General features: G+C 61.7%; 43 protein-coding genes, 3 tRNA genes and 1 pseudogene (1 of these 47 running past the window's edge). 13 read left to right on the top strand and 34 right to left on the bottom strand.

The window, feature by feature from the left end:
* The 13 genes from thrS to ACO59D_RS00175 form a co-directional block, all read right to left on the bottom strand.
* Positions 1-1,370, bottom strand: partial view of a threonine--tRNA ligase gene (gene thrS / locus ACO59D_RS00235; protein ID WP_485125277.1) — the 5' portion only. Its footprint begins 397 nt before the window's first position; only the first 1,370 of its 1,767 coding nucleotides appear in the window; its start codon is at positions 1,368-1,370; the stop codon falls past the left edge of the window.
* 1,032 nt (positions 1,371-2,402) lie between these two features.
* Positions 2,403-2,834 carry a zinc ribbon domain-containing protein gene (locus tag ACO59D_RS00230; RefSeq protein ID WP_130812239.1) on the bottom strand — a complete coding sequence of 144 codons (432 nt, stop codon included), beginning with the start codon at positions 2,832-2,834 and terminating at the stop codon, positions 2,403-2,405.
* A 224-nt stretch (positions 2,835-3,058) separates the two neighbouring features.
* Positions 3,059-4,051, bottom strand: a complete 993-nt coding sequence (locus ACO59D_RS00225) for a 3-hydroxyacyl-CoA dehydrogenase (RefSeq protein WP_485125276.1) — start codon at positions 4,049-4,051, stop codon at positions 3,059-3,061.
* 122 nt (positions 4,052-4,173) lie between these two features.
* Positions 4,174-5,601 (bottom strand): bifunctional folylpolyglutamate synthase/dihydrofolate synthase, encoded by a 1,428-nt coding sequence (locus ACO59D_RS00220; protein ID WP_485125275.1) that lies wholly within the window; start codon positions 5,599-5,601, stop codon positions 4,174-4,176.
* 60 nt (positions 5,602-5,661) lie between these two features.
* Complete coding sequence (locus ACO59D_RS00215) at positions 5,662-6,063, bottom strand: formate/nitrite transporter family protein (protein WP_485125274.1); 402 nt, start codon at positions 6,061-6,063, stop codon at positions 5,662-5,664.
* A 138-nt stretch (positions 6,064-6,201) separates the two neighbouring features.
* Positions 6,202-6,846, bottom strand: a complete 645-nt coding sequence (gene folE / locus ACO59D_RS00210; RefSeq protein ID WP_485125273.1) for a GTP cyclohydrolase I FolE — start codon at positions 6,844-6,846, stop codon at positions 6,202-6,204.
* On the bottom strand, positions 6,846-7,691 hold the full coding sequence (locus ACO59D_RS00205; RefSeq protein WP_485125388.1) for a bifunctional 5,10-methylenetetrahydrofolate dehydrogenase/5,10-methenyltetrahydrofolate cyclohydrolase: 846 nt from the start codon (positions 7,689-7,691) through the stop codon (positions 6,846-6,848). The genes folE and ACO59D_RS00205 overlap by 1 nt, the downstream gene beginning before the upstream one ends.
* The gene (locus tag ACO59D_RS00200; RefSeq protein WP_207302707.1) at positions 7,691-8,335 is read right to left on the bottom strand and encodes a cyclodeaminase/cyclohydrolase family protein; all 645 of its coding nucleotides are present in this window, start codon (positions 8,333-8,335) and stop codon (positions 7,691-7,693) included. Before ACO59D_RS00200 ends, ACO59D_RS00205 begins: the two co-directional genes overlap by 1 nt.
* A gap of 220 nt (positions 8,336-8,555) precedes the next feature.
* Positions 8,556-10,223 (bottom strand): formate--tetrahydrofolate ligase, encoded by a 1,668-nt coding sequence (locus ACO59D_RS00195; protein ID WP_485125272.1) that lies wholly within the window; start codon positions 10,221-10,223, stop codon positions 8,556-8,558.
* A gap of 741 nt (positions 10,224-10,964) precedes the next feature.
* The gene (locus ACO59D_RS00190) at positions 10,965-11,789 is read right to left on the bottom strand and encodes an SDR family NAD(P)-dependent oxidoreductase (protein WP_485125271.1); all 825 of its coding nucleotides are present in this window, start codon (positions 11,787-11,789) and stop codon (positions 10,965-10,967) included.
* Between the two features lie 12 nt (positions 11,790-11,801).
* Positions 11,802-12,791 carry an aminomethyl transferase family protein gene (locus tag ACO59D_RS00185; RefSeq protein ID WP_485125270.1) on the bottom strand — a complete coding sequence of 330 codons (990 nt, stop codon included), beginning with the start codon at positions 12,789-12,791 and terminating at the stop codon, positions 11,802-11,804.
* Between the two features lie 13 nt (positions 12,792-12,804).
* Complete coding sequence (locus ACO59D_RS00180; protein ID WP_485125269.1) at positions 12,805-13,755, bottom strand: hypothetical protein; 951 nt, start codon at positions 13,753-13,755, stop codon at positions 12,805-12,807.
* A 15-nt stretch (positions 13,756-13,770) separates the two neighbouring features.
* Positions 13,771-14,037 (bottom strand): hypothetical protein, encoded by a 267-nt coding sequence (locus tag ACO59D_RS00175; protein ID WP_485125268.1) that lies wholly within the window; start codon positions 14,035-14,037, stop codon positions 13,771-13,773.
* Between the two features lie 286 nt (positions 14,038-14,323).
* Between ACO59D_RS00175 and ACO59D_RS00170 the strand changes: the two genes are divergently transcribed.
* Positions 14,324-15,940 carry a PucR family transcriptional regulator gene (locus ACO59D_RS00170; RefSeq protein WP_485125267.1) on the top strand — a complete coding sequence of 539 codons (1,617 nt, stop codon included), beginning with the start codon at positions 14,324-14,326 and terminating at the stop codon, positions 15,938-15,940.
* A gap of 66 nt (positions 15,941-16,006) precedes the next feature.
* On the opposite strand, the gene ACO59D_RS00165 is transcribed toward ACO59D_RS00170, so the two are convergent.
* Positions 16,007-16,222, bottom strand: coding sequence for a hypothetical protein (locus tag ACO59D_RS00165; RefSeq protein WP_130812249.1), 216 nt, complete (start codon positions 16,220-16,222; stop codon positions 16,007-16,009).
* Positions 16,223-16,619: 397 nt separating this feature from the next.
* Positions 16,620-17,314, bottom strand: a pseudogene (locus ACO59D_RS00160) (transposase).
* A 138-nt stretch (positions 17,315-17,452) separates the two neighbouring features.
* On the opposite strand from ACO59D_RS00160, the gene ACO59D_RS00155 reads away from it, so the two are divergent.
* A complete protein-coding gene (locus tag ACO59D_RS00155) occupies positions 17,453-17,692 on the top strand; it encodes a hypothetical protein (protein WP_485125266.1) in 240 nt (79 codons plus the stop codon).
* A 21-nt stretch (positions 17,693-17,713) separates the two neighbouring features.
* On the opposite strand, the gene ACO59D_RS00150 is transcribed toward ACO59D_RS00155, so the two are convergent.
* From ACO59D_RS00150 to ACO59D_RS00140, 3 genes are all read right to left on the bottom strand, one after another.
* Positions 17,714-18,406, bottom strand: a complete 693-nt coding sequence (locus ACO59D_RS00150) for a metallophosphoesterase (protein ID WP_485125265.1) — start codon at positions 18,404-18,406, stop codon at positions 17,714-17,716.
* A 1,933-nt stretch (positions 18,407-20,339) separates the two neighbouring features.
* Positions 20,340-21,902: a B12-binding domain-containing radical SAM protein gene (locus ACO59D_RS00145; protein WP_485125264.1), complete on the bottom strand. Its 1,563-nt coding sequence runs from the start codon at positions 21,900-21,902 to the stop codon at positions 20,340-20,342.
* A 177-nt stretch (positions 21,903-22,079) separates the two neighbouring features.
* Entirely contained in the window at positions 22,080-23,105 is a 1,026-nt protein-coding gene (locus ACO59D_RS00140; protein WP_485125263.1) for a LacI family DNA-binding transcriptional regulator, read from the bottom strand.
* Positions 23,106-23,230: 125 nt separating this feature from the next.
* Here ACO59D_RS00140 and ACO59D_RS00135 point away from each other — a divergent pair, with 125 nt between their 5' ends.
* The 3 genes from ACO59D_RS00135 (at position 23,231) to ACO59D_RS00125 (ending at position 27,283) form a co-directional block, all read left to right on the top strand.
* Positions 23,231-24,361 (top strand): aldose epimerase family protein, encoded by a 1,131-nt coding sequence (locus tag ACO59D_RS00135; RefSeq protein WP_485125262.1) that lies wholly within the window; start codon positions 23,231-23,233, stop codon positions 24,359-24,361.
* 88 nt (positions 24,362-24,449) lie between these two features.
* Entirely contained in the window at positions 24,450-25,664 is a 1,215-nt protein-coding gene (locus ACO59D_RS00130; RefSeq protein WP_485125261.1) for a galactokinase, read from the top strand.
* A gap of 71 nt (positions 25,665-25,735) precedes the next feature.
* Entirely contained in the window at positions 25,736-27,283 is a 1,548-nt protein-coding gene (locus ACO59D_RS00125) for a UDP-glucose--hexose-1-phosphate uridylyltransferase (protein WP_485125387.1), read from the top strand.
* 356 nt (positions 27,284-27,639) lie between these two features.
* Here the strand turns inward: ACO59D_RS00125 and ACO59D_RS00120 are convergent, their stop codons facing one another.
* From ACO59D_RS00120 to ACO59D_RS00100, 5 genes are all read right to left on the bottom strand, one after another.
* The gene (locus tag ACO59D_RS00120; RefSeq protein WP_485125260.1) at positions 27,640-29,295 is read right to left on the bottom strand and encodes a galactose/methyl galactoside ABC transporter permease MglC; all 1,656 of its coding nucleotides are present in this window, start codon (positions 29,293-29,295) and stop codon (positions 27,640-27,642) included.
* 14 nt (positions 29,296-29,309) lie between these two features.
* Positions 29,310-30,818 carry a sugar ABC transporter ATP-binding protein gene (locus ACO59D_RS00115; protein ID WP_130812258.1) on the bottom strand — a complete coding sequence of 503 codons (1,509 nt, stop codon included), beginning with the start codon at positions 30,816-30,818 and terminating at the stop codon, positions 29,310-29,312.
* Positions 30,819-30,909: 91 nt separating this feature from the next.
* Positions 30,910-32,205 carry a substrate-binding domain-containing protein gene (locus ACO59D_RS00110; RefSeq protein WP_485125259.1) on the bottom strand — a complete coding sequence of 432 codons (1,296 nt, stop codon included), beginning with the start codon at positions 32,203-32,205 and terminating at the stop codon, positions 30,910-30,912.
* A 450-nt stretch (positions 32,206-32,655) separates the two neighbouring features.
* On the bottom strand, positions 32,656-32,925 hold the full coding sequence (locus ACO59D_RS00105) for a DUF2087 domain-containing protein (protein WP_485125258.1): 270 nt from the start codon (positions 32,923-32,925) through the stop codon (positions 32,656-32,658).
* Between the two features lie 207 nt (positions 32,926-33,132).
* Positions 33,133-35,820, bottom strand: a complete 2,688-nt coding sequence (locus ACO59D_RS00100) for a valine--tRNA ligase (RefSeq protein WP_485125257.1) — start codon at positions 35,818-35,820, stop codon at positions 33,133-33,135.
* A 153-nt stretch (positions 35,821-35,973) separates the two neighbouring features.
* Here ACO59D_RS00100 and ACO59D_RS00095 point away from each other — a divergent pair, with 153 nt between their 5' ends.
* From ACO59D_RS00095 to ACO59D_RS00085, 3 genes are all read left to right on the top strand, one after another.
* The gene (locus tag ACO59D_RS00095; RefSeq protein ID WP_485125256.1) at positions 35,974-36,741 is read left to right on the top strand and encodes a tRNA threonylcarbamoyladenosine dehydratase; all 768 of its coding nucleotides are present in this window, start codon (positions 35,974-35,976) and stop codon (positions 36,739-36,741) included.
* Positions 36,738-37,499, top strand: coding sequence for a TatD family hydrolase (locus tag ACO59D_RS00090; protein ID WP_485125255.1), 762 nt, complete (start codon positions 36,738-36,740; stop codon positions 37,497-37,499). Before ACO59D_RS00095 ends, ACO59D_RS00090 begins: the two co-directional genes overlap by 4 nt.
* A gap of 100 nt (positions 37,500-37,599) precedes the next feature.
* Positions 37,600-38,724: a glycosyltransferase family 8 protein gene (locus tag ACO59D_RS00085; RefSeq protein WP_485125254.1), complete on the top strand. Its 1,125-nt coding sequence runs from the start codon at positions 37,600-37,602 to the stop codon at positions 38,722-38,724.
* Between the two features lie 527 nt (positions 38,725-39,251).
* Here ACO59D_RS00085 and clpX read toward each other — a convergent pair.
* The 7 genes from clpX to gdhA all read right to left on the bottom strand — a co-directional run bounded on the left by clpX (position 39,252) and on the right by gdhA (position 49,355).
* Positions 39,252-40,577 carry an ATP-dependent Clp protease ATP-binding subunit ClpX gene (gene clpX / locus ACO59D_RS00080; protein WP_485125253.1) on the bottom strand — a complete coding sequence of 442 codons (1,326 nt, stop codon included), beginning with the start codon at positions 40,575-40,577 and terminating at the stop codon, positions 39,252-39,254.
* Between the two features lie 3 nt (positions 40,578-40,580).
* A complete protein-coding gene (locus ACO59D_RS00075; RefSeq protein ID WP_130812264.1) occupies positions 40,581-41,201 on the bottom strand; it encodes an ATP-dependent Clp protease proteolytic subunit in 621 nt (206 codons plus the stop codon).
* A 113-nt stretch (positions 41,202-41,314) separates the two neighbouring features.
* Positions 41,315-42,664, bottom strand: a complete 1,350-nt coding sequence (tig, locus tag ACO59D_RS00070; RefSeq protein WP_485125252.1) for a trigger factor — start codon at positions 42,662-42,664, stop codon at positions 41,315-41,317.
* 67 nt (positions 42,665-42,731) lie between these two features.
* A tRNA-Leu gene (locus tag ACO59D_RS00065) sits at positions 42,732-42,818 on the bottom strand.
* A gap of 283 nt (positions 42,819-43,101) precedes the next feature.
* Positions 43,102-46,311 (bottom strand): carbamoyl-phosphate synthase large subunit, encoded by a 3,210-nt coding sequence (carB, locus tag ACO59D_RS00060; RefSeq protein WP_485125251.1) that lies wholly within the window; start codon positions 46,309-46,311, stop codon positions 43,102-43,104.
* The gene (carA, locus tag ACO59D_RS00055; RefSeq protein ID WP_485125250.1) at positions 46,312-47,565 is read right to left on the bottom strand and encodes a glutamine-hydrolyzing carbamoyl-phosphate synthase small subunit; all 1,254 of its coding nucleotides are present in this window, start codon (positions 47,563-47,565) and stop codon (positions 46,312-46,314) included.
* Positions 47,566-48,023: 458 nt separating this feature from the next.
* Entirely contained in the window at positions 48,024-49,355 is a 1,332-nt protein-coding gene (gdhA, locus tag ACO59D_RS00050; RefSeq protein WP_485125249.1) for an NADP-specific glutamate dehydrogenase, read from the bottom strand.
* A gap of 233 nt (positions 49,356-49,588) precedes the next feature.
* Here gdhA and ACO59D_RS00045 point away from each other — a divergent pair.
* Positions 49,589-49,665 (top strand) — tRNA-Pro (locus ACO59D_RS00045).
* Positions 49,666-49,752: 87 nt separating this feature from the next.
* On the opposite strand, the gene hcp is transcribed toward ACO59D_RS00045, so the two are convergent.
* Entirely contained in the window at positions 49,753-51,345 is a 1,593-nt protein-coding gene (hcp, locus tag ACO59D_RS00040; protein WP_485125248.1) for a hydroxylamine reductase, read from the bottom strand.
* A gap of 103 nt (positions 51,346-51,448) precedes the next feature.
* On the opposite strand from hcp, the gene ACO59D_RS00035 reads away from it, so the two are divergent.
* Positions 51,449-52,129 carry a Crp/Fnr family transcriptional regulator gene (locus tag ACO59D_RS00035; protein WP_485125247.1) on the top strand — a complete coding sequence of 227 codons (681 nt, stop codon included), beginning with the start codon at positions 51,449-51,451 and terminating at the stop codon, positions 52,127-52,129.
* A gap of 25 nt (positions 52,130-52,154) precedes the next feature.
* Here ACO59D_RS00035 and ACO59D_RS00030 read toward each other — a convergent pair whose 3' ends face one another.
* Positions 52,155-52,751 (bottom strand): uracil-DNA glycosylase family protein, encoded by a 597-nt coding sequence (locus tag ACO59D_RS00030; protein WP_485125246.1) that lies wholly within the window; start codon positions 52,749-52,751, stop codon positions 52,155-52,157.
* 179 nt (positions 52,752-52,930) lie between these two features.
* On the opposite strand from ACO59D_RS00030, the gene ACO59D_RS00025 reads away from it, so the two are divergent.
* Positions 52,931-53,006 (top strand) — tRNA-Gly (locus ACO59D_RS00025).
* Positions 53,007-53,188: 182 nt separating this feature from the next.
* Positions 53,189-54,118 carry a diacylglycerol/lipid kinase family protein gene (locus ACO59D_RS00020; RefSeq protein ID WP_485125245.1) on the top strand — a complete coding sequence of 310 codons (930 nt, stop codon included), beginning with the start codon at positions 53,189-53,191 and terminating at the stop codon, positions 54,116-54,118.
* A gap of 108 nt (positions 54,119-54,226) precedes the next feature.
* Here the strand turns inward: ACO59D_RS00020 and ptsP are convergent, their stop codons facing one another.
* Positions 54,227-55,930, bottom strand: coding sequence for a phosphoenolpyruvate--protein phosphotransferase (ptsP, locus tag ACO59D_RS00015; protein WP_485125244.1), 1,704 nt, complete (start codon positions 55,928-55,930; stop codon positions 54,227-54,229).
* A gap of 92 nt (positions 55,931-56,022) precedes the next feature.
* The gene (locus ACO59D_RS00010; RefSeq protein WP_485125243.1) at positions 56,023-57,060 is read right to left on the bottom strand and encodes a 1-phosphofructokinase family hexose kinase; all 1,038 of its coding nucleotides are present in this window, start codon (positions 57,058-57,060) and stop codon (positions 56,023-56,025) included.
* Positions 57,061-57,390: 330 nt separating this feature from the next.
* Between ACO59D_RS00010 and ACO59D_RS00005 the strand changes: the two genes are divergently transcribed.
* Entirely contained in the window at positions 57,391-57,624 is a 234-nt protein-coding gene (locus ACO59D_RS00005) for a helix-turn-helix domain-containing protein (protein ID WP_485125242.1), read from the top strand.
* Positions 57,625-57,671: the final 47 nt, after the last annotated feature.

Below are 57,671 nucleotides of genomic sequence, written 5' to 3'. Positions count from 1 at the left end.
TGCTTCTTGGAGCTATCCTTGTCCGTGTACTCGAGTTGGAAGTTGTGCGGGAGCTGGAAGTCGAGCTGTATGGTGCCGCACTGCCACTCGCGGCCCAGGCAGTCCTGCAGGTGGAAGTCAATCTTGGGTCCGTAGAAGGCACCGTCACCGGGGTTGAGCTTGTAGTCGACATGCATGGACTCGAGGGCGTCCTTCAGGCCCTGCTCGGCATGCGCCCAGTCCTCATCGGAGCCCATGGAATTCTCGGGGCGCGTAGAGAGCTCGACGCGATACGGGAAGCCAAACTGCGCATAGTAGGCCGTAATGAGATGTGCGACGTCCATGACCTGCTCGGTAATCTGGTCTGGACGGATAAAGAGGTGCGCGTCATCCTGCTGGAATTCGCGCACACGGAACAGGCCGTGGAGTGCGCCCCTGAGTTCGTGACGGTGGTCGATGCCGGCCTCGGCGAGCTTGAGCGGCAAATCACGGTAGCTACGCGGCTTGCTCTTGTAGATGAGGCAGGCACCTGGGCAGTTCATGGGCTTGATCGCGTAGTCCTCATCGTCGATCTTGGTGGTGTACATGTTCTCTTTGTAGTGGTCCCAGTGGCCCGAGGTCTCCCACAGGCTACGCGACAGGATGATGGGCGTCTGGACCTGGTCGTAGCCATACCTGTCCTGCATCTCCTGCCAGTACTGCATGAGGGAATTGCGTATGCGCATGCCGTTGGGTAGCCAGAACGGGAAGCCGGGCCCGGCCTCGTTCATCATGAAGATCTCCATCTCCTGGCCGATCTTCCTGTGGTCGCGCTTCTCTGCTTCCTCGCGCAGGTGCTCCCATGCGGCAAGCTCATCCTTGCTGCGGAAGGCGACGCCGTTGATGCGGGTGAGCATCTTGTTGTCCTTGTCGCCCTTCCAATACGCACCGGAAACGCCCGTGAGTTTGAAGGCCTTGAGCGCCTTGGTGTAGAGGAGGTGAGGGCCCACACACATGTCGACGTACTCACCCTGCTTGTAGAACGTGATGTGGGCGTCCTCGGGGAGGTCGTCGATGTGCTCGACCTTGTACTTCTCGCCGCGGTCCTTCATATGCGTGATGGCTTCGGCGCGGGGAAGCTCGTAGGTCTCAAACTTGAGGTTCTCCTTGCAGATTCTTGCCATCTCGGCTTCGATCTTGGGGAAGTCCTCCTCCGAGATCTTGGTGCCCTTGGGAAGGTCGATGTCGTAGTAGAAGCCGTTCTCGGTGGCGGGGCCAAAGGCAAAGTCGGCCTTGGGGTACAGGCGCTTGATAGCCTGGGCCATGACGTGCGCCGCGGAGTGGCGAACGACGTGCAGCTCCTGGTCCTCGGGACACTCGCCCACGTGACCATCGTTGTAGAGAACCTTCATGAGAAACCTCTTTCTTGGGGTAGCTCCCCTAACTTTTACTGCAGGGTGACATTGCTGGCCGCATCCGGCGACCGGCACATAACGGCGACTGTCACGTGGCGCATGGCCAGACGAGGGACAGCCGCCTAGATAGTCATCGCCGCAGTCGTGGTGCGCGTGACGAGAGACGCGTGGATACCAGCTGCGTCCTGGGCCAAACGGAACATGTGCACGTCGCTCGTGTGGCGCATACCCTGATAACTCCCCCGCGCATTCTTTGACACTCCTGCGAGCTCATGCGACACTGCGTCTCCGTAGACGCGTTTGGTCACCTGCGCTGCCTGCCGTTGGATAAGCACTGACACTTTACACCAGAGATGATGGCTTGTCGCAGGGAAGACAAACTCACACGGGAGTCGCGCGAAGCGTGTGGGCGGGACCCTTGCGAGCCTGAGCCCCAAGAGGACCGTTGCCACACCTTTCCAGGCTGGCATATGTTGCCGCTCAGTGGGTGACCGTAAGATTGCCATCACCCGTAAAAACGTGCCGTTTGGTGCTTCGACAAGATGGCCGGCTTCGTCGAGTGTGACCGGACAAGGGATGCCTTGCACAAAACACCTCTAACGCTGGAGTATTTGGTCGCCGTTGCACAAAAACGTCCTATCGCGGGGCACTTCGGTGCTCGATTATCAAAGACGCAACTTCTTAATCCATAGTCTCGCATATTTATTATACAATATGCAACTAAATGGAACATTGATTCAATATTTGATGTCAAGTCCTCAAAGAACCCCGCGATAGCTCGTTTTTATGCAGCGGAATTCCAATTTCCCACCGATAGAGCGTTTTTGTGCACACTCAGGCCGCCATGCAACGGAGGGTGGACGTACCAATGATGCTGGGAAGACGGCTTTGGACATTTTTGCCGATTTCGACACTGCTGTGTATCCGAAATCGTCTCGTTAGCCATAGCAGCATAAGAAGGGGTCCCGCAGAAAGCGGAACCCCCAAGAAGCAAAGCTGGAAAGTTCAGCAAATCTTCTGTTCGCGCAGCTACTGGATGCGTGTACGGCAGTACGGACACACCTTCCAGTCAGCGTTGAGTGGACGATGACAGGTGGGGCACACATTCCTCACCTGGGTGTTGCAAATGGGGCACACCACAAAATCGCGGTCAATGGGGGCACCACACTTGGGGCAGATGCCGTAGTGCGAGAGCTGGTGCTCGCGTAGCGCAATGTCAAGATCTTGCTCCTCACGATCAATGAGGTAGGAGCTGGGCCGCAGGATAACGTACGCAAGAAGGCCCGCTATAGGAATGACCGAGATGATTGCCCACATCCACCAAGGCTCTGCACCACGACGCTGCGCATCGCGAATCACATAGACGATGGAGAGGACATAAAGCATCACGACACACACAACCATGAGGTACAGGACCATCCTGACCTCGGGGGTGAGAATTTGGTCGATAAGGTCTTGCATTCCCTGGACTCCTCTTGTTGACGCATGTGAACGCGACGCTTAACTTCCAGCGGTCGGTAGCGCATGACCGGGCAACGCAATTGATGATTGTATCAGATATGAGCAAGAATGCCCGCAACCTCGCCTGCAAGCATAATGGAGCCACACGCTACGGACGATTCTCCACACAATGCGAACGCGACCTCAACAACACTCCCATAGGTAGCGGCAACATCTGCGCCGACCTACCTGATGATGTCACCGTTCTCATCGTACTTGTAGAAACCCTCACCAGCAGCCATGCCGAGCCTGCCCTCGTCTATGTACTTCTGAAGCACTGCCTTCATGCCTTTGAAGTTGTAGGGCAGCATCATCTTCCTGAGCAGTGGGGTCGCGATGCCAGGCACCTTCTGGTACTGGTCAACGATGTTCATGGCGGTGGTGAGGCCCACGGTGTCGAACACCTGGAACGGACCCTTGGGAGCACCGGTGCCCGAAGTCCAGGCTTTGTCGATGCTCTGAGGGTCGGAGACGCCGTTGGCATAGAGGTCGAGGCCCGAGAGCATCCAGGGTACGAGCTGGGAGTTGAGCAGGTAGCCCGCCTTCTCCTTCTTCACGGGCAGCGGCTCCATGTGGATGCCACGGGCAAAGTCGAGCACTGCCTTAAACGACGCGTCGCTCGTTTCGCTCTGCACCATAACCTCGGTCACGTTGTGCTTCCAAATGGAGTTGGCAAAGTGCAACGCCAGGTAGCGGTCGGGACGTCCGGTGTCCTTGGTGAACTGCGAGGGCAAGAGCGACGAAGAGTTGGTGACAATGATGGTCTTCTCGGGCATGAGAGGGGCGACCTTCTTGAAGAAGTCTGACTTCTGGTCGACCACCTCGGCCATCGACTCGATCACGAGGTCGGCATCGGCCACGGCCTTGGCGAGATCAAGCTCGAGCTTCATCCCATCGTGGGCCTTGCGCACACGAGCGGTGCACTCGTCCGCATCGAACGAGCCGAAGTCGGCGATACCGGGGCACCATGCAGGGTCACTCGCGCTCTTGGCGCCCCTCATGCCCTCAATGGCCTCGAGGTACTGCTGCTCGAACTTGTCGAGCTTGGGCTGGCAGCGGCCGATAGAGCTCTCGGAGCGCAGCCAAATAGTGACGTCGTAGCCCCAATATGCCGCTTGCAGCGCAATCTGCGAGCCCAGCACGCCACCGCCGGCGACCACAATCTTCTTAAAGCCCATGGCATGTCCTTTCATCGGTTTCGTAACGATTCCTATTCGCGATTTTATCGTACTCGGCCTTGGTAACAGCCAACACGTGAAATGCAGGTCCACCACGAGGGGCAGCACGTCCCGCTGACGAGCTAGCCGCGGTTTTGCACGCCGGGGCGAAAGATGCCCGTCACCTCACCAGCCGTGGTGATGGATCCGCAGGCCACGAACGACTCGTTGGCAAGCGCTGCCACTGCCCCAGAAACCGAGTCGAACGCTGCAACGGGCGCGTTGCCTGCGGTCGCAAAGAGCGCACCAAGCTCCTTGGCGGGAAGGGCCCGCGGTGACGAGGTCTGGGCGCACACGACGCGCGGGAACTCCGGGGCAAGCAGGCACACGATGCCCTCGACGTCCTTGTCGGCGAGAACCGCGCAGAGAAGCACGGGCCGATTCGCCACGTTAGGTGCCACCGCGCGCACGGCCGCGAGGAAGGCGGCAACGCCCTGGGGGTTGTGGCAGGCGTCAACAAGCGCCATGGGCTCGGGACGCACCACGTCAAAACGACCTGGAGTGGGGCAGGTAACCACGGAGTCGAAGAGCTTATCGGCGTCAAGCGGACGGCCAAGGTAGTCTTCGGCAAGCTGCACGGCACATGCCACGTTTGCGGCCTGGTAGGAGGGCTTGAGCGCACTCACCTCGGCGTAGGTCGACCGCGTCGTGCGCACGTCGAGCACAAGCGAGCCGCCGATGCGGTTGGGCTGCTCGATCACGCGGTACGTCGCATGCGGGAGCTCTGCGCGCTCGCAAGGGATACCGGGATGCATCTCCCCCACCGCGTCCGAGAGCACCTCGGGCCTCAGGAGCGTGGGCGTGACACCCACGGCACGGCACTGGTCGAGAAGGACATCCTCCACAGTCACAGGCGTTGCCGTCCCCACGCCCAAGACGCAGGTGCGTCCCGGCTTGATGATGGCAGCCTTCTCACCTGCAATCTTCTCGAGGGTGTCTCCCAGGATGCGCATGTGGTCAAGGCCGATGCCCGTCACGGCAACGCTCTTGATGGACTTAACCGCAGACGTGGCATCCCAGCGGCCTCCCATGCCGCATTCGAGCACGGCCACGTCTACGCCCGCCTCTGCAAACACCGCGCACGCGGCAACGGTGAGCAGGTCGAACTCGGTGATGTCGTAGGGCCTCTCGCCCGCATGGGCACGTCGCGCGTTCACACGCTGTCCCGCCACAGAGGCGGCGGCAATGCCACGCGCGAAGGCGTTCTTGGAAACGGGGTGTCCGGCAACCTCCATGCGCTCGGTGTGGCTCACGAGCTCGGGCGAGGTGTAGAGCGCCACGCGCAGCCCCTCGCCAGCGAGAAGCGCGGCAGCATACCGGGCCGTCGAGGTCTTGCCGTTGGTACCTGCAATCTGGACGCTCTCGAAGGCGAGGTCAGGGTCCCCCAACTCGGCAAGCATGTCCTCAACGCCCTCAAGCATGGGGCAGATGCCAAAGCGCAGTGCGGAGTGAAGCGTCCCTAGCGCCTCGTCGTAGGTTGTCTGGGGAACGTCAAACGGAAGATGATACATGGTGTCTCTCGCCCTTCGGCACGGCCTGGCCGCGCGGCCCTACATCAAAACCATCTAAGCTTAGCCATTTGCATGCGCGTCGGCCATGGACGCTCTACCATAGGCAAGCCAGTATCCAAGACCAGCCAAGATGGTGCCCCCAACCAGGTTTCCCAAGGTCACCCACAGCAGGTTGGAACACACGCCAAGAGCGAGAATCCCCGGGACCTCGCCGCCCAGGCCAAGCAGCTGGACGACAAGCCCATACGGGAGAAAGAACATGTTGGCGACGGAGCGCTTGCACCCAGATGCGACAAAGCCCATGACCGGCATCACGCAGGCCAGGAACTTGTCGGCCACAGAGTGCCCCGCAGACGACATCCAAACGGCCAGGCACACCATCACATTGCACATGATGCCGCGGCAGAAGGCCGCCATGGGCGACAGCGATGACTTCGCTAGATGCCTTAGAGACCCCCACATTGACCGTCTTCTTGAGGGTCTGAGCGGGAGACAGGCAATCTAGCTGGTTTGCATCCATGGCACACGACCTCCCAAGGGTCTGGGCTTGCCGGGTCCCAAACAATCAATAGTTGTCACAGCGCACTAGGAGAGCCAGAGCTAGAGCCCGAGCAGCCTCAGTGCCTCGGAGCGCGTCTTGGAATCGCTCTTGAGGCAGCCGCGCACGGCCGAGGTCACGGTCTTCGCACCAGGGGTGCGGATGCCGCGGATGGTCATGCAGGTATGCTCCGCCTCGACCACAACGAGAACGCCGAGGGGGTCAAGCTCGCGCACCATCGCGTCGGCAATCTGACTCGTGAGGCGCTCCTGCAGCTGAAGCCGATGGGCGTATCCCGTAACGCATCGGGCGATCTTCGAGAGCCCCGTGATACGACCGTCCCGCGGGATGTAGCAGACACCCGTCCTGCCCATGAAGGGCAGGATATGATGCTCGCACATGCTGGCAAAGGGGATATCGCGCACAACGACCATCTCCTCGTTGCCAGGTTCGTGGAACTGCTTGCGCAGATAGTGGCCCGGGTCCTTTCGCATGCCACCGAAAATCTCCTCGTAGGCACGCGCAACGCGGTCTGGCGTCCCCACAAGCCCCGGCCTGTCAGGGTCCTCGCCGATGGCGATAAGAAGCTCCCTTACGGCAGCCTCGACGTGCGGCTTGTCGAGCTTCCCATAGGCGAGTTCCGAAGTCCTACCGGGACCCTCGGTCTGCTCGGGAAGGTCGTAGTCCTCGTCCTCGAACGAGACCATCACCTCTCCACCGTCCTCTGCGTCGCCTCGATAACGTGCTTGGCGAGCACCGCCGTGGTAACGGAGCCAACACCACCCGGAACAGGCGTAATGGCTCGCACGATTGGCTCGACGGCATCAAAGTCCACATCGCCCACGAGCTTTTGGGCCTTCTCGTCCCAGTTGATACCAACATCGACCACAACCTGCCGAGAAGAGGCGCAGGCCTCCCCCACCGTGCCAATGTGGCCAGCCGCGGCAACCACGATGTCGGCATCGCGACACGCCGCCGCAAGGTCGCGCGTGCGGGTATGGCACATGGTGACGGTGGCGTTTCTCGCCTGGAGCATCATCGAGACCGGCTTGCCGATAACGAGCGAGCGCCCGACCACGGTGACCTTGGCTCCCTCGAGGGGGACCTGGTAGTAGTCGAGAAGCTCGACCACTGCCTCGGCCGTGCATGGCGGAAAGCCAACGGGCTGACCGGCAAAGACGCCGTAGAGAGACCCCTGCGTGATGCAGTCGACGTCCTTGGCGGGGTCAAGCGCGGTACAGATGGCCGTCTCGTCCAGGGTCTTGGGGAGCGGCCGGAAGAGAAGGCAGCCGTGGATGCCGGGGTCCTCGTTCACCTCGCGAATGACGCCTGCCAGGCTCTCCTGGGTGCAGTCCACGGGCAATGCGAACTTGCGCAGCCCAAGGCCCACCTTCTCCGCGCTCTTTGTGGCACCACGTTCGTACGAGAGGTCGTCCTCGCGCTCCCCCACGCGCACGATGGCAAGCGTGGGGCGCACGCCCTGGGAGACCAGTGTCTCCACCTGGGGCACAAGGCGTTCTGTGAGCGCCTTTGCGACCGGCGCCCCCTTCATTATCTGCTGGGCCAACGGATTCCCCTCTCAACTCGCAAGTAGGCATTGTCGGCCTTCTTGCATCCCTCGTCGAGCATTTCCTGCGTACGAGACAGCAGGCTCTCGGTGTAGTCGCGGTCTGTCATCGACTTGGCGTTGATAAAAATGTTGAGGCTCACCGCCTTGAGCGCTGCCGAGAGAATCGTTGCTCCGGCGCCCGCGTCACTGATCGCGATCTTGGTGCCAATGCGGCTCACCTCATCTACCAGGTCAATGGCTTCGCAGGTCTTCTCCATGATTTTGAGCGGCGGCTCGCATGCCAAACGCAGTGCCGCCTCCATGACCTCGGCCTTGCGTACACGCTCCTCCTCGGTTGCCTTGGGAAGGCCATAGGCACGCGAGAGTGGCTCGAACGCCTTGGCGTCCTCGTCGGCCAGGGCGAGAAGCTCTGCGCGAACGGCCTCGAAGCGCGGAATGAGCTCCTCGATGCGGCCTTGCACGTCTGCGTACTTCCTCTTGCCAAGCGTGAGGCTCGCGACCATCTGCCCAAGCGAGGCACCTACTGCGGCAGCAACTGCCGAGGCACCACCCCCGCCAGGCGCCGGAGCCTTGGAAGAGAGCACATCCGAGAACTCATCAAGCCACATGTGAGCTACAGTATCCATCCACCCTCCAAAAGAAGGAAAAAGGTCCGAATAAGAAAAAGTAGGTTCGCTCCGGGTATCCCCCAGGTGCCGCCGAGAAAATCGCCCGAAGGCGACTGGCAGGATTGCCGGGCTTAGTGAGGGCGCCGGTTAGCTCCCGTGCTTCTCTAAGCGAGACTTCCTGAGCGCAAAGCGCGAAGCAATCTCGCTTAGAGAAGCACGGGAGCCCCCCGGGGAGACTCTAGAACAGCCCGATAATCCTGCCGTCAGGTGTCACATCGATCTTCTCGGCGGCAGGCACCTTGGGGAGTCCGGGCATCGTCATGATGTCGCCCGTGAGCGCTACGATGAAGCCGGCTCCGGCAGAGACCTTGAGGTTGCGCACGGTGATGCGGAAGTTGCGCGGGGCACCGAGCTTGTGCTGGTCGTCGGTGAAGGAGTATTGCGTCTTGGCAACGCAGATGGGAAGCTTGCCAAAGCCCTGCTCTTCAAGCTCCCTAAGCTGCTTGGCAGCCTTGGTGGTGTAGTCGACACCGTCGGCGTGGTAGACCTCGGTGGCGATGGCGTTCATCTTGTTCTCGAGGGAGTCGTCGACGTCGTAGGCAAAGCGAAAGTCGTTGGGCTGGTCGCAGAGACGCAGCACCTCCTCGGCAAGCGCCTCGCCGCCTTCTCCGCCCTTTGCCCAGACCTCGGAGAGTGCAACGTTCACGCCAAGCTCGTGGCACTTGTCTTCGACCACCTTGAGCTCGGCCGCTGTGTCCGTGGGGAACACATTGATGGCAACCACCACGGGCAGGCCCCAGACATCCTTGATGTTGGAGACGTGCTGCAGCAGGTTGGGCATGCCCTTCTCGAGCGCCTCGAGGTTCTTCTGGCCAAGGTCTGCCTTTGCGATGCCGCCGTTGTACTTGAGCGCGCGAACGGTGGCCACGAGCACGACCGCGCTGGGGTGCAGGTTGGCGTAGCGGCACTTGATGTCCAAGAACTTCTCGGCACCAAGGTCTGCACCGAAGCCTGCCTCGGTAACCACATAGTCCGCGAGCTTGAGCGCCGTGGTCGTGGCCTCGACGGAGTTGCAGCCGTGGGCGATGTTGGCGAACGGGCCACCGTGCACGAAGGCGGGGTTGTTCTCGAGCGTCTGGACGAGGTTGGGCTTGATGGCGTCCTTCAGGAGCGCCGTCATGGCACCCTCGGCGTGAATGTCGTGGACCGTCACGGGCTTCCTGTCGTAGGTGTAGGCGATGACCATGCGGCCGAGGCGGGCCTTGAGGTCCATGAGGTCAGTGGCGAGGCAGAAGCAGGCCATGACCTCAGAGGCCACGGTGATGTCGAAGCCGTCCTCGCGCGGCATGCCGTTGGCAATGCCGCCGAGACCATCGACAATGCTCCTGAGTTGGCGGTCGTTCATATCGACGCAACGTTTCCACACGATGCGGCGCGAATCGATGCCCAGGGCGTTTCCCTGCTTGATGTGGTTGTCGAGCATGGCGGCGCAAAGGTTGTTGGCAGCGCCGATGGCATGGAAGTCGCCGGTGAAGTGGAGGTTGATGTCCTCCATGGGGACAACCTGGGCGTAGCCGCCGCCGGCGGCACCGCCCTTCACGCCAAAGACGGGACCGAGCGACGGTTCGCGCAGGCAGAGCATCGTCTTCTTGCCCAGGCGGTTCATGGCATCGGACAGACCGATGGACGTGGTGGTCTTGCCCTCACCGGCAGGCGTGGGGTTGATGGCTGTCACGAGGACGAGCTTGCCCTTAAGCGGCTTGCCCGTCAAGGAGTGGATGTCCACCTTTGCCTTGGTGTAGCCGTAAGGCTCAATCATGTCGCGAGAGAGGTCTGCCTTCTCGGCAACGGCGAAAATGTCCTCCATCTTCGCTTCCTGTGCAATCTCAATGTCTGATTTTGCCATCGCATGCTTCCTTTCGCTTTATGGCGCTGGTCGACGCCAATGGTTACCGAGTCTCACGGGACGAACTGACCGCCCTCCATTGTGTTGCAATGGAGGGGACTTGGGCAGAGAAGTTCGCATCTCCGTCTGACTCTTACAAAAGGCTCCTTGGATCCGTGGGCCTTCACCAAGCTTTGACCGGATGGTATCCGCCTCGCTTTCGCGCCTGGATACCAGACTTTGGGAACCATTCGCCCCGCTTGCCTTACACGTCGATTTACCGACCTCCCAGACGTGGCCACAATGGAAAAACCGCCGCAACCGGCGAGAAGCAATCGGCGAATTGCCCAAGGGAGACACTCCGGAGCACGCATGGGCAGATGCCGGCAGCAGCTTCGGATAAACCCTTCTGCCTTCTGGGAGGATGAGCCAACCATGCGGGATTCGGACGGTTAGGGCTGGTCAAATGACGAGATTCCGCGCATTTCCGCCCCAGCGGGTCTTTCCTGCAAATCCCGGATGGTTAGGCTGCCCTAACCGTTCGAAAATACCTAGACGGCGAAATCCGGCGTCATTGCGGGCGCAAATCCTGGTCGGTTATCCGCCTCCAGCGGTCGCGGCAGTTGCCAAGCCGACACCCGAATGATGCGATCAATCTGTTGGGGATTCCGTCGTCCCAATTATCCGGAAGCCGCCACACGACGCACCTGGTGGGTGCGATGCCATCCGGTAAGCATGCGCACCTGCCTTGTACAGCTCTCTCTAGAAGCTTGTCCAACCGCCGTCGATCGTCATCTGTTCCCCGTTGACGAACTTGTTGTCGTCGTCGATGAGGAACATGATGGCGCGCGCGATGTCCTCGGAATCACCCATCATGCTGTTGCCGTTGGCGTCCAAGCCGAGCGACACGCCGCCACGGACGTTGTAGAGGTCGTTGCCCTCCTCGTCCATCACGTCGCGGTCTGGCCATTTCTCCATCGCGTTTCCGAGAATCCCCGAGATGATCGCACCGGGGTTAACGACGTTCACGCGGAGGTTCCTCCAGTGGTAGGACCAGGCGAGGTTGCGCGCAAGGCCGAGAACCGCGTGCTTGGAGGTCACGTAGGCGGCCCCCGCTGTGGATCCGTAGATCCCGCCGACCGACCCCACGATCACGACGCTGGCGGCGGGCCCCTCGTGGTCAAGCAGGAGCGGCAGCGCGTCTCGCACCGTGTAGAAGCAGTCGTTGCAGTTGACGTCCATCACGTACTGCCAAAGCTCGTCGTCAGTCTTGTGCGCCGGGCACATCAGGTCGAGCACGCCCACCACGTAGAGCAGCGTGTCGAGCGTGCCGTACTTCTCGCGAACCAGGTCGAGTGCGCGCCTGCGGTCCTCGGCGCGCCTCACGTCACCGTAGACCATCTCGAGCGTGCCGGGGTAGCCGCCCATCTCCTCGGCGATCTCGTCCAGAGTGTCGGCCATGTTCTCTCGGTTGTTGTCGAATCCCACGACCTTGGCGCCATCAGCCAGCAGCATTTTGAGCGTGGCTGCGCCCATGTCGGAGGCGCAGCCCATAAGCAGCGTGACCTTGTCCTTCTGAGTAGCCATTTCTCTTCTCCCCTAGCACCACTTGGGTTCGACGATCGTTGCCGGTGAGTCGTTTGGGCCTATGGTCACCTTGGTGCCGATGGGACACTTCTTCGCGTCGACGACGGCAAACCCGACATTCTTGTCGACCGTGTAGCCATAGATCATCTGGCGGCACTTACCCACCGGGATGCCTCGCTTGCGCACTATCTCGTTCTGGGCGATGTCCTCGTAGCTCTCGCGCTCGATTTCAACGCCCATGAAGGCCCAGCGCGGCCCGTCCTTCTCGGCCTGCTCGAGCGCCGCGCGGCCGATGAAGTCACCCTTCTGGTCGAAGTGCACCGACCAGCCTAGGTTTGCCTCGAAGGGTGTGAGGTGGTGGTAGTCCTGCCTAAGGGCCATGCCCTTTTCCATGGGTAGGCTCCGCACGTAGACCTCGAGGGTGTAGACCTCATGGGCGCCGGTCGAGCGTAGGGCATCGGCAATCTTTCCGGAGTCGGCGCGCCTGCAGTAGATCTCGAAGCCGAGCTCTCCCGTGAAGCCGCCGCGGTCCACGCGAACGTCCACGTCCCCCACCCTGGTGTCGACAATCTGGAAGCGCTTGAGACCGTCGACGGGATCGGCCACGAGCTGGTCCATGGCCTCAACGGACCTTGGCCCCTGCACGGAGTACATGTCGATGTCAAGCGTGATGTCCTCGAAGATCACGTCGGCATCCCCCTTGTGCGCGGCAATCCATCTCATCATCTGCGGACCATAGAGCGTGGAGAGCCACCAATGGTCATCGGAGAGGCGCATTGCCATGAGGTCGTCGATGATTCCGCCCGTCTCGTCGAGCATCGTGGTGTACCTCTCGCGGCCAACCTTGCAAGTCGCGACGGTATTGACCAGCAGATGGTCGAGAAGCTCGGTTGCGTCGGCCCCCCTCACGTCGATGGTGTCATGGGTCCATCGATACCAGCCGCAGGCGTTTCTGACTGCCATGGCGTCGGCGCGCGCGACTTCGTCATCCTTGAACAGCATCTCTCGTCACTCCCTATGCCATGTGGTCGTCGGCCTTGCGGCCGACGTTGATGTGCTGGTACTCGTCGTCCTTGCCGTCGAACCAGACGGACCACTCGGGCGAGACGAGCGTCTTGACAGTGTTGTGCCACTGGGCCTCGTATCCCATGGTTATCTCGTCCATCGGCGCCATCGGGAAGCGGCCGTTGAAGTCATCGGTCGAGACCTTGATAGTCACGCCGTCGGAGTCAAATGCCTCCCATTCGAACGGCACGAGCTGGCAGCCCATGATGGCCCCGATGTAGGCGCCCATGACGCGTGGGTCGTTGTCGCCGATGTCGCGCGGGACGTTCAGCCAGGCTCGCAGGCCCTCGCGGGCAAACGGGTCGATGAAGGCGTTCTTGCCGGCAGTCGAGAAGACGACCCTGAAGATGCGCTCGAACTCCTCGTCAGACGTAGCCATGTCGCGGATGGCGATCAGCGGGAAGGAGACCGACCAGACCCAACCCATCTTGGCGACCCAGTTGTACTGCCACTCGAGCGAGTTCTCCTCGCCGAAGGCCTGGGTGTACTGGCCGTTCCTGAGGCCCTGGGCATGCCTGACGCGGCGCTCAGGCGGCGTGTCGTGTACGGGCTGTGTACACTGGTTGCGGTGGTCGAGCCATCCCTGGTGCTCGCCGCCGAACTTGTCCAGGCGCTCGGCGACGACGCGGCAATGGGGGTTGCCGCAGCCGCGGGCCTCGCACATGTTGAGTGCCACATCGTTGGTGATCACTCCATGCTGACCTCCGGCCGCGATGTCGAAGTTGGCTGTAAACATGCCAGTCGTCATGTTGCACATCTCGGATCCGACAATGTCCCACGGACAGGAGTCAAGCTCCTTCTCGACGCGGTCGCGCGTGAACTGGATCACACGACCGGCCATGTCCTCGGCCTCGTCCCCATAGTCTCCCCAGATCGCGCCGATCCACGCCTCGCGGTTCACGAGCTCGGGGATGTTTCAGTCGTCGTAGAACTGGTTGAGGTAGTCCTGGAGCTGGTCGGGCGACCCCGAGCACGCCGCGCAGTTCATCATGTTGGCAATCTCGGTGATCTTGGCGGTACGGTCACCCCAATCGTCGTTGAGGATGCGCATCACCTGGAACAGGTTGGCCGAGAACGCGGCAATGGTCCTCAGGCAGTACGAGTACGCCTCCTTCTCGGGGATGATCTTTCCGAAGGCGGTCTCGACACCACGATGCGTGTCGACATGGTCCTTCAAAGCCATGTCCCTCTCCTTTCGCTGGCACAAAACCCACATCACCTACTGGTGCGGCCCGCGCATGCGCCACCCGTGCCGTCCTCATCCATGTTGGGGCGACGGTACGCGTCACGAATAGGGTCCAAAGTGACGAGAATATCGAAGCATGCCATCGACGCTTTGTAGGGGTTTGCCCCTCATGCGAAGAGAGAGAACCACACACCGAATTACCTGCTCGTTTGCGTATATACCGTTCGCAGCGAAAACGACGCCGCCTAGAGTGTGTGCCTGAACACCTACAGATTGAGGACCCATGAAGCTCAATGCGGACATCGTCTTTGACAACCTTCCCCGCTCGCTTGCGCCCGAGATCCGCGGCGTGCGCGAGACGGAGATGCGCCTGCGGCGCCCCGAACTCTATGAGACGGGCTCCACGGAGCTGGAGCCTGATCACCTCTACGTGATTCGTGAGGAGCGTCTGCCCCGGCACATCACGGTCGGGCGTGGATGCGTGATCGTCTGCATCGGGACCTCCGCCCGCCTGCGCTGGTTTGGCGAGCGGTGCTGTGTGATCACCGTCGCAGCCACAGCCGACTTCTACGCAGTCTTCAACGCCGTGCAGCGCATCTTCCAGCGCTACGACCTCTGGGAGGAGACCCTCTACAACATCATCAACGAAGATGCAAGCGTACAGGCGATGCTCGAGGCGAGCGAGCAGATCGCAAACCGGTCGATGCTCGTAATCGACGCCAACTTTGACTGCGTGGCAGCCGTGGGAAAAGAGGCGGAGCAGGCACTGGCCAAAGGCGGAGTGGCCGCGTCGGTCGGCTACGTTGCCGGCAGCGAGCGCCTCTCGCTTTCCAGCTTGGACGAGTACCTCGCGACCCATGACCTCTCGATGGACGTACGGGGTGCCTTCCGCATCAACTTCCCCGAGCTCGTCACCCTCAACGTAAACCTCCTCGACGACGAGGGGTACCACGGGTGCCTCACCTGGATCTACCCCGATCAAGCCCCACGCCCCGGCGATGCCCCCACAATCGAGCGCCTGGCCGACATGGTCCTCCACGCGCTCAACCATCAGAGCCTTGACCCCGACGCCGACAGGAGCACAATACGAGACAGCCTGCGCTCTCTCTGCGACGACCTGCCACTCGACGCCATCGGCAAGGCGGCCCTCCAGGTGGCTAGCGAGCGGGGCACCTACGTCTGCGTACGTCTACGCCTCGCACACAAGACGCAGCAGTTTCCCCTCTCGTACGTACGCAACCTTATCGAGATGGACCTTCCTGGCACCGTCGCCTTCGAACACCACCGCCGCTCGGTCGTTGCCTTCGTGCGCATCGATGACCTTGCCCCCGAGGGGCAGCGCCGCGAGAAGCTGGTCCGCAGGCTGCTGCCCCTGCTCACCTCGATGGAGATGCGCGCCGGCATGTCAGACCACGTCTCGAGCCTCCTCGAGGCGAAGGCCTACTTTCTCCAGGCGTCAATCGCGCTCGAGAACGGCAGCCTCATCGACCCGGCTGCCCCGCCGCTTTACCGATTCCAAGACTACGCGCTCACCGAGATGGTCGTGAACTCGGTTGGCAAGCTACCCCTCGAGATGTTCTATACGAGAGGCCTGCGCGCCCTGCTCGTCCACGACAGCGAGTCCGGAATCTCCTACACTAAGACGCTCGCCTGCTTCCTCGCGCACAACATGAACGTCACTCGCACCGCCCGCGCCCTCTACATCCACCGCTCCACGCTCATCGAGCGACTCGACAGGATTCGCGAGCTTCTTGGCGAGGACCTAGCCAACCCTGACGTGAGACTCAGGCTCGAGCTGATCTTCAAGGCAATGGAGCTGCACGATCAGCTGCAAAAGCGCTTCGAGGAGCATACCGAATCGGTCGGTGCACAGGACATAGTCGAGCAATACCGCAGGTAGAGACAGGCAGCGGGGCGAAGCCGTCCGGCCCCACCCCGCACGCTAGCGTCACTGTCCTCCTGGCGACTACTCTCCCAACGCCTTGAGCTTCTCGTCGATTTCGTCGAGGTGATCAGCGAGATCCTTGGCCTGTGGGAAAGATGCGAGCTTCCTCAGCGTGAGGCCGTAGACCATCTTCATCTGCGGGTCGGTCGTGAAGCCGGGCGAGTACTGGGAGATGATTGCCGCCGCCTCAGGGTTCTTGCAGAGCACCTTGACCTTGCTGTCGACAGAAACTGCCATGTCCTCCTCCTTCTGACGAGCGCCCGCAGCCATGTGGGTCGCAGGTCGCCACCCGCGCAAGGAACCCCGATGTGCGGAGAATCGCTTGCCTTGACGTCTCAGAGCATCGGCTTAGACGGCAGTGCAGGACAGACTACGAAATGCCTGGGATTTCTCGGAACAGCCCCAACAGAACGTAGGCATGTAAAACGTATGGCGGTTCGTACTAGCGTCCATGCAGAGAAATGCCATCTCCAAGATTCATCGCATCAAGAAACCCCGCCGCTCGTGAGAACGTTTCACGAGCGGCGGGGTACCCTTCGTTTCGCCACCAAACAAGGGTAGTGTCGGGAATGTTGGTGTCTGCACCCGCCTGGTGGAACGGCTGAGCGCCTAGAATCCGTCGCCCGTCATACCATCATGCCGCCCCCTCTCCCATGTCGGCGAGCCCCATGGCCGTCTGCACGACCTTGATCGCCCGCTCTCGCGACTCGTCGGCGGGGGCCAGCCCGTCGAGCTTCGCAAGGGAATCCGGAACGATCCGCCTCGCGACGGCCAGTCCTCGTCCTGCTCCGCCGTCACGGCGCCCATGGGCCTGATCGTGGCCTCGGCGCTCGGGGGCACCCGCACCACCCGCGAGCGGCGCCTTGTCTCGCGGTTGGTGCGCCCCTGCACGTTGTTGGTCCGGATGCGCCTGCGGTGCCCGGCCGGGAAGCCGAGGCAGGCGATCGCCGCGGCGGCGCCTGGCGTAGGCGGCGTCCAGGAACGGGTGGGGGAGGCCCAGGCCCCCGAAGGCGCGCGAGGCCGGCGCGGAGGCCTCCCCGTCGAGCGGGCGGCAGGTGGAGCCCACCTGGTCGGCGGACAGCCGCGATGCGCCCATCTTCCCGGCGACCTTCCGCGCCTTGCGGGCGGAGACGCCGTCCCGGTAAATCTCGGCCACCGCCGCGGCGACGGCGCGGACCGCGCTGCTGTGGCGCTGGCGCCGCCCTCGCACGGGGCGTCGGCCTGCGCGCCCATGGCTGCGTTCGCCATCGCCTCCGGGAGCACGCGCGCCAGCTCGCGCAGGTCGGCGCTCCCGCTCCCGTCCGTCGGGATCTGCTGTTGGGTGCCCATTGCGGCCGCTGCCCTTCCTCGGATCCGTTTCGTCGCCGATGCAGACTCTAAGTCTAGCAGCGTCTGGCGTCGTGCTGCATGCGCACGGGAACGGCCATAGTGCTCGACGGCCATTACGCAGCCCGAGGAGCCAACACGGTGGCTACCACCGTTACGCAGACCTGCCACATCGCAGCCCTCCAGATCGAACTTTCGACCGTCGTGCGCTACCCGGGTGGAGCCCACAATCACACCCCACAGGGCGAGAGCAGCCCCTTCCCGGGAGAAGCGCTCCTTCCGAGCTCTTTGCCCGAGCGCACCCCCGACATTGACGCTGTCCGCGGATGCTTCGAGGCCTTCGTGGACCTCATCGGGCTTCCCCGCTCACATTCTTGCTGATAGACGGTTTGGCACGCACTACTACGGCGTGCCAAGAAGTTCTCGCCCAGTGGGAGAGCTGGGCAAATATGCCATGATTTCCTCAACGGAGACGGGCGCATAGCCGTTGGCGTCAACTCCTACGTCGAAGCGCCGGATTCCCAGGTCACGACAGCGCTGGTTGTAGCCTTCCATACCCATGCCGCCATCAGAGCCCCCAAGAGGGCTTCCCTCCATTGCCTCGACCACGCACGGAAGGCCAGACGCCACGGCGTGCTCGCCCTCTGCGGGAAGCGAGTGGATGTGTCCGTGCAACATGTAGGCTCCGTACACCGCGCGGTTCCAGTCGAGCATAGGATAGTGCGAAACGCACAGCTTGTATCCCTGTTTGGAAACCTTGCCGAGTTCGGCGTAGTACTCCACGCCCTCGAAGAGCTTCTCCTCGCGCACAAGCGTCTCGAGCACGCTTCGCTTGTCATGGTTTCCAACAATCAGGTGAACGTGTCTGCACCTGATAGACTCTCGCATGGCTCGAGCGGAGGCCCGGTTGGGCTTGCAGAGGTCCCCCACGAGCCAGAGGTCATCATCCGGGTGAACTCGAAGATTGATGTTCGAGAGGATTGCCTCGTCATGCGTAGCGACGTCAGGAAACCTGCGCCACTTGGCCATTCCCTCGCTGCCCAGATGCAGGTCTGATGTGAAGAAGACGGTCACAATTGCTACACCTTCCTCCATGTGGGGGCAGTCTCGACATGGACTGGTTGCATCCGGGTACGACAGCCACTCCCAACAACCACACAGTCGCAAAGGACATCACTATTATGCCCTCCACGACTGCAGGGAAGTTGTATTGTTGTCGTAGGTCCCCTGAGTAAGCGCCGGTGACATTCGCGGACAAGTTCCTCGTCGACAGGCCAACAATCCGCATATGCATCAAGCAGCAGTTCGGGGCATTTCTTGAGATTCTGAATCTCGAAAAGTGTCCAAGGGTCACCCGTAAAGTTCACAACTCGCCCATCCTCAAAGATGTCCCGGGTGTCGTGACAGGTAACGGCCGGGTTCTCAATGTTTCCCGAGTTGTAGGCAAACCTCACGCGGTAATCATCCAGGATCAAGGCCGAATCAGTTCTCGTCGAAAGATGACGGGCTCTCCACTCCTCAACAATCTGCAGATAGGTGCCTCCAAGCATCAATCCTTAAGGTAACCGGAAAGTCGTGGCACGCAAGCGTCCAGCCCCTGACGAGCAAGTTGTTGTTCGACAGCCTGGACAGTATGCTCGACAGCGGCCTTACCGCTCCCAGCAACATATGCCAGCACAAATAGCACAGTCCAACAGTTGCGCGGCATCCGTCTGCGTGAGGCTTCGTTCCTTGCGCGCGGCTCGCACGGCCAAGCCAAACCCGTAAGCTGACGCGATCTTTGTGGCTGATGGCATATCCCCGGCCATAGTGCCGTTCGCTCATGTCCGTGGTCTTTTATGATTGTACACTCACCTTCTTACGCACATGGGCTCGTGGCAACATGCAAACGGGCCCCGCGGCCTAAGCCGCAGGGTCCACCAAGCCAGATTGCCGAGATACGGAGTGCTACCCCTTTGGCCTCGCAACCGCCATCTGGTCGGGCCAAGCAAAACCTTGATGTTGTGGTACGACTTGACGGCCGCCTGCTCCTTGGCTGTGGGGAACTCCTCCAGCGGGAACTGGTTCGTGACGATTTCTTTGATAGGCGTCTGTGCGTTGGTGATGTTATCTATTGCCTCATGAATGACGAGAAATGGCTGAGCACTTCCCATAGCCCCGGCAATCCCTGTCGGCCCTGCGCTGCATGATATGGATGCAGGGATGATGCGGCCGGAAAGGCGGGGGAAGACATGGCTGAGGGGCATGCAGGCGGCCTGGGCATGAAGGGGGGCACGGGACGGCAGCCCATGCCCGCAGCCGTCGACAGGGCGCCTGCAGGGAAGGGCCCGTGCGCCATCCGGTGCACAGGGGGCTGCCCGGGCGACCCCTTGGGGGCAACTCGGCCACGACCACCTCTGCCACATGTCGGAGAGGGGGGCAGACGCACGGACCGGGACATCTGCTGGCCCCCATTCCATGGGCTCGTCCAGAGGGAATGCGACGGCGCAGGCGATGGCGCCCCGCCCCCCCACGGCCCACAGGGCTATATCGAACTCCAAGGCATATGCCCGGGACACGTTCCGCGGGCTTTCCAGGCCGCACATGCAGTCGTATGCCGGCTCCTCCAGCTGGGGGTACGGCCACAGGGACTCTGCCGATGTATGCACGGGGCCCCTCCATGGGATGTGCCTCATGCACGTGCCGCCCGCGGGCATCGCGGCCACTGCGGCCGTGCAGCCGAAGTTGCCTGAGCAGCTAACAGTCCAGGGAGCCTGACTATGCCGCAAGTTCCCAGCCATTTTTATGATTACTGGACATGATGATCAATTCAGCATCAAGGGAGTGACGATGGACTCGCTAGAAGCATTGCATCTCATGGTGGAGACGTCCGGCAAGAGTCGACGACTTGTCAGTACGCAAATGGGGCGGCACCCCATGTACTTGGCATTGCTTTTGCACAGTGGGTCTTGCCCGCAGACAGGCACGTATGTCTCGATTGCCAGAGCGCACGGGTGCAAGGTGGTCGTTCGCCTTCCCAACCAAAACGTCAAGATTGACGGATGGGATGTCCACGGGAACGAGAAGATGCGTCTTTCGTGATACGCCGCACAATCGCTACCACAGGAGACACGAGGAGCGCCAAGATTGCCACTGTAGTCGCAATCTCCTGGAAGTCATCTTTTCTTCTCAGGCGCTTGAGCTCACGACCAATTTCGTCGCCCTCGTGGTCACTGGCGTAGCGCCAGGGAATGTGGCGTAGGTGGTAGTACCAGCTTCCCTTCCCAATTACCCCTGCCATCCACGTGCCCCATTTGCCCAGCCGGGCTATGAGCGCGAGAGCGTAGCGCGTGAGGCCGTATGCAGGCCCAAATATCTTTCCCATGCGGATGGCGCCACGCCTGTCGTAGAACGAGCACGCCGCATGGAAGAACTCCATCTCCAAGTCCCATGGAGACATGTTCTTTGGCTGGTAAGTGGCGTTCATCATGTCGAACGGCTCCCAGTCGCGCTCGTCGCGCACGAGCATGCGCCCCTCCCTCTCGTATCCCTCGTAGACGGGCGTCCCCGGAAAGGGCGTGAGGATGGCCGGTTGGAGCTTCGAGGCATCGATGCCCTTGGCAAACTGCACGGTGCGCATGATGTCCTCGTGCGTGTCGGTGTCCGCCCCCACCACGATGCTCGCGATGAGCTGGATGCCGTGGTCGCGGCATGCCTTGCCCGCACGGCGGATGTCCTCGATGGATTGGTGCTTGTTCACGGCATCGAGCGTCCTCTGGTTGAGCGACTCGATCCCTATGAGCACCCAGTCGAGGTGCGCCTTGGCGAGAAGGTCGAGCATCTCGGGATCGTTTGCCATGTCAGTCCGCCCAAAGAAGAAGGACTCTTTGAACTGCAAGTTCTCGGCGGCGATGCGGCGACAGATCTCCTTGGCGCGCTCCTTGTCGGCCGTGAAGTTGTCGTCCTCGAAGTTCATATACTCGAAGCCCAGCTCATGGTAGTGCTTGATTTCGGCAATCACCGAGTCAACCGAGCGCTGCCGGTATGGCGCGAACATGCGGCTCGTAGTGCAGAAGCTGCAGCGGTAGGGACAGCCACGTGAGGTCATGATATCTGCCGCCTTGACGGGGGTCTTGAGCACCGAGTAGTCAGGCCATGGAATGGAGTCCAGGTCGCACACGGGCTTGCAGCGCACAATCTTATCAGTAATGCGGCCCTCAAGCACATCCAGGAAGGCGCCCTCTCCCTCGCCCACCAGCACCTGGTCCGCATGGGCGGCGGTCTCTTCCGGTATGGCTGTGGCGTGTATGCCGCCAATGATCACACGTGCATGCCCCTGCCTGTGGAAGAGGTCAGCCAGGTCATAGGCGTGCGGCGCACTGGAGGTCATGGTATAGAGGCAAAGCACGTCGGTTTTCTCGAGAAGGCGGTCCATGTCGAACGTGCCGTTGAGCTCCTCGTATGCCTCCACGTAATGGCCAGCACGCCGAGCAATGCCCGCCAGGATGAGCGGTCCCGTGATGGAGTCTGGCGTCCCGTAGACGCGGGCACCCCATTGGTAGGGCTTGAGCCTGCGCAGCCATGAGGCGGGCGTGATAAACGTAACAAACATGATGCCTCCTTGACACGAAGCCATGAGAGAAGATTCCCGAGAAGCGCTGGCTCAACGGGAGCACCAAGCGAGCGGCATAGCACAAGTTGCGAGCGGCAATAAACTACCGGTGGGCGGTGTCATCTATGCCTTCGCCAGTAGGCAAACAGTCGTAGGCGATAGTGTTGGAGTTCTCTTCTAGGCGCGTATGTCCGCGACCGTCTGGCGCTCGACCAGCGTGCCCGCAATCCTTATCTGCTGGATGTGGTAGTTGGGGCTTGTGCTGAGAAGCGCCTGCTCAAAAGCGCGGCGCCCACGCGAGAAGAGGTCAAAGCGCACGGTCGTAAGCCGGTTGTGAGGAACCGACGCCGTGAGGGAGTCATCCACGCCCACCACGCTCACGTCCTCGGGCACGCGTCTGCCGGCATCCTCGAGCGCCGCAATCACCCCTAGCGCCATCTGGTCGTTCGCAACGTACACCGCAGTCGCGTCCCTGTCGGGCGCAAGCGCAGCGCCTGCCTCATAGCCAGCGTCGGCTGTCCAGTCACCATGCAGCGGCTCGACCACGTTGAGGCCGCGAACTTCAAGGGCGTCCCTCCAGCCCCGCTCGCGGAAGTTCGAGTCGACGGAGTACGGGGGGCCCGCAACAAACCTGATTTGCTTGTGTCCATGCGAGATCAGGCGGTCCATGACAAGCATCGAGCAACCGTACTGGTCGGAGTCGACTGTAGTGCAGTACGGATGCTCGTACATGGTGAGGAGCACGGTCCCAAACCCAGGGTTGGGACGAAAGCTATCAAAGTCCTCGGCCTTGATGCTCATGCTCATGATCATGGCGTCAACAGGCAGAACGAGCATGCGCTTTGTCATCTGCTCGAGCGAGACGGGATCATCGCCCCCCATCTCAACCATCGTAATGGCATCACCATGCTCGCGAGCGGCGGTCACGATGCCATCGAGCGTCGAAAGATTACCAAACTGCATGATGTTATAGATGCAAAGGCCAACGGAGCGGTAACGGCCACTTCTCAGCGAACGGCCGGCGAAGTTGGGCCTGAAGCCAAGTTCGTCCATCGCACGCTGCACTGCCCTGCGCGTCGACTCGCTCACATTGGGCTGACCGTTGGCTACGCGCGAGACAGTCTGTTGCGAGACGCCGGCCCTCTCGGCAACGTCGGCCATGGAGACAAAGTGCCTCGATGAGTCGAGACGTGTCACGCCCATGCTGAATCCCCCTGCCACGAAAGCCCTGTCAGCCCCATCTGACAACCGCCTGCCGCGACCATCTTGAATCTCGGCAACTGGCCGTCTTGGGTACGTTAACATAACCCTGCCCACATTGGAGCAGAATGACGTATATTGCAGGCTCAACGGTAATTATTGCACATGGAAGGAAAGCCATGGTCAGCTCGGATGTCCTTTGTTGTCTGCCATCGGGGGAGCAGGTCCACGTCTTCACGATAACCACCCCGCAAGCGAGGGTTCGTCTCATGGAGTTTGGGGCAGCGCTACTTTCCATTGAGGTTCCGGATGCCCTGGGCAGGCAGGCAGACGTGCTTCTCGGCCTTGCGTCCCTCGCAGACTACCGTGACAACCCCGCATGTCACGGCTCTACCATAGGCCCCATTGCAAACCGCACTGACAAAGCCGAGATAACCCTGGGCCCGGTTACGTGTCATCTTGCGAGAAACAACGGCCCAGACATGCGGAACAACCTTCACACGAGCCTTACCTCGGGACTTCACAAGCGCCTCTGGCGTGGTGTTGCCACCGAGAAGGAGAACGCCATGAGTCTCACCTGTCCCCTTGCAGACGGGGAGCTGGGCCTTCCGGGCAACCGCACGTTCACGGCAGACGTCTCCCTTGTGGACCTTCCGAACGACACAACGCGGCTTACCGTCTCATATGCCTGCAAGACGGATGTCCCCACCTTTGTCAACATGACAAACCACAGCTACTTCAACCTTGCCGGCCACAACGCCGGCTCTACCATGGATACGATGCTGCGCCTGGAAGCGGACAGCTTCCTTCCCATCAGGGAGGACTCGGTTTCCACTGGCGAGATACGCCCCGTTGACGGCACTCCCTTTGACTTCCGCAAGCCAAAGGCGATAGGCCGGGACATCGACGCCGATGACGAGCAGCTGCATCGTGCGCATGGCTACGATCACTGCTTCTGCATCACCGGATGGCGGCCGGACGTGCGGGAGCGCCTTGCGCTCTCTGCGTTCGAGCCTTCGACCGGCCGTTCGCTCGAGATTCGCATAACTACGCCGGGGGCCCACCTCTACACCGGTAACTGGCTCGACGATGCGCACGCAAAGGGCGGAGGCAGCTACGGGCCTCGCAGCGGTTTTGCATTTGAGCCAGAGTTCTATCCGGATTGCGCACACCACCCCTCGTGGCCTCAGCCAGTCTGCACACCCGAGCAGCCATATTCGCAAAGGATCGTCTATCAGTTTGGCGTCGTTCCACGCTAAGTGCACAGGCATGGTTAGCAAGGTGAGGGGACCAGAACCTCTCATTGCGTTGTTTTTTGCCCCGGCACGCCGGAGAGAGGAGAACGAGATGGACGGGAGCCAGGTCACCATGAGGGAGAGCGAGGAGGGGCTGCATGGGCTTTTCGCGCGGGAGCTGGGAGAGCCGCGAGGCGGAGGGCGCCTGCTTAGGGTGCACGCGCCAGGCCGCTCGGAGATAGCGGGCAATCACACAGACCACGAGGGTGGACACGTCATTGCCGGCGCGCTCGACGTTGCCGTGGACGCGCTTGCCAGGCCCAACGGTACAAGCACCGCACGCCTGGCAAGCAAGGGATATCCAACGGTCGAAGTGGCTCTGGATAACCTCGAGGTTCGCGAGGACGAGAAGAACACCACGTCAGCGCTCGTAAGGGGCATGGCGTTCAGGATGGCACAGGACGGCCGCAAGCCCGAGGGCTTCGACATGGCCATGACGAGCACCATCCCCATAGGCGGCGGTCTTTCCTCCTCGGCCGCCGTCGAGGCAGCACTTGGCCGCGCGATGGAGGCCCTCTGGGAAGGTCGCAGCTATGACGCGCTTGAGATGGCACGCATGTGCCAGTTCTCCGAGAACGTCTACTTTGGCAAGCCGTGCGGCCTCATGGACCAGGCATCGGTGTGTCTGGGCGGACTTGCCTTTATCGACTTCGCGATTCCCGAGGATCCGCGTGCCAGGCGACTCGAGCTCGACTTCGAGGACTTGGGCTACGCCCTCTGCCTTGTGGACGTGGGCTCCGGCCATGCAGACCTCACCGATGCGTACGCCGCCATGCCACAGGAGATGCAGGCGGTGGCGGCTGCATTTGGCAAGCATCGCCTCTGCGAGGTTGATGGGGATGACTTTGATGCGCACGTTCCCGAGCTACGCCGCGACCTCGGTGACAGGGCCGTGCTGCGTGCCATCCACTACTGGCGTGAGAACAAGCTCGTCGACAAGCGCTGGGAAGCGCTCAACGAGCCCGATATCGACGCGTTTCTCGCCTACACGCGCACGTCTGGCGCAAGCTCGGCGATGTTTCTCCAGAACGTCTCGTGCGGCATAGAGAGACAGCCCGCCATGGTTGCCCTCGGTCTCGCCGAGCGCGTCCTCGACGGGCGTGGGGCCACGAGGATCCACGGCGGGGGCTTTGGAGGAACCATCCAGTGCTTCGTACCGCTCGACCTGGTCGAGGAGTTCAAGGACCACATGGACGCTTGGCTCGGCGCTGGTTCCTGCAGGCACTACCGAATCTCCGACAGGGGGGCGCTCGCGCAATGGGAGTAGGAGGCGTGTCTACGTGCGAGAAGGTCGTGGGCCTTCTTAGCGCGGCCACAGGGATTGTCGACTACGCAGCCATGCGCGGGCTCATTGGCTGGGGCGATCGCGTGTGGGCGTACAACACAGTCATCGAGGCCGTGGGCGCCACGGGTCCTGGGCCAAGCGATGCATGGGTTCTGGCCAAAGGGCCAGACTCCCCTGCTGTCTCGTCGGGGGCAACGGCCGAGACGCCCGACGAGCTTCTCGCCACGCTTGCCGAGGCTGCCGTGGCCAACGGTTGCACGGCAGACACCGCAAGTGGCAGGGACCGCATTGCCATGCGCGTGATGGGGCTGCTCATGCCCAAGCCGTCCGAGATCGAAGCCACCTTCAAGGGACTTCTCGCAGAGGGCGGGCCAAAGGCCGCAACCGACTGGTTCTATCGCAGCTGCTGCGAAGCTGGATACGTGCGTCGCACGGCCGTTGCCAAGAACGTCTGCTGGGACACGCAGACGGACTGGGGCTCTCTCGAGATCACCATCAACCTCTCCAAGCCCGAGAAGGACCCGCGCGAGATTGCGGCAGCGGGCAAGGCGTCCGCGGACGAGAGATACCCCGCCTGCCAGCTCTGCATCGAGAACGAGGGCTACCCCGGACGCGGGGCGGCGGACCCCATGGGAGCACATCCCGCCCGGCAGAACCTGCGAATCGTCCCCATACGGCTGGGCGGCGAGCGGTGGGGGCTCCAATACAGCCCCTACGCATACTTCAACGAGCACTGCATCGCCATGAGCTCGGTTCATCGCCCCATGCACGTCGACCGCGCTTCTCTCGCCTGTCTGCTCGACTTTGTCGACCTGCTGCCAGACTACTTCATTGGGTCCAACGCCGACCTGCCCGTTGTTGGGGGGTCCATCCTCTCCCACGACCACTTCCAGGGTGGCGCACACGTCTTCCCCATGATGCTTGCCAAGACGGCAGCGCAGTTCTCGCTGCCGGGCTTCCCGGACGTCTCCGGCGTGGTGCTTCGCTGGCCCCTCTCGGTCCTGCGTCTAACGTGCGAGAGCCGTGACGAGCTGCTTGACGCGTGCGACCACGTGGTACAGGCATGGCGCTCGTGGAGCGACGAGTCTGTGGGCATAACTGCGCATGATGCTGACGGCACACCACACAATACGGTAACGCCCATCGTGCGCCGTGTGGGCAGCGATGGCAGCGCTGGCGGCAACACCTACGAAGCCTATCTTGCCCTGCGCTGCAACGTCACGAGCGCAGACCACCCGCTCGGCGTCTTCCACCCACATGAGGAGTGGCACCACATCAAGCGCGAGAACATAGGGCTTATCGAGGTCATGGGTCTGGCCATCCTGCCACCACGCCTCGTAGGCGAGCTCGGTCGCGTGGAAGGGCTCCTGCTTTCTGGCGCGAGCGAGGAGCAGATGGCCGCCGATCCCCTCGCCTCCTCTCATGCCACCTGGGCGGCCCAGTTGGCCGGCGAGAACCCCAACCTTAACGTTGGCAACGTGCGCCAGGTTGTGCGCGATGGTGTTGGGCTGGTCTTCTCGCACGTCCTTGAGGACGCCGGCGTCTTCAAATGGGACGATGCCGGTCGCGCAGCTCAGATGCGCTTTATTGCCTCGCTGTAGGCGCTGGCGGGCTACGCCGCTTAGCCACCTCGGCTGCATGCCGAGGTGGCTTTTTGGTGAGGTGGATACGAGTGTGGCCGGCTGAACACAGGCAGAGGGTCGCCACGGTCCGAGAAGTGCTTCTCTGTACAACGATGCCGCAGATTCCAGACGGTTACGGCTGCCGGCCGCCTTTCACACGTGACAACCTTCTCGGAAATTCCGAACGGTTACAGCCGGCTAACCGGCGAGATCCCACGACACGCAAGCGGCAAGGCACCGACCACAAAAGCCCGCCCCGGGCACACGCACGCCCAAGGCGGGCCTTCGGGATGCGCCACCCAGAGAGGGGGTTCCAGGTGGCGCGGGAGGGGGGCTTACTTCTTCTGGACGTACTTCAGGCAGTCGAGCGTAACGGCGGTAAGGATGATCACGCCAGAGAACACGAACTGCAGGTTGGTGTCGATGCCCAGGATGGTCAGGGAGTAGGTGAGGGCGGTGAAGATGAGAACGCCGACCGTGACGCCAGATATCTTGCCGATGCCGCCGGTGAACGAGACGCCACCGACAACGCAGGCCGCAATGGCATCCATGTCCCAGCCCTGTCCATACGCCGCAGAGCCAGAGCCTACCATGCGCATGCACTCGAGCCAGTCGCCAAAGCCATAGAGAATGCCAGCCATCACAAAGGCAAGAAGCGTCACCTTGAAGACGGAAATGCCGGAGACAGCCGCAGCCTCGGGGTTGCCACCAACTGCGTAGAGGTTCTTGCCAAACGCAGTCTTGTTCCAGATGAACCACACGATGGCGATGGCAGCCACAGCCCACAGGATGATCGTGGGAAAGCCGTTGACCCTCGGAATGACCATGTTGGGGATGGCAGGCTCGATAGAGCCAAACGAGACGCCCTTCGTGGCATACGTTACCAGGCCAAAGATGATGAGCATGTTTGCCATGGTCGAGATAAACGGGTGCATCTTGAACCGAGCGGTAAAGAAACCTGCAATCGAGGTGAATAGTGTGCAGAGCGCCACACACACCACAAGGGCAAGGATGATGCGCGCCACCAGGGGCAGGCCGGTGAAATCGAAGGCATGCCCAAAGACGGTACCGGTGTTGATGCCCTGATGCATGATGATCGTGGCTGCCGTCATGCCCATGCCCATCATGCGGCCAATGGAGAGGTCGGTGCCCGTGAGCAGGATGAGTCCGGCGACGCCAAGCGCAAGGAACATGCGCGGGGACGCTTGCTGGAGGATGTTGAGCACGTTCTGGTAGGTGAGCAGCTGCGTGCCCTTCACGACGGGCGTGATGGCGCACAGGAAGATGAACACCAGAAGGATGACGATATAAAGGCCGTTCCTGAGAAGGAACTGCCTGCGGTCAAACGTGTACTTGTAGTTCTCCCACTTCTGGGCGTAGCGCTCCGGAAGCGTGAACTTGGACATGCGGAGAAGGTCAATCAGGTGGTACTCGTAGCTAAAGGCCGCATGCTCGCGGTCCTTTATCTGCTGGATCTCCTTCTCGTAGACAACCTTCGCATCGAACTGGCGGTTCTTGTAGACGTAGTTCTCGTCCTTGACCTCTGCGCGGTCCGAGAGCCCAGCCAGGTTGGCGCGGTGCTCTTCCTCGAGGGTCTTGAGGCTTGCCTGGTAGCGCTCCTTGGCAAGCACGCGCTCCCGCGCGCAGCTCTGCCGCACGGGATCGAGGTACTCCTTTGCGTAGTGCTCCTCGAGGTACGCCTCAGCTTCCGAGACAAGCGCTGCAACCTCTGCCTTGTGGGTTGCCTCGACAGACCTGGCCGTCTCAAGCTGGGCCTTGTACCCAGAGATGGCCTGCTCGCGCTCCTCCTTCGAAAGGATGCGATCGCGTTTGGCCGCGTCGATGTCGCCCTGCAGCTTCACGGCAAGGGCCGTGCCGTCCCGACGTAGGTCATCAATCTTTGCCTGAATTGCCTTGACGTGCTCGTCAATGGGCGCAAGAAGCTCTCGCTCCTCCTTGGCCGTAAGCACCTTATCCCCTTGAGTTGCCATATGTGCTCATCCCCTTACAGGTACTTCGCGCTCAGGCGCAGGAGCTCTTCCTGGTTGGTCTCCCGTGTGTTTACGATTCCGGAGAGTCGCCCATTCGACATGACGCCAATGCGGTTTGTGATGCCGAGAATCTCGGGCATCTCGGAGGAGACGACGATGATGGTCTTTCCCTGCTTGGCCATCCCAATGATCAGCTCGTAGATCTCGTACTTCGCACCGACGTCAATGCCGCGCGTAGGCTCGTCCATGAGAAACACCTGCGGTCCCCGCTCCAGCCACTTGCCAAAGACGACCTTCTGCTGGTTGCCGCCAGAAAGGCTCGAAATCATGTCATCGGGGCCCATACACTTGGTGTTCATGAGCTTGATCTCGTCGGCTGTGGCATTCACCATCTTTGGGTCGGAGAGCGCGATGCCGCTTCTGTAGCGGTCAAGGCTCGCAATCGTGGTGTTGAACGTGAGGTCACCCTTGAGGAAGAGGCCGTTTGCCTTTCTCTCCTCGGTGATGAGGGCAAACCCATGCTCCATGGCCTCACGTGCGTTTGCGAAATTCATAAGGTGATCGCGGAAGTACACGCGACCGGCAGCACGCGTACGGACGCCGAAGATCGTCTCGAGAAGTTCCGTCCTGCCGGCACCCACAAGGCCATAGAGGCCGAAGATCTCACCCTTCCTCACGTCGAAGGAGATGCCTTGGAGGTAGGGCGGGTACTTCGTAGAGAGGTGCCGTATAGAGAGCACCGTTTTGCCGGGCGCGTTGTCCACCGGCGGGAAGCGGTTCTCAAGCGAGCGGCCAACCATGGCCGCAATGAGCTCGTTCATGGTCGTCTGCGACGTGGGCCTCGTCATCACGAGCTTGCCGTCGCGAAGCACGGAGACCTCATCGCAGATCTCGAAGACCTCGTCCATCTTGTGGGAGATGTAGATGAGGGAGATGCCCTGCTCCTTGAGCATGCGCATCATCCCAAAGAGCTTCTCGACCTCCTGCGACATGAGTGAGGAGGTGGGCTCGTCAAGCACGATGACCTGCGCGTTGTATGAGATTGCCTTTGCGATTTCGCACATCTGGCGCTGTGAGACGGACATCTTTCGCATGGGCTGGTCAAGGTCGACGGTCATGCCCAGGCGACGGAAGAGCTCGGCTGCCTCCTTGCGCATGAGGCCCTCGTCCACCATGCCAAACGCGTTGACGGGATAGCGCCCGAGAAAGAGGTTGTCAACGACGCTGCGCTCCAGACACTGGTTGAGCTCTTGGTGGACCATGGCGATGCCGTTCTCCAAGGCATCCTTGGGACCAGAGAAGCTCACTTCTCGTCCGTTGAGGATGATGGTCCCCTCATCCTTCTGATAGGTTCCAAAGAGGCACTTCATCATGGTGGACTTGCCTGCGCCATTCTCGCCCATAAGGCCCATGACCGTACCGCGCCTGAGGTCGAGGTCAATGTGGTCGAGAACCTGGTTTCGCCCAAAGGATTTGCACATCCCGCGAATCGACAGCACAACGTCGTCCCCGCTGTCCGTCATGTTCCCCATCCTTCCTGCGCTGGCGCTCTAAAAGGTGCGGGGGGACTCCCCCCGCACCGGGCGCGCACAGCCAACTGCAAACGTGTCGCTACTAGCTCAGGAGCGAGGTGTAGGAGGAGGCGTTGTCTGTCTTCACCATGTTGATGGCGAACGCGTCGTACTCGCTGGGGTTGCCAAGGCGGTTCGTGATGTTGGACTCGGTCTGGCCGTCTCCGCCGATGTAGTCGACGTTGAGGTTGAGCAGCTTGTCATACTGCTGGAGCAGCGGCTGGTACGTGGAGGACAGGAAGTTGTCCGCCGCATTGTAGATGTCGAGCCAGACCTTCTTGGGAGCAGACTTGGAGGAGTCAAGCTGCTTGGAGACGCCGTCGTAGGTCTTCGTGGAGTCCGTGAAGTCCGTGTAGTTGTCCGCGGTGACGGCGACGTTGATTGCGTAGTAGGAGCGGTCGGCCTCGACGTACTTATAGAGGTCCTCGGTCAAGACGTTGCCAGCGTCATCGGCCTTAGCAATGCCGGTGTTGATGTCGACGCCGTCGAGGGAATTGCGAAGCAGGCGAAGGGTGAGGTAGGCTTGGACGTCGGCATGCTGGCTGATGGTGCCCGCGTAGCCGTCGGCGATTGCCGCAACGGCATCACTGTTGGCGTCGTAACCAAAGGTCGGGACTTTGTTGTCCTTGGACCACGCGTTGTACATCGACATGCCCATGCCGTCGTTGTTGGAAACGATGATGTCTATCTGGTCGCCAAACGAGGAGGCCCAGGTGCCAATGGCGTTGCCGGCCGTGGCGGCATCCCACGTGGCGCCTGCGGAGTTCTTCATCTCCTGGGAGGCAAGCTCGCGTACGATATAGGCCTTGCCGCCAACCTCAAGCTTGCCGTCCTGGACGAGCGAGGAGGAACCGTCGGTGTTGGTGCCGACGGGGTCGGAGACAGCCTTGCCGTCCTTCTCGACGGCGGTGCCAAGCGTGCTGCGAACGCCGCGAGTACGGGCGATGGAGTCGTTGTGACCCACGTCACCGATGGCAAGGACGTAGCCGATGACGCCGTCGCCATTGCGGTCGAGAGATGCGATGTTCTTCTCGATGTAGTCCTTGACCATCTTGCCTTGGGCCTCGCCGCCCTGGTTGGCATCGAAGCCGACGTAGTAGGTCTTGTCGTTGAAGTTAAGGGCAGCGGTGTCGAGCTCGCCGGTCGAGCTGTTGGACGGCTGGCGGTTAAACCACACCAGCGGCTTGTCCTTGTTGGCCACGGTGCCAGAGGAAGCGCCGGAGGAGGAGCCGGTGCTGCTGCTGGAGCCGCCACCGCAGCCCGCGAGCACGCCGACGCTGGCAAGGCCCATTGCGCCAAGGCCACAGACCTCCAAAAACCTACGACGAGACATTTCCATGGGTTTTCTCCCTTTCCCCTCGGTTCGCGCCCCGTTGCGCGAACCTTGTTTATAAGTACGTTAATACCTCTTTGAGCTGTGGTTGTTAACGTTCTCATTTGTTCGACCAATGGTTGCGTACGTGGGGCGGGCGGCTGTCTTTGAGGTCCTCTGAGGCCGTTTTTGTGCACAGGGCAGGGTTCTGCACTTCCGCCTGAAACGACAGCGACTGTGCGGCCCGCACGTTCTTCTGGACCCACGCAATCGTCGCATCGCAAAAAGCTTTCCTGCGGAAATGTCGAGAACGCCGTCACTTGTGCGGCCCGCGCGATCGTATGGAGTCACACAGTGGTTCGGAGCCACACTACCGACGCGCCGAACTCCCGAATGGCTGCCGCCCGGCAAAGTCTGTAGCCGCTTTTGACACTAAAAGACAGTAATGCCTTAGAGGCTGCTTCGCGTTTCACCAACTTAGCCTCTTGATAGGTGATAGAAGTCACCAGCAGCCGTTCGCTTCATTAGGCCATGATCGATTAACTCTCGCCTTAGATAGGCATAGTCGCTATAAAACTCAAGCAATATCGAATTGACTTCCTCCTCTGTGTAGGAGGTGTTCTCATCAAACTTCGCAGCAAAATAGAGCCTCATGGCCTCCCGGTCCTTCTCCCTCCGTGGTATTGTGGCTAACCTTCCATCGACCATAAACCGATCTGTAAAGCTCTTGATTCTGTCTCTCTCCACGCGATCCTCCTAGGTCCAACTCATTAGTCATGACGCGGATGGGACAACGCTGAACGTATTGACTGGCATTAACAAGCAAGAACTTACTAAGCCTGTCCCTTTTATCGTTATTATACGCATTGGTTTACAACGTCAGAGAGGAAAGGCCCGTGGCAGCAGAGCCGTCACGGGCCTGAGAGACGCCATTCGCTGAGAAAATCGTCTTCCCTACGCGAAGTCGGCAATCTGTGAGCGGAGCTGCTCGATTGCCTGCTCGAGCTCTTCGGCGCGGTCTCGCTTCTTCTGGATGACCTCGGGGGCAGCCTTGGCAACGAAGCCCTCGTTAGAGAGGGTCCTTCTCGTGCCATCAAGCTCCTTCTGGGCACGCGCGAGCTCCTTCTCCAGGCGCTTGCCCTCGGCCGCGAGGTCGACCAGCCCACCGAGCACCACGAAGATCTCGAGCGAGCCGTCGGCCACGGAGACCGAGCCCGCGGGCTTCACCTGCTGGGCACCAAGCGCCAACTGGTCGACGTGACCCACACTGCTGATGAAGTCGCGCTGGGCCTCCAGGACGGCCACGTCCTCTGGCGCAGCACGCACGCACACGTCGAGCTCTGCCTTGGGCGACAGGCGATAGCGGGCACGCGTGGAACGCACGGCCGAGACCACGCGGCGCGCAAGCTCGAAGTCATGCTCGGCCTTGTCGTTCACAAAGGTGGCGAGGTCAGAGGGCTCGGGCCAGGCGGCGGTCATGAGGAACCGGGCGGAGTGGTCGTCCAGGCCGCTTGCGGGCAGCGCGTCCCAGATGCTCTCGGTGACAAAGGGCATCACGGGGTGCAGCAGGCGCATCGAGACATCCAACACATAGACGAGGTTGCGCTGCACATGCAGGCGCTCCTTGGGCGCACCATGGAGCAGGCGACCCTTGCAGAGTTCGATGTACCAGTCGCAGACCTCGCCCCAGAAGAACGACTGCAAGCCGCGGGCATAGTCCCCAAACTCGTAGCCCTCAAGCTGACGCGTGGCAGCATCCACGGTACGAGCGAGACGCGAAAGCATCCAGGCGTCCTCTGCCGTCTCGGCCACAGGCGCGCCGGGCGTGTAGCCGTCAAGGTTCATCTGGACGAAGCGGCTGGCGTTCCAGATCTTAGTAACGAAGGAGCGGGCCTGCTCGGTGCGCGGGCTGTCGATGAGCTCGTGCGTCTTCTTGTCGAGGTTGGCATCGAACTTGACGTCCTGGTTGGTCGTGATGAGGGTGAGCAGGTTGTAGCGCATGGCGTCGGCGCCATACTTGTCCATGAGCGCCATCGGGTCCACGCCGTTGCCCTTGGACTTGGACATGCGGCTGCCATCCTTGGCAAGGATGGTGGCGTAGATGTACACGTCGCGGAACGGCACCTCGTGCGTAAAGTAGAGCGAGCTCATGATCATGCGAGCAACCCAGAGGGCGATGATGTCACGAGCGGTCACGAGGACCTTCGTGGGATGGTGCCCCTCCATCTCCTCGGGGTGGTCGGGCCAGCCCTGCGTGGCGAAGGTCCATAGCTGGCTTGAGAACCAGGTGTCAAGCACGTCCGGATCCTGGCGCACGTGATGTCCGCCGCACTTGGGGCATACGTCGGTGTCCTCCATGAGGGCGTCCTCCCAGCCGCAGTCCTCGCAGTAGAACACGGGGATGCGGTGGCCCCACCAGAGCTGGCGGCTGATGCACCAGTCCTTGAGGTTCTCCATCCAAGTGAGGTAGGTCTGGGCCCAGCGTTCGGGATAGAACTTGACCTCACCGTCCTTGATGACCTTGGTTGCCGGCCCCTTGAGCTTGTCGACGGCAACAAACCACTGCTCGGAGAGCCAGGGCTCGAGTGCGGTGCCGCAGCGGTAGCAGTGCATGACGGAGTGCTCGAGGTCCTCCACGTGGTCGAGAAGGCCGTGCTCGTCGAACCACGCCACGATGGCCTCGCGTGCCTCGTCGCGGTCCATGCCGGTGAACTCGCCGTAGCCGTCCACGATATGGGCGTGCTCGTCAAGGATGTTGATCTGCTCGAGGTTGTGCGTCTCGCCCATGGCAAAGTCGTTGGGGTCGTGCGCGGGCGTGACCTTCACGAAGCCGGTACCAAAGTTCTTGTCGATATGCCAGTCGGAGAAGATTGGAATCTCCCTGTTCACGATGGGGAGCATCACGGTCTTGCCCACGAGCTTGGCCTTCTCCGGGTCCTCCGGCGAGACGGCCACGCCGGTGTCTCCCAGCATGGTCTCGGGTCGCGTGGTGGCCACGATGATGTACTCAATGCCGTCAACGGGCTCGGTGAGCGGGTAGCGCAGGAACCAGAGATGACCCTTCTCGTCCTGGTACTCGGCCTCGTCGTCCGAGATGGCGGTGTCGCACACGGGGCACCAGTTGACGATGCGCTTGCCGCGGTAGATGAGACCGTCGTGGTACCAGTCGCAGAACACCTTGCGAACAGCACGGCTGAACTCGGGGCTCATCGTGAACTTCTCGTCGTCGAAGTCGATGGAGCAGCCCATGCGCTTAATCTGCGAGACGATCGTGCCACCATACTCGTGGGTCCAGTCCCAGCAGGCGTCGAGGAACTTCTCGCGCCCCATCTTGAGGCGAGACTTGCCCTCGCCCTTGAGCTTCTTGTCCACCTTGGTCTGCGTGGCGATGCCGGCGTGGTCGGTGCCCAGGATCCAACGGGTGGAACGGCCACGCATGCGCATGTAGCGGATGAAGGTGTCCTGGATGGAGTCATCCATGGCGTGGCCCATGTGCAGGATGCCCGTCACGTTTGGCGGCGGGATGACAACGGTGCAGTCCCCTACGCCCTTGCTGCGACGGTAGCAGCCAGCATCAACCCACTTCTGAATGAGCTGGGGCTCGGCCTCTTGCGGACTGTAGGTCTTGGGCATCTCTTCCACGATATGGTCCTCTCGAACACAGCCATGCGATGCGCTTGTGGCACCTAGATTGCAGCTTTCCAGCTTAGCACAGGCGTATTGGGCTAACCCCACGCGTTCGGCTATCATCAAAGCGTTGATGCAGGAGCACGCAGAAGGGCCACGGAGAAGCACATGGCAGGCACCCCTGAGACGCCCACGTCCAGACTCGAACTGGTCATGGGCAAAGACGCCGTGAGAAAGCTTGCAGACGCGCGCGTGGCGGTGCTCGGCCTCGGCGGCGTGGGGTCTAGCTGCGCCGAGGCACTCGCCCGAGGTGGTGTGGGCTCGCTTGTGCTGGTGGACCGAGACGTTGTGGAGCCAAGCAACATCAACCGCCAGGCCGTGGCATACACAAGCACCGTCGGGCAGAGAAAAACCGACGTGATGGCCCGCATCGTGACAGACATCAACCCCGGGGCAAAGGTTGTGCCCATTCACGTGTTTCTCACGCGAGACAACATCGGAGGCATCTTGGACGGCCTTGACCCACGCCCAGATTTTGTGGTGGACGCAATCGACAACGTGACGGCAAAGCTCGTGGTGGCGCGTTGGTGCCAGGACAGCGGCATGCCCCTGGTCTCCAGCATGGGTGGCGCGAACAAGCTCCACGCGGAACTCTTGCGCTTTGCCGACATCTCGAAGACGCATGGATGTCCCTTGGCCCGCATCATCCGCAAGGAGTGCCGCAAACGGGGCATCCGCAAGCTGCGCGTGCTGTACTCCCCCGAGGAGCCGGTGCGCCCACGGGCGCCCGAGGGTGCAAGCGGCAAGTCGGCAACGCTGGGGACCATGTCGTACCTCCCACCCATCATGGGCCAGATGCTCGCTGGCGACGTGATCTTGACCCTCACGGGACTCGGTGGCAGGGATGTTGGCCTCGGGGCGGATGGCGCACGATGAGGCTTTTCGATGCGCACGTGCACCTGGACTTCTACGCAAACGCGCCGCAGATGGCAGTCCAGGCGAGCGAGCTTGGGCTGTCGCTTCTCGCGTGTACCGTAACGCCGGAAGGCTATCGCCAAGCCGCGCGGGAGCTGGCTGGCGCGCCAAACGTGTCTCTCGCAGGCGGTGCCCACCCCTGGTGGGTGGCAGACGGGCGCGTTGGCGAGAAGGACGTTGACGCACTGGTCGCCATGATGCCTGGGCTGCGCTTTATTGGTGAGGTGGGATTGGACTTCTCGCCTGCGCACGTAGGAGAGAGGGGCAACGAGGCGCAGGTTGATGCCTTCGAGCGTATCATGCGTGCCTGCGTCGAAACCAGCGATCCCATGCACCCCAAGGTGGTCTCGATCCACTCGGTGCGGGCGGCGGGCGCGGTCCTCGACGTGCTGGGGCGAACTGGGGCCGACAAGAGCTGCCATTGCATCTTCCACTGGTTCTCGGGCAGGCCCGAGGAGCTGTGGCGTGCAGCACGCATGGGTTGCTTCTTCTCGTTTGGCGAGAGGTCCCTTGCCACAAGACGCGGGCGCGAGTACGTGCGCGAGGTTCCGGGGGAGCTCCTGCTCACTGAGACCGACCTCCCCGAAGGCGAGGGGGTCCTCGGACATGCCGGCGATATCGCTTCATCGCTCGAGCGTGCCGTCCGCAAGGCCTCCGTGGTACGCGGCGAGGATGTTGGGCCGCTCGTTCTCTCCAACGTCGAAGCGCTCATCGGGTGAGGGTGAGACAAGGGGACTGTCCCCCTGTCTCACATCATGGTAGAGTCATACAGGCCGTTTGAGACGCGGACACGGTCATCCTACAGGGAGCAGCCAGGCAATGAACTCACAGAGCAGAACCCCTGCCACACAGCAGACACAGACGGGCACCTTGCTGGCCACCTCATCTCGCGAGTTGCCGCTCAGCCTCGATGACGTTGTTCTCGTCTTCGCCTGCAACGACCTCTTTGTCCCCTACCTTTCCGTAGCGCTCCAGTCCATCCTGGTGAACTCCTCCCCCGAGCGCCACTACGACATTGTTGTGCTCACACGCGACATCACGCCAAAGAGCATGATTACGCTCACGCAGCAGGCTTCCAAGTATCATGTTGGCCTGGGTTTTCTGGACGTGGACGCCGCTCTGGGCGACATCAGGCTGCCGCACCACGGACACTTTAGGCCCGAGACCTACTTCCGTCTCCTTGCCCCGACGCTTCTCGACAACGTGGGCAAGGCAATCTATCTGGACTCTGACATCGTGGTGTGCAGTGACGTGGCCGAGCTCTTCGACACCGACGTCACCGGCTACCTGCTGGCAGCCACACGCGACGCTGACACCATCGGGCAGATTGACGGCTACGACCCCACGGTCTACTCGTACCTTAAAGACCAGCTCGGCATGGCAGAGCCACACGACTATTTCCAGGCCGGCGTGCTTCTCATGAACCTGGAACAGTTCCGTCAGACCATCACGGCGGAAGAACTGCTCGACATTGCCACGGAGCGCACGTGGCGCTGGCTTGACCAGGATGTTCTCAACAAGGTGGTCAACGGACATTACCGCCGTGTGCACATGAAGTGGAACTACCTTGTGGACTGGCAGTACATGCGCCGCACGCACATCGTGGCGCAGGCGCCCTCCGACATCCAGGAGGAGTACGACGAGGCCAGGCGCGATTATCGCATTGTGCACTATGCGGGCCCTGACAACAGGCCGTGGCTCTACCCTGACTCTGACCTGGCTGGTCTTTTCTGGCAGTATGCAGCAGGCTCGCCCTACCTTGAGTACCTGCGCGACCAGCTCGAGATGTCCCGCAAGACCGTCGACGGTTTGGCTCGCCGCGCCAAGGCCGTGGCCATCTACCGCGGCATCATGCGCGTGTTTGACTACACCTGCCCCGCAGGGACCGTCCGTCGTTGCAAGTTCATCGAGTGCTACGAGAAGCTCGGCGGCTCGGTGGGCTAGAGCGAGCGCAAGTCACCATTCCTGATTGCCCTAGGCTGGATTGCCCCTAGTGGCACCTTCGCGCCGCTGAAAAGTGAACACGATTTCAATCTGCTAGCCCTTCTCTCCGCGTTTTACCAGGAAGCTGGTACGTACCAGTTGAATTCGTGTTCACTTTTGGCTGCGCGAGAGCCTGCTGGGACGAGAAGTAGCTGTTGTGCGTACGCAGAAGAGAGAATTTATGCCAGCAAGCGCCTGCAAAAAGCCCAGCCGGGCAAATTGCCACTGTTGTGCGTACGCAGAAGGGGAAGGTTCTGCCAAGGCCTCGACGTTTTCCCAAATGGGAGAGAAGCCCGTGTCAACAGGCGGGCCTCGTGCGTACGCAGAACACATGCTTTCTGCCAGCTAGAGCCCGCAGGGAGGCCATTCGGGCAGACGGTCCCCCTTGTGCGTACGCACAAGCCGCAAGATACGCCAGGCGGGGCCGGCACTGCGTCCGACCCCGTCCGCAAAGCACCCTAGCGTGCGAGAAGCTCGCGAGCACCGTCCTAGCTCGCGCGATGCTTGGGCAGCAGAGGCTCCTGCCGCACGACCTCGGGCTTCTCGGCACCACCCACACATTCCTTGGTGACGATGACCTTGGTGATGTCGAGGTCGCTGGGCAGGTCAAACATCGTAGACTGCAGCGTGGACTCGCAAATCGCACGCAGGCCACGAGCGCCCGTTCCGCGAACGATGGCCTGGCGAGCAATCTCGTTCAGCGCATCCGGTATGAAATCAAGCTCGACGCCCTCGATTTCGAAGAGGCGTTTATACTGCTTGACCAACGCGTTCTTTGGCCTGGTGAGAATGTCCACCAGGTCTGCCTCCTTGAGCTCCCTCGTGGAGGTAATTACCGGGATGCGGCCAATGAACTCGGGAATCATGCCAAACTTGTGCAGGTCCTGGGGCATGACCTGCTCCATAAGTTCGTCCTCGCCCTGGTCGACGTTCTTGCCAAGCTCGGCATTGAAGCCAATGCCCTTCTTGCCAATGCGATCGGCCACAACCTTGTCGAGACCCACAAATGCACCACCGCAGATGAATAGGATATTGGTGGTGTCGATGTGAATGAGCTCCTGTTGGGGGTGCTTGCGACCACCCTGCGGCGGCACGCTCGCCTCGGTGCCCTCAAGAATCTTGAGGAGCGCCTGCTGCACACCCTCGCCAGAAACGTCGCGCGTGATGGAGAGGTTCTCGGCCTTGCGCGCAATCTTGTCGATCTCGTCGATGTAGACAATGCCAAGCTCTGCCCGGGAGACGTCACCGTCAGCTGCGGAGATGAGTTTGAGCAGGATGTTCTCGACGTCCTCGCCCACGTAGCCTGCCTCGGTGAGGGTAGTTGCGTCGGCAATGGCAAAGGGGACCTCAAGGAAGCGCGCCAGCGTCTGGGCGAGAAGGGTCTTGCCCGTACCAGTGGGGCCAAGAAGCAGGATGTTGCTCTTTGCTATCTCGACCTCCTCCTCACCCTCGGGAACCTCGTCGTTGCCCGAGAGGATGCGGCGGTAGTGGTTATACACGGCAACGCTCATCGCGCGCTTGGCCGACTCCTGGCCAATCACGTACTGGGAGAGTTCGTCGTAAATCTCGTGCGGCGTGGGCAGCTCCTTGAGCGGAAGCGGAGACTCCTCGGCCTCGTCTTCCTCGTATGCAGCAGTGCCATCGGCCTCCTGGATCATCTGCGAGCAGGCGCGGACACACTCGTCGCAGATGTAGACCCCTCCCGGCCCCTGGATGAGCTTGCTCACCTGGCTGCGGCTCTTGCCGCAGAACGAGCAGCGCATCTCGCTGTTGTCGTACGGCCGTCCATTTTCGTTGTCGCGGTCCTGAGCCATGCGTTACTCCTGCTTACCCTGGTCGTTACGGTTGGTGATGACCTTGTCGACAAGGCCGTATTCCTGCGCTTCGCTCGCGCGCATGTAGTTATCGCGCTCGGTGTCGGCATTGATGCGCTCAATGGGCTGGCCTGTGGCCTCGGCGAGTATCTCATTCAGGTGCTGGCGAATCCGCTTGGTCTCATCGGCCACGATCTGGATGTCTGTCTGCTGGCCCTGGACACCAGAGCTGGGCTGGTGGATGAGGATCATCGAGTTGGGCAGCGCGAGGCGCTTGCCCTTGGTGCCGCTGGCGAGAATGGCCGCGCCCATGGATGCAGCCATGCCCACGCAGATGGTGGAGACGTCGGGCTTGATGAAGTTCATCGTATCGATGATGCCCAGGCCAGCGTAGACGTCTCCGCCGGGGGAATCGACGTAGAGCGAGATGTCCTTGTCGGGATCCTGGCTCTCGAGGTGGAGAAGCTGGGCAATCACGAGGTTTGCCGAGTCACGCGTGACCTCCTCGCCGAGAAAGACGATGCGGTCGTTGAGCAGACGAGAGTAGATATCGTAGCTGCGCTCGCCACGCGGCGTCTGCTCCACGACATAAGGAATGAGCGGGATGTTCGTTGGGTTGTGCATGATGCTCCCTTCAGGAGAAATTGCGTACCGTTCCAATGTGCCCCGAACGGCTTGCGCCATCCGGGGCACGACGTCAGTTCACAGGGCCTGCACCATTAGTTCTGGCAGAGGGGCTACTCGGCGTCCTCGGACTTCTCGCCCTCAGGCTCCTTTGCAGCCTCGGCAGCCTCGTCCACGACAGTCACCTGGGCGTTCTCGACCAGCCAGTCGAGGGCCTTGGTGCGCTTGATGGAGTCGCGGATGGCGGGCAGACGACCCTCGGAGCGCCACTGGTCGATGGCCTTGTCAACGTCGGGGACGTTGGCCTTCTCGAACTCGTTGCGGACGTCCTCCTCGGTGACCTCAAGGCCAAGCTGGCGGGCGACGGCGTCAAGCGCCAGGGACTGACGGGCGCGCTCCTCGGCCTGGTCGTGAAGGTCGGCGATGAAGGCGTCGGGCGTGATGCCGCGAGCATTGAGATACATGTCGAGCGAGATGCCGGAACGTTGCATCTGCCCGAGAACCTCCTGGCCAAGCTCGTTGAAGACCTCATCCTGGTAGTCGGCAGGAACCTCGTCGAGCTGCAGGCGCTTGCCCACGGCCTCGACCACGCGGTCCTCCTTGAGGTTGGGGAGGTTGGCCTTCTTGTCCTCGGCGATCTCGTCGCGCACAGCGCTCTTGAACTCGTCGACGGTGTCGTAGCCAAAGCCCTTCTTGGCAAACTCGTCATCAAGCTCAGGCGTGGTGGGACGCTGGATGCCCTTCACCGTGGCCTTGGCCTTGTAGGGGTGCTCGTGGGCGTCCTCGCCCTCCCCATGCTTGACGGTCCAGGCAAGGTCAACCACGTCGCCGACCTTGGCGCCGAGCAGGGCCTCCTTGACCTCTTTGGGGGTCTCTCCGTCAACGAGCGAGAGCGTCTGGCCCTCGCCGGCGAGCTTCTCGGCACCCTCGACGCTCTCGATGTCAGCCTTCACGACATCGCCGTCCTGGGCACCCTCGCCCTCAGGGACGTCCTCGTAGGAGGTGTGATAGTCCAGATAGCGCTTGATCTGGGCGTCGACCTCGGCGTCGGTTACCTCCTCGGGAGGCATGTTGATCTGCGGGGCGTCATAGGAGTCGAGCTCGGCATCGGGGCGAACGCCAATGGCGACGTCGATAACGTAGTCCTGGCCCTCCGCGGCGAGGTCCGCGTCCTTGGCGAACTCCGGGCGACCGACGGGGACGACGTTGAGCTCCTCGAGCATGAGGGGCTCGGCGTCATTCAAGAGGTCGTTGGTGGCTTGGGCGAGCACCGAATCCTTGCCCAGGATGCCGTCGATCACCGGACGGGGAGCGCGGCCGCGACGGAACCCCTGGAAGTTGTACTTGCGCGCAAAGTCCTTGTAGGTCTTGGCAACAGCCGCGTTGACGTCTGCGGCGGGAATGGTGAGCTTTGCGGCAACTTTGTTGTCCTTGGGCTCCTCAGCGGTGACGGTGATTTTCAACGTTCCTCCAGTGTCTCGTCCTCGGTGGGCGGATGCCCACCGTGGTTTCCTGCGCATGCGGCTCATGTGGTGCGGGCGAAAGGACTCGAACCTTCACGGGGTCTCCCCCACTGGAACCTAAATCCAGCGCGTCTACCAGTTCCGCCACGCCCGCATAGTCACACATAGCCTTGCCATAATAGCAAATGCACAGGTCTTGGCCTAGGAAACGAGAAAGAAATCGGTACGCGCACACGAGACCCGTACCCGGGCGGGCAGACGACAGAATACCATGCGGATTTTGGCCGCAACCCCTCTCGCCCCGGCATCATTCGACGAATGTGTTGCCAACTGTCACACAAACGTCACCGAATGTGTGATGCGCACAGGTCGTCACACATTCGACGACGTTTGTGTTGCGAACCGGCGGTTCACGGCCAGCCCCCGGGCCCACTCCCCTACAGATCTTGCAGCGCGAAAGCGTCAAGCGGGCCCTTGCGCAGTGCGGCGATGGCCTGAATGAGCGCCGTGGCTCCAGACATGGTCGTTGCCATATCCACGCCACGGTTCACGGCCTCGCTTCTGATCTTGGCGCCGTCGCCGCGGGAGCTTCCCCCGCGGGGCGTGTTGATGAGAAACGCGATCTCCCCCGCCACCATCATATCGAGCACGTTAGGGCTGCCCTCGCTGATAGGTCGCACGACCTCGCACGGGATGCCCGCCGCGCGCAGCGTCTTTGCCGTACCGCGCGTGGCCACCAGACCGTAGCCAAGATTGCTCAGCGACAGTGCAACCGGTGCAATGGAGCGTTTGTCTCGATCGCACACGGAGACAAAGACCTTGCCGGACATGGGAATCTCGTAGTCGATTGCCTCGCGCGTCTTGGCGTACGCCTTGGGGAAGGTGATGTCGATGCCCATGACCTCGCCGGTCGACTTCATCTCGGGTCCCAGGTGAACGTCGGCGCCCGGGAAGCGGCTCCAGGGCATGACGGCCTCCTTCACCGCATAGTGGCTCGGCGTCCGGTCTTCGGGTGGAAGCCCGAGCTGGGCGATGGTCTCGCCGGACATGATGCGAGCGGCGCAGCGGGCAAGCGACACGCCCGTTGCCTTGGACGAGAAGGGCACTGTGCGGCTGGCACGCGGGTTGAGCTCGATCACGAAGACCTGCTCGTCTCGCACAGCGTACTGGATGTTGAGTAGACCATGGATGTCCACCGCGAGCGCAAGCTTCCGGGTAATCTCTCGCACGCGGCTCACGATAGCGTCTGAGAGCGAGAAGGGCGGCCAACAGCACGCGGAGTCACCCGAGTGGATGCCGCACTCCTCGATGTGCTCGAGAACCGACCCCACGTAGCACTCGGTGCCATCGCAGAGGGCGTCAACGTCCAGCTCGATGGCGTCTTCCAAGAAGGAGTCAAGGTAGACGGGGTGGTCCGGCGAGACGTGCGTGGCCTCTTCCATGTAGGTCCTGAGGTCGTCGTGGTCGTAGACGATGGCCATGCCACGCCCGCCAAGCACATAGCTCGGACGCACGAGCAGCGGGTAGCCAATGCGGCGCGCAACCGCCGTTGCGTCTTCCATGGTCTCGGCCGTCGAGGAGGGCGGGTAGGCAATCTCCAGGCGGTCGAGCAGGCTTGCGAAGCGGTCGCGGTCCTCGGCCAGGTCGATGGCCTCTGGCTGGGTGCCCATGATGGGCACGCCCGCCGCCTTGAGGCGGCCAGCCAGGTTGATGGGGGTCTGGCCACCAAGCGTCACGATGACGCCCACGGGCCTCTCGACCTCGATGACGTTCATGACGTCCTCGAATGTGAGGGGCTCGAAGTAGAGACGGTCGGACGTGTCATAGTCGGTCGAGACCGTCTCGGGGTTGCAGTTCACCATGACCGTCTCGTAGTCCTTGGCCTCGAGTGCGTAAGCCGCGTGGACACAGCAGTAGTCAAACTCGATGCCCTGTCCAATGCGGTTGGGGCCCGCCGAGAGGATCACCACACGGGGCTTCTCGGCCTCGGTGTGCTCGGTGGCGCCGCCGTCCTCGTAGGTGAAGTAGTGGTAGCTGGTGCGAGCGGCAAACTCGCCGGCACAGGTGTCGACGGTCTTCACGAGCGGATGCACACCCACAACCTCGCGCACGGCACGCACGACCTCCTCGCTCGCTCCCGTGAGGAAGGCGAGCTGACGGTCTGAGAACCCAAGTTCCTTGGCCGCAAGCATGTGGTTGTGGTCCAGGCCAACAATCCCCAGTTCGGATATGGTCTTCTCGGCCGAGACAATATCGTTGATGCGGTTCAGGAACCAGAGGTCGATGCGTGTGAGCTCGAAGACGCGGTCCACTCCCCAGCCACGACGCAGCGCCTCGGCAACGTAGAGGATGCGCTGTGGGGTCGGCGTGGCAACGCGCTCCTCGAAGGCATCCTCGTCAAAGGAGCCATTGCCATCGGCACCCAGGCCGGCATGTCCCTGCTCGAGCGAGCGCATGGCCTTCTGGAGTGCCTCTTCGAAGGTCGACCCGATGGCCATGACCTCGCCCACGGCCTTCATGCGCGTGGTGAGGGTCGAGTCCGCACCCTTGAACTTCTCGAAGGCAAAGCGTGGGATCTTGACTACGCAGTAGTCAATCGAGGGCTCGAAGCAAGCAGGCGTTGCCTGTGTGATGTCGTTCGTAATCTCGTCCAGGGTATAGCCCACGGCGAGAAGCGCCGCCTCCTTGGCTATGGGGAAGCCAGTGGCCTTCGAGGCCAGGGCCGACGAGCGGCTCACGCGGGGGTTCATCTCAATCACGATAACGCGGCCGTCATTAGGGTTCACGGCAAACTGCACGTTGGAGCCTCCACAAGCGACGCCCACGCGCTCGAGAACGGCAAGCGAGTAGTCGCGCAGGCGCTGCATCTCGAAGTCGTTGAGCGTCTGGCAAGGGGCCACCGTGATGGAGTCGCCGGTGTGCACTCCCATGGGGTCGAGGTTCTCGATGGAGCACACCACGATGCCGTTGCCAGCGGAGTCGCGCATGACCTCCATCTCGATCTCTTTCCAGCCCTCAAGGCTCTGCTCGATGAGGACCTCGGAGTTGGCCGAGAGCGCAAGTCCCTCTCGGGCAATGTGCACCAGGTCATCGTGGGTGTATGCCATGCCACCACCAGCGCCGCCCAGCGTGTAGGCAGGCCTGATCACCACGGGGTAGCCAATGTCCTCGGCCGCCCGCTCGCACTCCTCGAGCGTATGCGCAGTCTCGGAGCGCGCAACCTCGAGGCCAATGTCACGCATGGCCTCGGCAAAGAGCTCGCGATCCTCGCCGGTCTGGATGGACTTGATGTCGCAGCCGATGACCTCGACGCCGTACTTGTCGAGCACGCCCTGCTCAGCCAGCGCAACGGCGCAGTTGAGGCTCGTCTGGCCACCCATGTTGGGAAGAAGCGCGTCGGGGTGCTCCCTGGCGATGACCTTTGCCACCGAGGCGGCGGTGATGGGCTCAACGTAGGTGCGATCTGCGGTCTCGGGATCCGTCATGATCGTGGCGGGGTTCGAGTTCACGAGCACGACCTCGTAGCCCTCATCACGCAGCGCCTTGCAGGCCTGGGTGCCTGAGTAGTCAAACTCGCAGGCCTGACCAATGACAATGGGGCCAGAGCCAATGATGAGGATCTTCTTGATGTCGGTGCGCTTGGGCATCTAGAAGCGCCTCCCCTCGCGGACGTCGATGGCAAGGTAGTCCTCGCGCCCATCCATGAGGCGCGAGAAGGAATCGAACATGTACGCCGAGTCGTTGGGGCCGGGCTTGGCCTCGGGGTGGTATTGCATCGAGAAGGCCGGCAGGTCGAGGAACTGGATGCCCTCGGGCGTACCGTCATTGAGGTTCACGTGCGTGAGGCGAATGCGGCCGTAGCGCTCGTTCATGGCGACGGGGGCAACATGCATGCAACTCCATGTGAGGAGGCTCTCGGGATGCTCGGCGAGTCCGCCGGAGAGCTCGGGGACAAGCGGGCCAAAGGTCGAGAAGACCGGCCCGTAGTTGTGGTTCTGCGCCGTGATCTCGACCTTGCCGGTGAGGAGGTTCATCACGGGTTCGTTGCCGCCGTGGTGCCCGTAGGGAAGCTTCTCGACGCGGGCCCCTGTGGCCAGGGTAATCATCTGGTTGCCCAGGCAGATGCCAAAGACGGGGAGCTTGCCGAGAATGGCGTGGACGGTCTCGGGCACAAGCGGTACGGTGTCGGGGTCTCCGGGGCCATTGGAGAAGAAGACGCCATCGGGCTCCATGGCCAGGATCCTCTCGGCAGGGGTGTCCCAAGGGACAACCGCGACTTCGATGCCCACCTCGGCCATGCGACGGACGATGCCGGCCTTCTCGCCGCAGTCGACGGCCACCACGCGGTGGCAGGCCTCGTCCGCAGCCCTTACGAGATATGGCTCGTCGCAGGAGACGTCGGCAACGTAGTTGTGCTCGGAGATGCGCGGGGATTCGCGGACGCGGCGGACGAGGCTTGCGGGGTCAAGGTCTGTGGTCGAGATGGCCGCACGCATGGCGCCGCCCTCGCGGATGGCCAGCGTGACGGCACGTGTGTCCACGCCTTCGATGCCCACGATGCCACGGGAGGCGAGAAAGTCCGGCAAGCTTACGACGCTTTGCCAGTTGCTCGGCGTGTAGCAGGCGTCATGGCACACAAGGCCCTTGAGGTGCAGCCTGTCTGCCTGCATGTCCTTCTCGTTCACGCCGTAGTTGCCCAGCTGGGGATAGGTGAAGGTGACAATCTGGCCCGCATAGGACGGGTCGCTCACAATCTCCTGGTAGCCCACCATGGATGTATTGAACACGATCTCGCCGAAGGTCTCGCCCTCCGCGCCAACACTTCGGCCCTCGAGGGCTGTCCCGTCCTCAAGGGCCAGGAGGGCCTCCCGATGCCTGCCGCCGTCGACCAAGAGGTTCACAGCTACACCGCCTTTCCGCGTGCAGCACAGCCGACATGCGCCGAAAAAAGGAGCCGCGCGCAGGGTGCGCGTGCTCCCGAGAGGCTGAGCCGGTATCTGCGCTATGGACGCCTTCTCGGTATCTCGTACCGCTCGTTAAAGGTCCTAGCAAGTATACGGGGCATGCATGTTTCGGGAATTGGAATCAACAAGTCTGCAACAATCCCCGGCGGTCTGCCACAATTATGAATATGTGTATGGTATCCAAACAGTGTGTCTGGAACCCAGCGGATGTGGACGAGCTGGAGACACAGGTGAGCACTACACGTAGATTCCGAACGTATAGCCGGGCTTAAGCGTTCGAAAAAAGCTAACCGTCGAAAAGCCACGAGACAAGGGCTCCGAGCGGAAATCGCACCCAAGCAAAACGGCCCTCCAGCGCATAGCGCGGGAGGGCCGCAAGCAGAGAAGGCCGCAGGCTAGCACACGCCCTGGGCCATCATCGCGTCGGCGACCTTGAGGAAGCCCGCGATGTTGGCTCCAAAGACGAGGTTGCCCTCGTGGCCGTACTCCTTGGCAGCAGAGCTGGCCGCGCGGTAAATGTCGCTCATGATGCCCTGGAGCTTGCCGTCAACCTCATCGAACGTCCAGCTGAGGTGCTCATGGTTCTGGCTCATCTCGAGGCCAGAAACCGCGACGCCACCGGCGTTCGCAGCCTTGCCAGGTGCGAAGGACACGCCGTTGTCCAGGAAGTAGTCTGTCGCATCGCGCGTGGTAGGCATGTTGGCACCCTCCACGACGTAGCGAACGCCGTTGGCAACGAGCTTCTTGGCGTCGTCGAGGCCGAGCTCGTTCTGCGTGGCGCAGGGCATGGCCACGTCACCCTTCTCGCCCCAGGGACGCTCGCCTTCGTGATACACAGCGTTGGGACGCACGGCAGCGTATTCGCTCACACGGCCACGGCGTGCCTGCTTGACCTCGACCAGCGTGTCAAAGTCGATGCCATCGGGATCGTATACGTAACCGTTGGAGTCGGACACCGTGACTACCTTGGCGCCAAGGGACTCCGCCTTCTGGATGGCGTACTGGGCCACGTTGCCCGCACCGGAGACCAGCACGGTCTTGCCTGCAAGCCGATCGTTCTTGTCAGCCAGCATGTGCGTAAGGAAGTACACGGCACCGTAGCCCGTGGCCTCAGTGCGCGCCAGCGAGCCGCCGTAGGAGAGGCCCTTGCCCGTGAGCACGCCGCTCCACTGGTTGCGGATGCGCTTGTACTGGCCAAAGAGGTAGCCGATCTCGCGCGCGCCCGTGCCGATGTCGCCGGCGGGGACGTCGGTGTCGGGACCGATGTGGCGGCAGAGCTCGGTCATGAAGCTCTGGCAGAACGCCATGACCTCGCGGTCGGACTTGCCCTTGGGGTCGAAGTCGGAGCCACCCTTGCCACCGCCCATGGGCAGCGTGGTGAGGGAGTTCTTGAAGACCTGCTCGAAGCCCAGGAACTTGAGGATCGAGAGGTTTACGGATGGGTGCAGGCGCAGGCCACCCTTGTAGGGACCGATGGCAGAGTTGAACTCGACGCGGTAGCCGCGGTTCACCTGCACCTTGCCCTCGTCATCCACCCAAGGCACGCGGAACATCACGACGCGCTCGGGCTCAACAAGACGCTCGAGAAGGGCAGCGCGCTCATACTCGGGATGCGCATCAAGCGCGGGCTGGAGGGTGGTCAGGACCTCCTTTGCAGCCTGGATGAACTCTGGCTGGTCGGAGTAGCGCTCCTCAAGCTCTGCGATGACTCTTTCGGAATACGTCATGTAAACCCCTATTCCTTGATCCTTTAGACCCAATCCAATGGCACGGGATTCCCCGAACGCGCCTAACTTCCAACATCATAGGGTTAGGAGAGAAATGAGCACGAGCGATTTCACGCTCGAATCGCGATGGAAATGTATGGGAAACCTAACGCCGTCCATAAAGCCCACAGAGCCGCCTCAGACGGCAGGAGACGTTGAAGCGGCAGCAGAACTACCCTATACTGCATTACGTTCGGGGCGTAGCGCAGCTTGGTAGCGCATCTGCTTTGGGAGCAGAGGGTCGCTGGTTCGAATCCAGTCGCCCCGACCATGGGAAGCCAAGGGGCCAGGCAGAAGACTTCGCCTGGCCCCTCTCGTATGTCTCGTCCCTATGCCCTCGTCCTCACCAAGAAGCTCCCTAGCCGAGAAGAGCAGCGAGGTCCTCTTCGGGCGTGGCGATGGGCGCAATGCCATACTCGCGCACCAGGACGTCGAGGACGGCAGGGCTCATGAAGGCAGGGAGCGTCGGCCCAAGCTTGATGTTCTTGATGCCAAGGTAGAGAAGGGCGAGCAGGTCTGCCACGGCCTTCTGCTCGTACCAGGAAAGCACAATGGACAGCGGGAGATCGTTGACTCCGCACCCAAAGGCATCCGCAAGCGCAAGGGCGATCTCGACGGCGCTGTACGCGTCATTGCACTGGCCGATGTCGAGAAGCCTGGGGATGCCGTTGATGTCGCCGAGGTCAAGGTCGTTGAAGCGGTACTTGCCGCAGGCAAGGGTGAGGATGACCGTGTCCTTGGGAGCCTGCTTGACGAGATTGGTATAGTAGTTGCGGCCTGGCTTGGCGCCGTCGCAGCCGCCAACGAGGATGAAGTGCTTGATGTCGCCGGCCTTGACGGCGTCAACGACCTTGTCGGCAACCGAGAGCACCGCCGCGCGCGCGAAACCGGTCACGACCTTGGTGCCGCCGTTGATGCCCGTGAGCTGCACGTCCTCGTCGTAGCCGCCAAGCTCCTTCGCCTTCTTGATGACTGGCGTGAAGTCCTTCGTCCCATCGGGAGCTGCGGGGATGTGCACGAGCTCGGGATAGGAGACGACCTCGGTCGTGAAGACGCGGTCCGCATAGCTGGGGCGGGGCGGCATGAGGCAGTTCGTGGTGAACACGAAGGCCGCCGGCACGTTGGCGAACTCCTTCTGCTGGTTCTGCCATGCCGTGCCGAAGTTGCCCTTGAGCTGCGGATAGCGCTTGAGCTCGGGATACGCGTTGGCGGGCAGCATCTCGCCGTGCGTGTAGACGTTGACGCCCGTGCCCTCGGTCTGCTCGAGGAGCAGCTTGAGGTCATGAAGGTCGTGGCCGGAGATGACGATGAAGGGGCCCTTCTTGATCTTGAGGGAGACCTCGGTGGGCTCGGGCATGCCATAGGCGCCGGTGTTGGCTGCGTCAAGCAGGCCCATCACGTCGTGGCTGAGCTTTCCAACCTGCATGGACACGCCGAGAAGCGCCTTGAGGTCGCTCTCGGTAGCAAGGGTGGCGAGGCAGTCGACAAAGGCCTGCTGCGCCTCGTCGCTCACAGACCCAAGCATGCGGGCGTGGTATGCATAGGCAGCGGCCCCACGAAGCCCGAAGAGGGTGAGCGACTTCAGCGAGCGCACGTCCTCATCGTCCGTCCAGACGCGGCCGAGGAGCAGGTCCTGGGCGGCCTCGATGCCGGCTGCCGCGGCAATGCGCTCCTTCTCGGCGCGCACGTCCTGCGTGATTGCGTCGACGGTGTCCTTGGAGAAGTTGACGTTGGTGACGCAGGTGAAGAGTCCGCTGACCATGAGCTTGTCGGCCAGCTGGCTGCGGGTTCCGGCCAGCTTGCAGGTGCAGGCGAGCCCCACAAGCGCGCCCGTAAGCTCATCTTGGGCAAGCGCGACATCAAAGGGCTTGCCGCACACGCCAGCCTTGCCGGTGCATGCCGTGCACGCCGCGGTCTGCTCGCACTGGAAGCAGAACATCTTCTCGTCCATGTGTTTTCCTCTCTCCTTTGGCAGTTCGTTGAGTATCAGTGTGCGAGTCTCCCGGAAAGTGGTATGTTGTGGTCACAACAGTTCCAAACAAATGGGGTGCGACATGCGCGGAGTAGATCCCGAGTTCCTGTGCAAGACGAACCTCTTCCAAGGCGTCACGCCCGAAGAGGCCACCGAGATGCTTGGGTGCCTTTCGGCGTGTCAGAAGTCCTATGCCAAGGGCGACCTCATATGGGTTGAGGGAAGCCCCGTCGCAAGCGTGGGCATCATCCTCGAAGGCGGCGTGCGCGTCGAGGGTGCCGACGTATGGGGCAATGCAAGCGTGATGGGGAGCTTCTCCGCAGGCGAGCTCTTTGGCGAGGCGTTTGCCGCCCTCCCGGAAGAGCCGCTGCTCACGAATGTGGTGGCAACAACGTCGCCGACGCGAGTGCTCTTTATTGACGTGGCGCACATCACGCACAGCTGCCCGAGGGCCTGCCCCTACCACGCACAGGTGGCCGAGAACCTCCTGGCGTCTGTGGCTCGAAAGAACGTGCTCCTTGCGCGCAGGATTCGCGACGCTGCCCCAAAGTCGATAAAGGGCAAGCTCCTCGCCTACCTCTCGACGCAATCGAAGCTCGCGGGATCGCACGAGTTCGACATCCCCTTCACACGGCAGCAGCTGGCCGACTACCTGGGCGTAGACCGTTGCGCGCTCTGCTCGGTAATTGGCGAGCTCGAGCGAGAGGGAAAGCTCACAGCCAGCCGCCGGCATTTCTTGCTTCCTGATGTGACCGGAAGATAGTGGCCCTGGCAGCCCAGGGTTACCCCTATTTGCGCAATGCGGCGGCAACCTCGTTGCGGAGACGTGGGAGAACGTCCGTCTCAAACCAAGGGTTCCTGCTCATCCAGAGCCGGTTCCTAGGCGACGGGTGGACAAGCGGGAAAAATCGCGGCAGGTAGTCTGCGCAGTCGTGGACCACGTCCGTGAGCTTTGCCGAAGACGGAAGCTGCAGGTAGCGTCGCGTGGCATAGGACCCAACCAGCACGGTGAGCCTCACTTGGGGCATCATGGCGAGAAGGGCGGGATGCCACTTCTCGGCAAAGCCTTGGCGAGGCGGGAGGTCACCGGACTTACCCTTGCCGGGATAGTAGAAGTCCATGGGGAGAAGCGCCACGGCGGAGGGGTCGTAGAAGGTTGCTCGGTCGATTCCCAGCCATTCGCGCAGGCGATCCCCGCTCTTGTCGTTCCACGGCATGCGCGTCTCCTGGGCGACCCTGCCGGGAGCCTGGCCAATGATCACCAGACGGGATGTGGACGACGCCGTATAGAGCGGGTCAATGCCGCGTTGCGTGTAGTCCCGGTTCTGCTCGTCTGCTCGAATTGCCTGGTAAATCTCATCGAAGCCCATATACGCATCTGCCATGGGAGAGCCTCCTGCCAACGTTTCCTAAGCATACTGTGCCACAGGTGGAGACGCATAGGTGTTGCAGACACAACGAATACAGAGGCAGGCATCGGGCGGAGAGGGGGCGTCGAGGCATTGCGGGTGATGCGACCCCGGCATTGCAGCCGTAAAACTTGTTGTATACTCTCCATTGCTTCGCGGCGGTAGTTCAATTGGTAGAGCGTCAGCCTTCCAAGCTGATTGTTGCGGGTTCGAGTCCCGTCCGCCGCTCCATGAGACTACAGGTCACGGGCTTGGTACCGTGGCCTTTTTTCGGTTGGCTCTCGGTTATGGGGCCTGTTTGGAACCCTTTTTGGAACTTCAATTCGCACGGGGCACCAGACAAGGTCCAAGCCAACCCGAGGCGATCCTCATACCATACAATGGGGCGGCAGCAACAATAAGGGAGGTTTCGCGTGGGTACGTCTCCGCTCGGCCGCACGCTCGTTATCGCCAACCCCACCGCCAACCGCGGCCAGGGCGCAGAAGGCGCTGCGTTTGTCCAGCGCTTCCTTGATGCATATCGAGATGCCACAACCTCCCACGAGCTCATTCTCACAAAGTCAGCGAGAGACGCGCGGAATCTCGCCCGGGAGGCGAAAGGCTTCGACACGGTTCTCGCCCTCGGCGGAGACGGCGTCATCCACGAAGTCGCAAACGGACTCATGGAGCGTGACGCCGACGACCGTCCGCAGCTTGGCATCATTCCCATGGGTTCCGGCAACGACTACGCGCGTACCCTTGGAATGGCGATAAACGACCCCTCCCGCGCCGTTGCCCAGATCGTCCGCGGCCACGTCACGCCGCTCGAGGTCGGGCGCGTGAACGGCGTGTACTTCACGGAGACGCTCTCCTTTGGGATGGACGCGGCCATCGCACTGGATACCGTGCGCCGGCGTGCCGAGGAGACAACCTCCCAGCATGGCGAGGGGCTCTTCATCACATCGGGCATCCGCATCTTCTCCGAGGGATCCAATGGCTGGACCTGCCGCGCTCGTTTTGACGAGAATCCCGAGGTAACGCTTCCGACCATAATCTTCGCCGTGCAGGTGGGGCCAACCTATGGCGGCGGCTTTGCCGTCTGCCCCGCGGCAGACCCCACAGATGGCCTTCTCGACGTGTGCTACAACGTCAAGATTCCAAGCCGACCATGGCTGCTCGCGCTGCTCGGCCTTGCCCGGTTTGGCAGCCACACAAACTCGAGCTGCGTGAACCTGCTTCGCTTCTCTCACGCAACGATGGACTTCGAGACCCAGCCCCCATGCCAGGTGGACGGAGAGGAGCTCTGTGGGATGCACTTCGAGGTAGATGTTGTTCCCAAGGCGCTGCGGGTCATCGTCCCATAGTCCCATACGTGGCAGCGCGCGGCCACAAGAAGAACCTCCGACGCAGCCCAACGCCACATCGGAGGCTCAATTTAGCTCTTGCCGAAAACCGGGAGAACCGGCACTCCCCTACTTTGCGGCGACCTGAAGCATGGCCTTGACCTCGGTCGCGGTCTTGAGGGTCATGACCTTCTCGGCCAAGGCGTCGGCCTCCTCCTTAGTCCAGAGGGAGAGGATCCTCCTGGTGCGCAGGATCGACGGCGCGGAGACGGAGTATTCGTCCAGGCCGAAGGACACGAGGATGGGGATGAGAAGCGGGTCTGCCGCAGCCTCGCCGCACATGCCAACCATGATGCCGGCCTTGTTGCCCTCGGAGATGATGCGCTTGAGCGAACGGAGGACTGCCGGCTGGTAGACCTGGTAAAGGTAACCAACGCGGTCGTTGCCGCGGTCGGCACACATGGTGTAGCCGATAAGGTCGTTGGTGCCAATGGAGAAGAAGTCGCACTCGGCGGCAAGGTCGTCGGCGATGAGCGAGGCGGCAGGCGTCTCGATCATGGTGCCGACCTGGATGTCCTTGTTGTAGGCCACGCCGCGCTCGTCAAGGTCGCGCTTGCACTCCTCAATGAGGGCCTTTGCCTGGCGGACCTCGTCGATGGTCGTGACGAGCGGAAGCATGATCTTGATGTCACCGAACGCGGACGCGCGCAGCAAAGCCGTAAGCTGGACCTTGTACTGGTCGGGGTTGTTCAGGCAGTAGCGCACCGCGCGGAAGCCCATGAAGGGGTTTTCCTCCTTCTGCAGGTGCAGGTAGGGGATCTCCTTGTCGCCGCCCACATCAAGCGTACGGATGATGACCGGCTTGTCCTTCATGCGGAGGGCGACCTTCTGGTATGCGGAGAACTGCTCGTCCTCGCTAGGGAGCTCCTTGGCGTCCATGAACAGGAACTCGGAGCGGAAGAGGCCGACGCCCTCGGCATCGTGCTCGAGGGCAGCGTTGGCGTCATCGGGATTGCCGATGTTGGCGACAAGGAGCTTCCCATCACCATCACCGGTCACGGTCTCACGCCCACGGTACGCCTCAAGGGCGGCTCGCTCCTCGGCGTACGCCTTGGCCTTGGAGCGGTAGTGCTCGAGGTCGTGGTTGGACGGCTGGCAGATGACCTTGCCATTGGTGCCGTCGACGACGACCATGTCGCCGGTCTTGATGCTGACCGTGGCATCCGCAACGGAGAGGACCGCGGGAATCTCGAGAGCACGGGCTATGATGGCAGAGTGGGAGGTGCGGCCACCGGTCTCGGTAACGATGCCCGCGACGTTCTCCTTGTCGATGTCGGCAGTCATGGATGGCGTGAGCTCGCGCACCACGACAATGGAGTTCTCCGGCAGGGTGGAGAGGTCGACGACCTCCTTGCCGAGAAGGTCGGCGAGAAGGCCGGTCTTAACATCAGCCACGTCGGAGGCGCGCTCACGAAAGAGCTCGTCGTCCATGTTGGCGTACATGGTGTAGAACGTGCCATAGGCCTCGCTTACAGCCTGCTCGGCGCACATGCCGGAATCGATGGAACCAGTGACCATCTCACGGATGCCCTCGTCCTCGGCGAACTCAATGTGGGCGCCCATGATGGCGGCGGCGTCCTCACCCACCGTCTTCTTCATGCGCTCGATCTGAGCATTGGTCTGCTGGACGAACTTCTCGACGGCAGCGCCATAGCGGGCCTTCTCGGCCTCCGGATCCTCCGGTACGTGCGGCGTAAACGAGAGGTCCGGCTCAACAGCGACGCGGGCAACGCCTATGCCGACACCATCAGATGCATTTACTCCCTCATACATTGCAATCCCCCTTAACAGGCCGCAACACGGCCATCTCCCGGAATGCCAGGCGCCCCGCGGGGGCGCCGAAGAGCCGAACACAGTCTAGCGCGTCATTCGTCATCGGAAGAGTCCTTCATGTCATCGCTCCCATCGGCGGCGAGATCCTGGGCCTCGACGCGTGCCCTTTCGATTTTGATGTCATCGGCGATGCTTGCAGGCATTTCGCGACCCATCTTCTTGTAGAGGGCGGTAACGACGCGGTCGATGGTCGAGCGCTTGGCAATGCCCTTGCTCGCCGCAGTAGCAGTACCGCATGCCGAAGCGTAGATGAGGGCGTTCTCGTAGTCCATGCCACGGGTAGCCTTGGCAAGGAAGCCAGCAACCATGGAGTCGCCAGCGCCGGTGGCGTTTACCAGGCGCACGCGCGCCGTGGGCACCATATGCTCGGTCCCGTACTCGTCGAGCAGCAGCGAGCCACTGCCGCCACAGGAGATGATGACGTTACGGGCACCGCCGTCCTGAAGCTTCTTTGCATAGGGCAGACAGTCCTCGGGGGTCTCGGGCATGGGATCTGCCTTGAAGATGCGGCCGACCTCGTGGTTGTTGGGCTTGATGAGGAAGGGGTGGGCCTTGATTGACTCCATGAGAAGCTGGCCAGGGGCATCGACCACAAACTGGATGCCACGGCCGGCGAGTTTAGCCATGATGACGTTATACATGTCCTCAGGCAGCGAGTTGGGAATGGACCCGGTGAGGACGAGGGTGTCCCCTGTCTGGAGGACGTCCATGCGATCGAGAAGCTCGTCAACCTTCTTTTTGGGGATCTTGGGGCCCATGCCGTTAACCATGGTCATAACGATGCCGTTGAGCTTGACGTTGATGCGGGTATAGCCGCGGCCGAGCTTAACGAAGTTGCTTGCGATGCCGGCATCCTGTAGCTCGTTGATGAGATAGTCGCCAGTGAAGCCAGCGACAATGCCCATGGCAACGTTCACCACGTTGAGCTCGTTGAGCAGGGTGGAGATGTTGATGCCGTTGCCTCCGCAGTAGAGCTCCTCGTTCGAGGACCGGTTGGTGTAACCCATGTCCAGTGTAAGAGGGTGCATGACGTAGTCGAGCGCGGGGTTCAGGGTCATCGTGTAGATCAACGGAAGCTCCTTCCAGCAGGTTACCTCGGCTAGGTACAGTATGCCGCAATCGGACGGCAAGGGAGGTGAAATCGTTCTCACCCCGCCAAACCCATGCAGCGCCTGCGCCGGTGCAGCGTACATCCAAAGTGTACCGTATCGAGACCCTACACCCACCTACAAAACGAGGTCATGACGAACGGCTTTCGCAGTTTGGTGGGAGGCGTAGATTCCCAACTTCATCGAAACGAACCGGACGGACTCCCGGACCCAGCGCAACGTGTGGCGCTGGGTCCGGGAACCATCCTCCCCGGTGGCCGGAGACGCCGGCCCGAGACCGAGGAGGTGGACATGCCGAAGAAGAATGGCGGGAAGAGGGGGAAGGCGGGCGGGAGGGCCTACGCGAGGCTCGCGCGCCATGAGAGGAGCACGATCGAGCTGATGCTCGACAGGGGGGCGAGCCGCCGGGCGATAGCCGCGGAGCTCGGGAGGGCGCCCTCCACCGTGTCGAACGAGGCCGCCGCGCACCGGTTCGTGGTGGCGCCCAAGGCCGAGGGCCGGGGAGCCCGCGCCCGAAGGTGTTGAATTTCAATAGGAACTGCGCGGATGTCGCACGGAAAACTGACCACCGT

It is taken from the genome of Tractidigestivibacter sp. (assembly GCF_057241865.1).
Note: the sequence above shows the minus strand (reverse complement) of the source record. Positions and strands in the feature narration are given on the sequence as shown.

What these genes read in the sequence shown, in the direction of transcription:
- folE (WP_485125273.1), bottom strand. Translation starts at nt 6,846, where the DNA reads ATGGTCTCGTTCGAGGACGAGGACTACGACCTTCCCGAGCAGACCGAG.
- ACO59D_RS00075 (WP_130812264.1), bottom strand. Translation starts at nt 41,201, where the DNA reads ATGCACAACCCAACGAACATCCCGCTCATTCCTTATGTCGTGGAGCAG.
- ACO59D_RS00140 (WP_485125263.1), bottom strand. Translation starts at nt 23,105, where the DNA reads ATGGGCGTGACACGTCTCGACTCATCGAGGCACTTTGTCTCCATGGCC.
- ACO59D_RS00120 (WP_485125260.1), bottom strand. Translation starts at nt 29,295, where the DNA reads ATGGCAACTCAAGGGGATAAGGTGCTTACGGCCAAGGAGGAGCGAGAG.
- ACO59D_RS00230 (WP_130812239.1), bottom strand. Translation starts at nt 2,834, where the DNA reads ATGCAAGACCTTATCGACCAAATTCTCACCCCCGAGGTCAGGATGGTC.
- ACO59D_RS00030 (WP_485125246.1), bottom strand. Translation starts at nt 52,751, where the DNA reads ATGGCAGATGCGTATATGGGCTTCGATGAGATTTACCAGGCAATTCGA.
- ACO59D_RS00195 (WP_485125272.1), bottom strand. Translation starts at nt 10,223, where the DNA reads ATGGCAAAATCAGACATTGAGATTGCACAGGAAGCGAAGATGGAGGAC.
- ACO59D_RS00185 (WP_485125270.1), bottom strand. Translation starts at nt 12,791, where the DNA reads ATGCTGTTCAAGGATGACGAAGTCGCGCGCGCCGACGCCATGGCAGTC.
- ACO59D_RS00225 (WP_485125276.1), bottom strand. Translation starts at nt 4,051, where the DNA reads ATGGGCTTTAAGAAGATTGTGGTCGCCGGCGGTGGCGTGCTGGGCTCG.
- ACO59D_RS00135 (WP_485125262.1), top strand. Translation starts at nt 23,231, where the DNA reads ATGACGTATATTGCAGGCTCAACGGTAATTATTGCACATGGAAGGAAA.
- ACO59D_RS00090 (WP_485125255.1), top strand. Translation starts at nt 36,738, where the DNA reads ATGAGGCTTTTCGATGCGCACGTGCACCTGGACTTCTACGCAAACGCG.
- ACO59D_RS00190 (WP_485125271.1), bottom strand. Translation starts at nt 11,789, where the DNA reads ATGGCTACTCAGAAGGACAAGGTCACGCTGCTTATGGGCTGCGCCTCC.
- gdhA (WP_485125249.1), bottom strand. Translation starts at nt 49,355, where the DNA reads ATGACGTATTCCGAAAGAGTCATCGCAGAGCTTGAGGAGCGCTACTCC.
- ACO59D_RS00095 (WP_485125256.1), top strand. Translation starts at nt 35,974, where the DNA reads ATGGCAGGCACCCCTGAGACGCCCACGTCCAGACTCGAACTGGTCATG.
- ACO59D_RS00130 (WP_485125261.1), top strand. Translation starts at nt 24,450, where the DNA reads ATGGACGGGAGCCAGGTCACCATGAGGGAGAGCGAGGAGGGGCTGCAT.
- ACO59D_RS00115 (WP_130812258.1), bottom strand. Translation starts at nt 30,818, where the DNA reads ATGACGGACAGCGGGGACGACGTTGTGCTGTCGATTCGCGGGATGTGC.
- ACO59D_RS00005 (WP_485125242.1), top strand. Translation starts at nt 57,391, where the DNA reads ATGCCGAAGAAGAATGGCGGGAAGAGGGGGAAGGCGGGCGGGAGGGCC.
- clpX (WP_485125253.1), bottom strand. Translation starts at nt 40,577, where the DNA reads ATGGCTCAGGACCGCGACAACGAAAATGGACGGCCGTACGACAACAGC.
- ACO59D_RS00205 (WP_485125388.1), bottom strand. Translation starts at nt 7,691, where the DNA reads ATGAAGGGGGCGCCGGTCGCAAAGGCGCTCACAGAACGCCTTGTGCCC.
- ACO59D_RS00215 (WP_485125274.1), bottom strand. Translation starts at nt 6,063, where the DNA reads ATGTGGGGGTCTCTAAGGCATCTAGCGAAGTCATCGCTGTCGCCCATG.
- ACO59D_RS00085 (WP_485125254.1), top strand. Translation starts at nt 37,600, where the DNA reads ATGAACTCACAGAGCAGAACCCCTGCCACACAGCAGACACAGACGGGC.
- ACO59D_RS00200 (WP_207302707.1), bottom strand. Translation starts at nt 8,335, where the DNA reads ATGGATACTGTAGCTCACATGTGGCTTGATGAGTTCTCGGATGTGCTC.
- ACO59D_RS00110 (WP_485125259.1), bottom strand. Translation starts at nt 32,205, where the DNA reads ATGGAAATGTCTCGTCGTAGGTTTTTGGAGGTCTGTGGCCTTGGCGCA.
- ACO59D_RS00175 (WP_485125268.1), bottom strand. Translation starts at nt 14,037, where the DNA reads ATGGCTTTGAAGGACCATGTCGACACGCATCGTGGTGTCGAGACCGCC.
- ptsP (WP_485125244.1), bottom strand. Translation starts at nt 55,930, where the DNA reads ATGTATGAGGGAGTAAATGCATCTGATGGTGTCGGCATAGGCGTTGCC.
- ACO59D_RS00145 (WP_485125264.1), bottom strand. Translation starts at nt 21,902, where the DNA reads ATGTTTGTTACGTTTATCACGCCCGCCTCATGGCTGCGCAGGCTCAAG.
- ACO59D_RS00035 (WP_485125247.1), top strand. Translation starts at nt 51,449, where the DNA reads ATGCGCGGAGTAGATCCCGAGTTCCTGTGCAAGACGAACCTCTTCCAA.
- ACO59D_RS00220 (WP_485125275.1), bottom strand. Translation starts at nt 5,601, where the DNA reads ATGTATCATCTTCCGTTTGACGTTCCCCAGACAACCTACGACGAGGCG.
- carB (WP_485125251.1), bottom strand. Translation starts at nt 46,311, where the DNA reads ATGCCCAAGCGCACCGACATCAAGAAGATCCTCATCATTGGCTCTGGC.
- ACO59D_RS00170 (WP_485125267.1), top strand. Translation starts at nt 14,324, where the DNA reads ATGAAGCTCAATGCGGACATCGTCTTTGACAACCTTCCCCGCTCGCTT.
- ACO59D_RS00150 (WP_485125265.1), bottom strand. Translation starts at nt 18,406, where the DNA reads ATGGAGGAAGGTGTAGCAATTGTGACCGTCTTCTTCACATCAGACCTG.
- hcp (WP_485125248.1), bottom strand. Translation starts at nt 51,345, where the DNA reads ATGGACGAGAAGATGTTCTGCTTCCAGTGCGAGCAGACCGCGGCGTGC.
- ACO59D_RS00165 (WP_130812249.1), bottom strand. Translation starts at nt 16,222, where the DNA reads ATGGCAGTTTCTGTCGACAGCAAGGTCAAGGTGCTCTGCAAGAACCCT.
- ACO59D_RS00125 (WP_485125387.1), top strand. Translation starts at nt 25,736, where the DNA reads ATGCGCGGGCTCATTGGCTGGGGCGATCGCGTGTGGGCGTACAACACA.